Consider the following 57,671-nt stretch of genomic DNA (forward strand, 5'->3'; position numbering starts at 1 on the left):
AGGAGTACTTCATTTTTTCATCAAGTAACTTTTGATAGATATCTTGACGGGAGCAACCGAGGGTTTCGGCGGCGCTATATAGATATAAACCGTGGCCTGCTTCATCTTGAATTTTAGCCAGTAAAATCGCTTTACGGCGGAGTGTCGGGGCGCGTGTTAGCCAATTTGCTTCTGGCAGCATACCGACGACTTCTGAATGGGCATGTTGGCCTATTTGACGGATAAGGTTCTGCCGATACGCATCGGGCATCCAATCCTTGGGCTCGATGGAAATATCGGCTTCGATTTTGGCTTCGAAGTTAGCCTGATTTTGCTCGCTCATTGATCTTTTCCATTAAGTGATTCGATTATTATTATCTTTTCGATAAGAGTGAATCATATTCATTTAACATCAATGCTAGGAATTGTTAACAAAAAGATCAATGTTCATTAACCCTGTTTTGCGAGTGGCTTCACAATCAATAAATTAAATTCAAATAAAAACAATAAGTTGGTATTAATTGTTTTTGTGTGGTTTTTATGGGAGTGGGTATTTAAGACAAAGTTGTTCTTAATTTGTTAAATTTAAATTGGCGTCTATGCTTATTTTTATGATACATATTTGTTATCTGATTTTAATTGATGTTTTTTATTTCTGGAGAGGAATATGCAGCATTTAACAAGTTATATTATGGGGAAATGGGTGCAAGGTGAGGGCGAAGGGCGAAAAATTCATCATGCACTAACGAATGAAACCTTATATACGGTGACGACTGAAGGGTTGCCGTTAGCAGAAAGCTTACAGTATGGCCGCCAAGTGGGGGGCGAAATATTGTCAGCGATGACATTCCAGCAACGCGGGCAGATGCTTAAGGCACTCGCAAAATATCTACTGGAACATAAAGCGCAGTTATATGCGATTTCGGCACAAACTGGCGCAACCAAAGCGGATAGCTGGGTAGATATCGAAGGGGGAATTGCCACACTGTTTTCTTATTCGGGTCTCGCTAACCGTGAGCTGCCAGATGACACGATTTGGCCAGAAGAGGAAATGATCCCGTTATCGAAACAAGGGCAATTTATTGGCCATCATATTTTAACGTCTCGCCGTGGCGTTGCCCTGCACATTAATGCATTTAACTTCCCGTGTTGGGGAATGTTAGAAAAATTGGCACCCACATGGCTTGCTGGCATGCCAGCCATCATCAAACCAGCAACCGCCTCAGCACAGTTAACACAGGCGATGGTGAAATTGATGGTGGACAGCGGCTTGGTACCTGATGGTGCTATCCAACTGGTTTGCGGTGGTGTTGGCGATATGTTTGAACACCTTGATTTTGAAGATGTAGTGACTTTTACAGGGTCGGCAAATACAGGGCAAAAACTGAAATTGCACCCACGTATCATTGCTAAATCAGTGCCTTTTACAATGGAAGCGGATTCACTGAACTGTGCAATTTTAGGCGATGACGTCCAGCCAGAACAGCCTGAATTCGCGTTATTTATTAAAGAAGTCGTTCGTGAAATGACCGCCAAAGCGGGGCAGAAGTGTACCGCTATCCGTCGCATCATTGTGCCGCAAAACCAGCTCGAAAATGTGAAGCAAGCATTATTGAAACGCTTATCCGCTACAACAGTGGGTGACCCTGCGGTTGAAGGGGTCAGAATGGGGGCATTGATTAACTTAGAACAGCGCCAAGACGTACAAGAGAAAGTAAATTATTTACGTGATCATGGCTGTGATGTCTTATGTGGTGGGCAATTCGAGAAGCTTGATGTGATTGGTGCAGATAGCCAACACGGGGCTTTTTATCCACCTACGTTGTTGTATTGTGCAGAGCCTTTTAAATCTACAGCAGTACATGAAATCGAGGCTTTTGGTCCAGTCGCCACGTTAATGAGCTATGAGAATATCGAACAGGCGGTGCAATTGGCGATTTTAGGTGGTGGGAGCCTTGCGGGGACGTTAGTCACTGCGGATACACAAGTCGCGCAAACGGTCATTCGTGCGAGTGCGCGAGCTCATGGGCGGATGCTAATTTTAAATGAAGCATCAGCCGTGGAGTCCACTGGCCACGGTTCACCGCTTCCGCTACTGGTACACGGTGGCCCAGGGCGTGCGGGTGGTGGTGAGGAGCTAGGTGGCTTGCGAGCAGTCAAACACTATATGCAGCGTACTGCCATCCAAGGTAGCCCTTCGATGCTAACGGCAATTACCAAACAATGGATCCGAGGTGCAGATACCATCGCTGATGTGGTTCATCCATTCCGTAAACATTTTGAAGACTTAGTGATTGGCGACACGTTACTGACCGCAAGGCGTACCGTAACTGAGGCCGATATTGCTAATTTTGCCTGTCTCAGCGGTGATAATTTTTATGTTCATGTTGATAAAATTGGCGCAGCACAGTCGCTATTTGGTGAACGGATTGCGCACGGCTATTTTGTCGTTTCAGCCGCTGCGGGGTTATTTGTCGATGCAGGGGTTGGGCCTGTGATCGCCAATTATGGGATGGAAAGCTTGCGCTTTATTGAACCTGTGAAAATCGGTGACACCATACAAGTTCGCCTAACGTGCAAGAAAAAGATCAAGAAAACGCAGAAACTTGCTGAAGACAAACCTAATGGCGTTGTTGAATGGGATGTGCAAGTGTTTAATCAGGACGATACCGTTGTGGCGTTGTACAGTATTTTAACGCTGGTGGAGCGTCGTGTAGGTGATTTTCACTAGTCATTATACGGTATGAATTAATTGTCGAGCTAATAGGTGCTTTTTCAATCATTTTCTGTTGTGATGAGGTAAAAAGTCATTTTGCTGTACAAGCCAATGGCTTATTTACCTCAGATGTGGTTATGTGAATTTCAACGTCAGTAAGCGGTTAGTTGGTAATAAACTGCGCTTGGTTCAATTGGCTAAGCGCGGTATTGACCGCAAAAATTTCACCACGTACTTCAGGGATACCGAAAGATTTCAGGCGTGCGCTGTGTTTTTGTAGATATGCTTTGGCATCGGCTTCAGAGGTAAACAAATAAACGCCTCCGGCTTTTTGAGTTTGTTGGTTTTCTGTCCAAATTTTCCACACAAAACCAGGTTCTTGGTTGATTGAATTGGCTAATTCATCCATTGCCACGGTCATTTCTGCGCCCCAAGGCCCTTGATACGGGAAATCAACTTGTAAAATAACGCTCATATCTGCTCCTTATGATTGAAGCGCTATAGTAATTCTTAAAGCAAATAATAACTTTGCTATTTATCGTATTTTAAACGATTTATTGCTTCAAACTATTACGCTTACCCGCTTCAAATGCCGCTAGAGTGGCGAGACGGGCTTGTTTATGGTCAACAATCGGTTCTGGATAATTAATCGGTGTGCTGCTGAGCACCACCCATTCATGGGGTGTATGAATATACTTATCGGGAACTTGCTGTAATTCGGGTAACCAATGGCGAATAAAAGTCCCTTGCACATCAAACTTTTTCCCTTGAGTGGTTGGGTTAAAGATACGAAACCAAGGGGAGGCGTCAACGCCAGTAGAGGCTGACCACTGCCAACCGCCGTTATTTGCGGCTAAACTGCCATCAAGGAGTTGGCTCATAAAGTATTTTTCACCTTTTCGCCAATCAATCAGTAAGTCTTTGACTAAAAAGCTAGCCACAATCATACGTAGACGGTTATGCATCCAACCTGTTGTATTCAGTTGGCGCATAGCGGCATCCACAATTGGGTAACCCGTTTGTCCCGTTTTCCATGCGGTAAAATCGGTTGAAGAATCATTCCAGTGAATATGTTGTGTCCATTGAATAAATGGCTGATGGCGGCATAGACGTGGGAATGCCACTAAAAGATGCGAATAAAATTCACGCCAAATTAACTCATTTAGCCACGTGAATGCCCCGCTATCTGGGTAATCCAACACTTGGGGATTTTCTGCTTGTAATCGGTTGAAGCATTGGCGAGGGGACAGCACCCCCATCGCGAGGTAAGGTGATAATTGGCTGGTACCATCAATAGAAGGAATATCTCTATCGTTTTTATAACCGGCGACTTTCTGGGAACAAAACTGTCTTAATTGCTGTAAAGCAGACTTTTCACCGGCGGGAAATTGCGGCGAGTTTTCAATTGGTTGATAAGGAAATAATGGCAAAGTCTTATCGATGTTGACCGCGGCCGCTCGTTTTTCAGGGGCTCGCAGTGAACGGCAATCTGTCACAGTAAGTTGGGTGAGAAAGGCTCGGCGAAAAGGGGTATAGACTTGATACATCTCCCCTTTTTGATTCGTGACGGAACCCGGGGGAAGTAATAAGTAATCGTCAAAAGCATGGATATGCAACCCATGAGGTTGATTGATTAACCATTCATCCCGTTGTTTTTCGTTCCACTCGTATTGCCGATTAAAAAACAAGGCATCAGCCTGTTGCGTCTTTGCGTAATCGAGTACCCATTGTGCCGCATCGGCAAAATTCGCCTCAGTTTGACAAACCAGTGGAATACCAAGCTCAGCGAGTGAATTTTGCAGTTCAACGAGGTTTTGGTGAATAAAGGAGATTTGTCGCTCAGCCATATCATGTTGTTGCCATTGCTCAGGGGTGGCAGTAAATAGGGCGATGACTTGCGCATCTGGGTCTGCGCAGGCGGAGGAAAGTGCTTTGTTATCAGTGACCCGTAGGTCATTGCGAAACCAGATAAGATGACAAACTTGTTTGGCTGCCATCGCCTCCCTCCTCGGTTAACATTTTTGTTGAAGTCAAAACAAAGGGCCGGTAAACGGCCCTATTATGTTTAATCTAATTTAGGATGCTGATTGATTAAGGATTGGCGTTTTTTCTCAAGTTCAGCAATTTGTTCGTCAATATCTTCAACTTTTTGTTCAATATTGTCAAAGTGCTCGCTAAGAATTTCTTTTGCCTCGGCTTTATCTGATGCCGCAGGTGTTGCGCCCCGCAATGGTTTATTTGCCGTTTCTGGCATTCTGATACCCGTATATAAGCCAATTAAAGCAATCACGATTAAGTAATAAGCAGGCATATATAAGTCAGTGGTTGATTCGACCAACCATGCCGCAACAGTCGGTGTCGCACCGGCAATTAATACTGAAATATTAAAGGCAATCGCTAATGCACTGTAACGAATGTGCGTTGGGAAAATCGCGGGTAAAATGGAAGCCATAACCCCAGTAAAGCAGTTCAACAGCACCGCTAAAATTAATAAACCTAGGAAAATTAAGCCAACAGAACCACTGTTGATTAACATAAATGCAGGGTATGCCAATAAAATCAGACCGACACTACCGGTAATAACAAATGGGCGGCGACCAATTTTATCACTAGTTAAACCGATAATCGGTTGAACAAATAACATACCAATCATAATAGCAATAATAATTAGCACACCATGGTCAGTAGAGTAATTCAGGTTGTGTGATAAGTAACTTGGCATGTAGGTCAGCAACATATAGTAAGTCACGTTGGTTGCGATAACCAAGCCAACACAAATCATCAAGCTTTTCCAATACTTAGTCGCCACTTCACGCACTGAGATTTTGGGTGGGTTTTGAATATTGGCTTTATCTTGTCTTTCTAACGATTCAACATGTTGTTGGAACGCTGGGGTTTCTTCCAGTGAATGACGTAGATATAACCCGATGACCCCTAACGGTAATGCTAAGAAGAACGGAATTCTCCAGCCCCAATCATGGAAGTTGGCTTCCCCAACGATACTGGAAATTAGTACTACGACACCCGCACCTAAAACGAAACCGGCGATAGAGCCAAAGTCTAACCAGCTTCCCATAAAGCCACGTTTACGGTCTGGTGAATATTCTGCAACGAAGATAGCTGCGCCAGAATACTCCCCACCTACAGAGAAACCTTGAGCTAGCTTAGCAATTAATAACAGAATAGGTGCCCAGATACCAATGCTTTCATATGATGGGATCAAACCAATACAGAAGGTACTGACTGCCATGATGATAATTGTCATCGAAAGGACTTTTTGACGACCGTATTTATCACCTAAGATACCAAAAACGACCCCACCTAATGGCCTAACTAAGAAAGGCACGGAGAAAGTGGCTAATGCGGCAATCATCTGTACGCTCGGTGATGCGTCCGGAAAGAAAACCTGACCTAGAACATAGGCTAAGAAACCGTATACCCCAAAATCAAACCATTCCATCGCATTACCCAGCGAAGCCGCGGTAATTGCTTTTTTGAGTTTACCGTCATCAATAATAGTAATATCACTAATATTTAACGGCTTTTCTTTTTTCTTCTTGAATCTCATGAAACCATCCTCTTATTTTAATTTCAATAATCGAAACAACAGCACTTAAGATATGGGTTTTCATACATCAGAAAATATAAAACCTTATTATTTAGAATAGACGTTGTTTACGCAATAGATAAGTTTTTAGTGTTTTTATGTAGCGCTGAAATAACAGGCTAAAATAGATATGTAATGGGTAGAATAATGAGAATGTCTGTCTTTTAAATACAGCAAAAAAGTCACCTTGAGTTAAAAAATACAGTGCTAATAATACATTAATATCGAACAAATGTAAAATGCAGGTGCTTTATACTGATTCATACGCGTTATTGGGATTTTATATTGGCAATATAACGATTGAATTTAATACTTGAAAAAATAGAACCTTGGGGATGAATTAGGTGAATATAAATTGTTTTAAATCAATTTAGTATATATTTTTTGGTGAATTTTAGTCTGTCATAAATATATAAGGTTATTGATTTAATATGGTGGAAACAATGGTGTGACTGTAATGAATAATATACGCAGATAACCCCATCTTTTTATGATGCTCTTGTTTTGCTTAAGTTATTAATAACTCGCCTATTTATTTATCTTGTTGCTATCCTCTTCTTTTGATAATAACGGTGGATTGTGCTGTTCTGTTTTATATTTAATTTGATGAGTAGGAATGAGGAATTTACTTAGTTACAATCAATCTATTATCGATATTGGGTTTGATATACGCGAGTATGACAAGATTCTACTTTGAATGTTGTTATATTTCTAAAAGTACCTTTCATATTTTGAGCTGCAAGATATCAAGGGTATCACATCCGACTTAAAAGAGTGCCATTATGAAAAAACAGAGTGTTGCATCCTATATTGCAAAAGTACTTGATAATGCAGGTGTTAAACGTATTTGGGGCGTTACAGGAGACTCGTTGAATGGCTTAACCGACAGCTTGCGTCGTCAAGGCGCGATTGAGTGGTTAGGAACCCGCCATGAGGAAGTTGCTGCTTTTGCTGCCGGTTCAGAAGCTCAGTTAACCGGCAATTTAGCTGTCTGTGCGGGCTCTTGTGGACCCGGAAATATGCACCTTATCAATGGGTTGTATGATTGTCACCGTAATCGAGTACCCGTATTAGCAATTGCAGCTCATATCCCATCCAGTGAAATTGGTAGTAACTATTTCCAAGAAACCCATCCAACTGAATTATTCCGTGAGTGCAGCCATTATTGTGAAATGGTCTCTAACCCAGAACAAATTCCACAAGTCCTCGGTATTGCTATGCGTAAAGCGATCCTGAATAAAGGGGTATCAGTTGTTGTGATTCCGGGGGATATTGCGCTGAAAGATGCGCCAGAGTCAGCGAAAGAGACATGGTATCAGCCGCAAGCGCCACTGATTATGCCTCAGCGAAGTGAAATCGAAAAACTCGCCGAACTGCTGAATCAGTCTAAGAATATCACGCTATTCTGTGGTAATGGCTGCGCAGGTGCCCATGATGAAGTGGTTAAGCTAGCAGAAACCCTAAAAGCGCCGGTAGTACACGCGTTACGTGGTAAAGAACATATTGAATGGGATAACCCATACAGCGTCGGAATGACAGGTTTAATCGGTTTTTCATCAGGTTACCACGCAATGATGAACGCAGATACAGTTGTTTTGTTAGGAACACAATTTCCATACCGTCCTTTCTACCCAAGTGAGGCTAAAATCATTCAGGTTGATATCAATGCAGGCAGCTTGGGCTCCCATTGCCATATTGATATGGGGCTGATTGGGGATATTAAAGCGACATTGGATGCATTACAGCCACATTTACAGGCTAAGCAGGATACAAAACACCTTGATGGCGCTTTAAAACATTATGCAGAGGCTCGAAAAGGGTTAGATGATCTCGCTAAACCGGGTCATGAAGGATTAATACATCCTCAGTATCTTGCAACAAAAATTAGTGAATTAGCTGCGGATGATGCGATTTTCACTTGTGACGTTGGAACCCCGACAGTATGGGCTGCACGCTACTTGAAAATGAACGGTAAACGCCGTTTAATTGGCTCTTTTAACCACGGGTCAATGGCGAATGCGATGCCACAAGCTATTGGTGCGCAGGCCGTTGATAAAAAACGTCAAGTGGTTGCCATGTGCGGTGATGGCGGTTTCAGCATGCTAATGGGGGATTTTATCTCTCTTTCTCAAATGCAATTGCCAGTAAAAATTATCATTCATAACAATGGCGTGCTTGGTTTTGTGGCCATGGAAATGAAAGTGGCAGGTTTCTTGACCGCTGGGACTGATTTACATAACCCTAACTTTGCAGCGATTGCGAATGCTGCGGGTATCAAAGGGATCCGTGTTGAAAAAAGTGAAGACCTAGACGGCGCATTAAAAGAAGCGTTTGCCCATGATGGGCCTGTGGTCGTTGATGTCTTGACCGCCAAACAAGAGCTGTCTATGCCGCCAGAAATTGCAGCGCAAGAAGCGAAAGGTTTTAGTCTGTATTTGTTAAAAGCGATTATGAGTGGTCGCGGTGATGAAGTCGTTCAATTAGTGAAAACGAACTGGCTACGTTAAGTTATTCTTGTGAATAGCTGGAAAGCCCAATTCAGATGGATTGGGCTTTTTTATTCATCAATATCCTGCGGCTGATTGACTACGCCACAAATGGGCGGCAACCAATGCACGCCATGGGGTAAATTGTTCCAACCATTTTTCTGTTTCTTTGGCGCTGGGTTGTTCTGGTTTATCGAGCAATGTTTGCAAATTACGTCTTACCGCCACATCTCCATGTAAAGAGCCATCCAAATAATTAAATCCTCGGAGTAAAGCATAGCTTACCGTCCAAGGGCCAATTCCTTTGATTTGTAATAATTGTTCAGTTATTTGATTTGCATTGGCGTGAGTGACGAGCCGTGATAAATCAATTTTTTGATTTTCAATGGCTTCACAAAGAGCTCTGAGGGCGATAATTTTACCCTTCGAAAAACCTGTTTGGCGCAGCGTTTCGTCATCAACTGACCTGACCTGTGGCGTATCGGGAAAACACCAAATACCCGAAGTATGTTGGATCCCCACGGCTTGGATAAATCGCCGACGAATGGCAATAGCTGCATGAACACTGATTTGTTGGCCAATAATAGCCCAAACTAACGCTTCAAATGCACTAGCCGATTGATAAATCCTCAATCCTCTTTGTTTTTCAATGAGCTGTCCAAGTATTGGAGTTTCAAGGTAGAATTTTTCGAACTCATCAATATTTTGTTTCAAACCAAGTACATGTTGTGCCAGCGTTAGTAAATCTTGCTCATTGATAATGATAGATGGAGAGTCAATCGCTAATGAAATCGTTGCTTGTTGTTTTTTAAGCTCCAATGTCATTTTTGTTGCATGTTGTTGCCATATTATACCTTTATGTAATGCATTTTCTTCCACTATTTCCGCAACATTGTGTTGATCTCTCAGATGAAAGGCAAAAAAATCACTGTAAAGGTAATTTGTTGGGAGTGCTAGCTGTGCGGTGAATACTGGCATAATGATGGCCTTGTCAGATTGTTCTTTATTAGCAATATTATTGTGAATTAGCACATTGATCGACTCATTTTTTACTGAATAGGTATGCTATCTTATATAGGGTTATTAATTTTGTACTGATGTTATTTATCCATAGAATAAGGAAGTGTAAATGAAAACTGAGGATCACAGTTCATCTCATGGCACTTCGGTACCATTACCGCAACCAAGGAAAGAATTAAAAGGCATTGGTGGATGGCTTATTTTTCCTATGTTAGGGATAATATTGTCCTTGATTATTTTGCCTTTTTCTATTTATGAGCAAAATACTCAAGTGATTGAATATTGGGTTGAATTAACAGACCCACAATCAAGTTCATTTATTCCATTATTTAAAGAACTAATCTATTTTGAGGTTTTAGGTAACATTATTTTATATGCGACCTTACTTTTCCTCAGTTATGTCTTTTTTACAACGAAAAAGCTCACAATTAAAATTTATATTTTTTTCCAGATCTTTTCTTTAGTTTTAACGGTTACGGATATTATACTCGCAAGTGTCTTATTAGATTTAGAGGTTGAGACCTCCGATATCAAAGATATTTTTCGGGCTCTCATTGCCTGTGCAATTTGGATACCGTATTTTTTAGTTTCAAGGCGTGTCAAAAATACCTTTGTAAATTAACAAATAAAATTCTGTGGTTTATTAATTGGGTAGGTAAATGATGATTAAATGCAAACGAGTTTATGACCCAGTCGATGATAACGACGGTTATCGCGTACTTATTGATAGACTGTGGCCAAGAGGAATAAAAAAAACTGATTTACAACACGACTCTTGGAATAAAGACGTTGCACCTTCTAATGAACTACGAAAATGGTTTCATCAGCACACGGATCAGTTTGCACAATTTATTGAGCGGTACCAGCAGGAACTTAATAGCACAGCGGCTTGGCAGGTACTGGTTGCTCAGGCAAAACAAGGTGATTTAACACTGTTATACAGTGCTAAAAATACAGAATATAATCAAGCCGTTGTACTCAAAGCATTTCTTGAAGATAAAATGCAAAGTAAAAAGTAAATAAAGGTTATTGGAATGGATATTCAGCAATCAACCCCGCAAACAGAGTCTGCAATAATATCATCGGTGGCTCAACAAGTGGCTAAAAAACCGTTACAAGGGATCGGTGGATGGTTAATTTTACCGGTTATTGGTCTGTTTTATATGTTGTACAAAACGGTCACGATGCTATTGCAAGAAATCTCGCAAGTACAAACTGCATGGCCATTGGCAACTGAAGCGGATTCTGATTTTTATATTTCAGGCTTTGCGACAGGTTTTTACCTCTTGCAACTCGGTTATGGTGTTTTAATTGCTCTATTTCTTTGGACGTTTATCGCTGCGGTTAAATGGAAAAAACAGGCGAAGTGGCTGTTTATCACCACCATGGTACTATTTACTTTAATGGTATTAGTTGCTCGTTTTGTGTTCCCATATATATTTGGTTTGGAAATTAACTACTCAAATATTATTACCGCTATAAATGGCAGCTTCTATTGTGTGTTATGGATCCCCTACTTTTTAGCTTCTCACCGCGTTAAAAATACGTTTATCCATTAAAGCGGATGGCCACACCTAATTTGGTAGTGGCCTAGTAGACAGTTATTTATCAGAAAGATTTAGCGTATGGGTTATATTGCAGTTTGCAATAAAGGCGTCATCGTGAGAAACCAGTAAGAGTGTTCCTTGGTAGTCCTGCAATAACGCTTCAAGTAGTTGTTTTGAATCCAAGTCTAAATGGTTATCCGGTTCATCGAGTAATAAAATAGCAGGTGGGTTTGGGCTATGTGTGAGTGCCAATAGTGTTGCTTTTAGCTGCTCACCACCACTGAGCTGTTGTAGTGGCAGTAATGATTTATCTCCTCGTATTCGCAGCATACCTAATTGCGTGCGCCATTGCTCTACGGTAAACAAGGGTTGGTATTGATGAAGTGCTTCAGCGACAGGTAATGTTTTATCGAGTAAGTTGAGGTGCTGGTCTAAATAGCAAAATGTACCACTGAGGCGGCACTCTCCTGAATCTGATGGCAATAGGCCAGCAAGCACCTTCAGTAGGGTTGATTTACCACAACCATTACGCCCTTGAATATGCCAATGTTCTCCACTGTATATAGTGAATGAAAGTGGTGATGAATAACCGTAGGGCAAATGCAAATCAGAAGCAAAAATGGTGACTTTACTCCCTTCGTTTTGATAGTTAATCGTCATTTTTTGTGGTTTGATATGGCGGACTTTCTCTTGGTTTTCCTGTTGTTGATTTTGTAGGTTATCCATAACCCGTTGGTGCCGTTCTGCGACATTTGATTGCCTTTTTTCTGCACGGTTCTTTTGCATATCAAGTAGCAGTAAGGATTGCGACCCACCATAGCGAATTTTTTCCCCCTGTTTCTTGCGTTGAGCGGCTTTTTGTAATGTGGCCTGTTGCTGCTTTTTCTCTTGGTGAATACGTTTTTCTAAGCGCTCACTTTGTGCATCAATTGCGGCAATTTCCAAGTTTTTTTGGGTATCGTATAACGCATAATTCCCCCCATACTCGTGTAACCCTTTTTCTGTTAATTCAAAAATAGTATCCATTTCGCCTAACAGGGTTCTATTGTGAGAAATAACGAGGCAGCCAGCTCGGTGATCTGTGAGTTTTTGGCTGAGCCACTGCCGGCTTTGTGTATCTAAATGGTTATCCGGTTCATCGAGTAGCAAAAAGTGATCTTGATGAAGAAATGCACGACAAAGCGCGAGGCGGGTACGTTCACCACCACTTAAATGGGAGATAGGTGCTTCCATTGAGATAGCGAGCCCCGCAGAGTCCAATAGACTTTGCCATTGGGAAGGTAAATGCCATTTATCTTCTGTGAGCTCAAAATCTGCCAAAGAACCATTTCCTGCCTCAATGCGTAAGAATGCATGATAAAGCTCATTGATGCCTAAGGCATCGATGAGAGTGTCTCCTGTGAGTCGGGTTAATTGACCGACATAGATAGAGGGGAGATCCCAATGTACATTCCCTTTCGTAGGGGCTAATTGGCCAGCAAGAATACGCATCAAAACGGATTTTCCTTTGCCATTATGACCAATTAAGGCATTTTTTTGGCATGATAGCGTCCCGTTTAGCGGTGGAAAAAGGGCGGTTTGGTTAAATTCAATATTGAGCTGTGAAAAGTGACAAGCAATCGTCATATGCACCTCCAAAATAATGAGGACAGACAACGTCGTTGACTTATCAAGAAGTGTCGATGAAAGCGTTTGCCTGCCAGGAACAGAAAAATGAATACCAAAAGGGTATTGGAAAATATTTTCTGGCAGTGCTTAGTTCATCGTGAGGCGTACCTGTGAAGTTGGGTGAGAGGTAAATTCGCATACATTATAAACAGGCGTAATTGATTTGTACAACTTATCGTGATTGGGTCTTTTCTGAAATTCTTGGCAACGATTTAAAATAAAAAAAGCCAGTCAAACAGTGATGACTGGCTTTTTCCATTAACAACGAGATTTTATAACAACGAGATTTTACGATTATACAGAGGTATTCTCTGACAACCCATTTTTTGCTAACCATTGAGCAATGCGCTGCTTTTCTTCTTCATTCAGCCACATACCCAATTTAGTGCGACGCCAAATAGCATCATCTAACTCTGTTACCCACTCATGTTTGACTAAGTAACGTAACTCCGCTTCGTAGACATTCGCAGAGAATGCTTCACCAAGGTCGCTGAGTGAATTCGCGCCTTCAAGGATCAATTTACTGTTGCTACCGTAAGTTCTGGCAAAACGTAGCGCTAAGCCTTCAGGAAGCCATTGATAATGTTGACGTAATACACGTGCATAACCATCACGGTCACAACCTTCGATATCACCACCCGGTAACTGACCATTTTTGGTCCATGGGGTGCCTGCATTTGGATAATATGCTGCTAATTTAGTAACAGCAGCTTCTGCTAATTTACGGTAAGTTGTTAATTTTCCACCAAATACCGACAGCAATGGCGCTTGGCCTTGGTCATCGTGAATATCCAATGTGTAATCACGAGTAATGGCTTGTGGGGAGTCTGATTCATCGTCGCACAGTGGGCGAACACCTGAGTAGTCCCAAACAATATCACTCACGGTTAACTGTTTTTTGAAGTGGTCGTTATACACTTTCAGTAAATAGTTAACTTCGTTCTCATCAATTTTGACGTCTTTCGGATCGCCTTTATATTCTACGTCAGTGGTGCCGATGATAGAAAATTCATCCATCCACGGGATAACAAATACAATACGGTTATCTTCATTTTGTAAGATATACGCTTGTGGTTCATCATGTGCACGTGGAACGACAATGTGGCTACCCTTGATTAAGCGAATACCGTAAGGTGATTTTAATTTCAGGCCATCATCAAAGAACTCTTTTACCCAAGGCCCAGTGGCATTAACTAGCCCTTTCGCTTTCCATGTATGGGTTTCACCCGTACGTAAGTCCTGAGCTTCAATAACCCATAAGCCATTTTCACGGTAGGCACGAGTCACTTTTGTGCGAGTACGAACCTCACCATTCTTACGTACCACTTCTTGAGCGTTTAATACAACTAAACGCGCATCATCAACCCAACAGTCAGAATATTCAAAACCTTTCGTTAATTCAGGTTTGAGTACGGAATTTTGGTTAAACTTCAGACTCTTGCTGCTTGGTAAGCTGACGCGTTTGCCTAAATGGTCATATAAGAATAGGCCAATACGGATCATCCAAGCTGGACGTAAATGAGGCTGATGCGGTAAGCGGAAGCGCATTGGGAAGGCAATATGTGGTGCTAATCGTAATAGCACTTCACGTTCAGCCAACGCTTCGCTGACTAATCTAAATTCATAATGTTCTAAGTAACGTAAGCCACCATGAATGAGTTTAGAACTCGCAGATGAAGTGGCACTTGCTAAGTCTTGAGCTTCGAGCAGTAATACCGATAATCCACGACCTGCAGCATCTGCTGCAATTCCAGCGCCGTTGATCCCGCCGCCGATGACAATCAAGTCTTTAGTTTCCATGCATCCCCCTGAGATGTTCGAAACACTTTCAATAATGTTCGTTTTCGCTCATTTGATTGTAGTCAAAATAGATAGTGATGCCAACTATTATTAATGAAAAAAATAACAACTGCGTGATATTGGTAACAATTTTTTTTCAATACCCACACATAAAATATTGTTATTCACAATGGAAAAAAGAGAATTTCGCGCGAAAAAGAAAAAATGACGGTAAGGCTGAGGATTAAAATAGAGGAATAGCAAGAAGCATGATGGTAGTAGGAACTACCATCATGAGGATAATTTCTTGATTAACAAAGCTCTAATTGAACATTATGTTGCTCAATCACTTTGAGAATACTGTCTGGTGGCTGTTTATCAGTAAATAAGTAGTCAATCAGGTTCATATTACCCAAATTAACCATCGCGTTACGACCAAATTTAGAATGATCGGTGACAAGCATGACACAGCGTGAATTTTCAATAATCGCGCGCTTGGTACGAACTTCGTGGTAATCGAACTCAAGCAATGAGCCATCCATATCAATACCACTGATACCCAAAATACCGTAATCAAGCCTAAATTGAGAAATAAAATCGAGGGTCGCTTCACCAACAATACCGCCATCTCGTGAACGTACTTCACCCCCGGCTAAAATGAGGCGAAAATCTTCTTTTGGCATCAGCAAGGTGGCGACGTTAAGGTTATTGGTCACCACGCGTAGGTTTTTGTGATTAACCAATGCATGGGCAACGGCTTCGGGGGTGGTACCAATATCTATAAACAATGTTGCACCATCAGGAATTTGGCTCGCAACATGTTGCGCGATACGCGCTTTTTCATCTGACCACATGATTTTACGGTCATTATAGGCCGCATTTACCGAACTTGAAGGCAGTGCTGCGCCACCGTGGTGCCGCTGAATTTTATTTTGTTCAGCGAGATCATTGAGGTCTCGACGGATTGTTTGAGGGCTAACCTCAAAGTGTTCGACGAGTTCTTCAGTACTGACATATCCCTGAAGACGCACAAGTTCCACTATTGCATCATGTCTCTGGGTTTGTTTCACAGCGTTAGCCTCTAATTATTAAAATGTTTTATCTGGAGCTCTGGTGTTTAAAACTGTGTCTATTATCCCATACTCCCATTAATAAGCCGATAATTAACCCTGAAGTATGTGCGGCATTGGCGATATGCATGCCTAAAACATCGAAATAACCGAAAAAAAGCCAGATAATGGAAAAAATCATTAACCCTCGAGGAACGCTAATGCCACTTTCAGGGCGACGTTCACCCGTTAACCACACATAACTGACAAGGGCATAGACAACACCGGATAATCCGCCAAAGTTGTTTTCACTAAATAGCGATTGTCCCCAGTTACTAAACAGCGCAGAGACCAGTAAGATAGTGAGTAACTTACCCGTCCCGAGTTTTCGCTCTACTTGCCCAGCCAAAAACCACCAGAGCGCAAGGTTGAAACCAATATGTGATAGCGAAAAGTGCACCAATGCAGGGCTAAACCAGCGCCAAAGCTCAGTTTGTTGGTCGCCAATAGGCCATGCCAAATAACGTAGAACTTCACGGGCATCAGTCATTTCTACCCAAAGATATACAACAACCGATAACAAAATAACAGCGATAGTTAAAGGGCCAGATTGCTCTTTAAGATAACCCCAAGTTAGGTAATTGCGATATTGAAATTGAGTATCTGCGCTTCCTGTGTGCCAACTGGCTTCTAGGTAGCGGGGGTGATTTGGGTCTTGTAGAAAAATATCTAATTCTTTTTGGACTTGAGGTTGAAGCTGCTCATCTTCTAGCCAAAGCTCAAAGACGGCTTGTTCCTGTGATGGCTTTATTTTTAGGTGAATATTTTTGCTCGCCATATAGTCAACAAAAGCTTGCGCCATTCTGGGATTAGCAAAGGAGGTGATGTGGATCATGAATGCGTTTTCTCATCTAGAGAGCCGTAACGGCTTGTGGATATTCCCTTAACCATGCTTCAAATCCACCATTGATGCTATACACCGATTCAAAGCCTATGTTGATCAGATACTGTGCAGCACCTTGGCTACTATGCCCATGGTAACACATCACCATAACAGGTTGTTCGTAATCCGTTTGTTCTAGAAATTGGCTCAGTGACTCATTGGTGAGGTGATAGGCCCCACTAGCATGGCCTGCACGAAAACTTTGTGGGTCTCGCACATCTACCAGTATGGCGGTGCCGTCTAACCAATGTTGATAGGCTTGCTCTGGTGTTAATGTTTCAAAATGGTCCATAAAATACCAAATACAGTAAGTAACAACCCATAAAAGGTTAAATGATAGGCACCCGTAAAGAACCGAGTGCCAAATATTCGTGGTATTGATTAGTAGAAAGAGTGCTCGCCACGTTGGTGCTCAGTCAGGTCTTTAACGCCTTTTAACTCACCTACAAACATTTTGAGAAGTTCTTTTTCGATACCTTCTTTAAGGGTGACATCGACCATTGAACAACCGTTACAGCCGCCACCAAATTGCAGAATTGCAAAGCCTTCATCGGTGATTTCCATCAGGGAAACACGGCCACCGTGGCTGGCAAGTTGTGGGTTAATTTGTGACTGTAAAACATACTCAACACGCTCAATTAATGGTGCGTCATCAGAGACTTTACGCATTTTGGCGTTCGGTGCTTTTAATGTCAGTTGTGAGCCGAGTTGGTCGGTGACGAAGTCAATTTCGGCATCATCCAAGAAAGGGGCGCTAATTTCATCAACATAAGCAGATAACTTCTCGAACTTTAGTTCTTTATCTGTGGCTTCAACGGCACCCGGAGGGCAGTACGACACACCGCACTCAGCGGTTGGCGTGCCTGGGTTGATAACAAAAACACGGATTTGAGTTCCTGGCTCTTGATTTTCCAACAACTTGGCAAAATGAGCCTGTGCTGCTTCAGTAATATTAATCATAATCATTTGCTCAATAATAGTTGACTGCTTTAGTTGGTTATAATACGCCCATTTACCCCTTTCCTACAAGGTGCGACACAGTGACCATGCATCAACAGTATGCGCTCCCGCACAAATCAACAATTGTGCTGCACTATTCATGGTAGAACCTGTTGTAATAACATCATCAATAACAGCAACATGTAGGTTTGAAACCGAACTGTTTAAGGTAAATGCTCCCTTTAGGTTATTTCGGCGATACTCACGTTTTAGTGTAGTCTGTGCCAGTGTAGCACGACTACGCAATAATGAATTTTGCGAATAGGGAATATTTAACCATCTGGACAAATTTTCACCTATTAATGCCATGTGGTCAAATCCTCTCCACCATAGGCGGTGACGATGCAGTGGAATGGTGATGATTAAGTCTGGTTTTTGCCATTGTTGTTGGCGATAACCTGTGAGCCAAAATAATGCAAAAATACGTGCTAAAGTAGAAGCAAGCTGAGGTTGTTTTTGAAATTTAAAACGATGAATTAACATACGTAAAGCGGCTTGGTATGGGGTTACAGTGATAATTCTTTGCCATGAGGGAGGGCTCTTTAGGCAGCGTCCACATTCCATGGTCGGCTGCTCACAGGGTAAAGCGCAGCGTAAACAGCAGGTTGGCATTTTAGGTAGTCCTTTGAGGCAAAAATGGCAAATCCCCTGGTGAGATAATTTTAGTGATTGATGGCATAGCCAGCAGCCCCCCTCCATTGTTAGCATAGTAGCGTCCCGTTAAAACGAATTGGCAAATAAATGAATGAAGAGAGTGTAACGATGGCAAAGTTATATTGGCAGACCGTTGGTGAAGGTAAACAAGATCTTGTATTGCTGCACGGATGGGGGCTGAATGCGCAAGTCTGGCAAACAATTATTCCGCGAATCGCTTCGCACTTTCGGGTTCATTTGGTTGACCTTCCGGGGTATGGGCGGAGCCAAGGTTTCTCCCCCATGAATATTCAATCGATGGCGAATATTTTGTGGGAGCATGCCCCTAAAAACGCGATTTGGCTTGGTTGGTCACTTGGTGGGCTAGTTGCAAGCCGTATCGCGCTTGACCATCCCTATGAAGTTAAAGGGCTCATTACGGTTGCTTCCTCCCCGTGTTTTAAAGCCAAAGAAAACGGTTGGGCAGGGATCCGGCCAGAGGTTTTATTGGGTTTCGAGCAGCAACTTTCGGCCGATTTTCATCGCACAGTCGAGCGTTTTTTAGCATTGCAGACATTAGGGACAGAAAGCGCCAGAAACGACGCAAAAACCTTGAAATCTGTGGTACTCGAACAGCCTATTCCAACGGTTGAAACATTAAATGCAGGGCTTGAATCATTGCGTACCGAAGATTTGCGCGAGGAATTAAAACAGTTACCGATCCCCTTCTTACGCATTTATGGCTATCTCGATGGCTTGGTACCGCGCAAAATAGTACCAAGTTTAGATGAGCTGTATCCGAATTCGCCATCCGTGATTATGCGCAATAGCGCTCACGCGCCATTTATTTCTCATCCTGATGAGTTTTGTGAATACCTGTTGGATTTTCAAAGTCGTATTGAGGAATAAATAAAAAAATCAGCCTAATTCGAGGCTGATTTTTTTTGTGGTGTGCTTATTATTTGATTTTATACACAAAATGAGTGCAATCAGTGCTTTCAGGGCAGCCTTTACAGCTACTGCCTGTTAAACAAGCACTGATATCAACTTGTTCAATTTTCTCTAAGCTGACGAGCTTCTCAACCATCGCTTGAATCAATGGAATTGGTGTATTTAGCTGCTCACTGAGTAGCGCGATGTCAGCTTGCCCATATAAGGCGATTAAATCTCTTACCTGTAGCAAGCTGGTCATCGTTTTATTCCTTAGTGGCAAGCATCGCTTGAACAGCCAGAACATTGCTCGGCGGTTCTGTTTTTGATGTTCAAGGTTACGCGGCTACGCATGCGACGTAAGAATATGAACAAGGCAAGGTTGAACAGAACAACCGCGGCTATAGTAATCAAGCTACTTTGTGGGTGTTCACTGAATGTGGCGACTTGGTAAAACAGAGCTGCAAGGCTATAAGCCACATTCAAGCCCCATAGAATGGAGAAGCTCATCCAACTTTTGTTGGTTTCACGTGCGATAGCCCCCATCACCGAGACACAAGGCACATACAGCAAGACGAAGATCAGGTAGCTATAGGCTGCAACCCCTGAGCCAAATTTCGCGGCCATGGTGCCCATTGAGCCGGATTCCATCTCTCCATCGCCTTTACTAGCTTCGATAGGGTTCGATAACGCGCTTAAGGTAAAGGTCTCTTTTAAGCTATCCCAAGTTTCAGAAACCGCATCTCCCAGCTCTTCCCATAAGTTGAAAGATTCTGCATCAAACGGCTCAGAAGTAATGGCTTCAGCGGTATACAGGGTGTTTAGTGTACCCACTACCACCTCTTTGGCCATCGCCCCGGTAATCAACCCAACAGTTGCTTGCCAGTTATCAGCATGCACGCCAATTGGCTGTAAAGCAGGGGTTATCACTTTACTGACAGAAGCCAGTGCGGAGTCATTAATATTATCAACGGGCTTACCAGAGAATGAGAAACTATTTAATGCGCCAATAAAGATACTGGCAACGATGATAACTTTACCTGCGCGCACTACGAAGCCTTTGAGGCGTTGCCATGTTTGAATCAGCAGTGTTTTGATGTGCGGTACATGGTAAACTGGAAGCTCCATAATAAATGGAGAGGCTTCGCCACGCATCAGGGTATGTTTGAGTAGTAACCCAGTTAAGATAGCGACAACAATCCCTAAAATATAGAGAGAAAAGACTACACTTGCTCCATTTTTGCCAAAGAAAGCGGCAGCAAAAACGGCGAAAATGGCCAGCCTTGCACCACAAGACATAAACGGTGCCATTAAGACCGTAATTAGCCTTTCGCGCGGTGCATCGAGCGTGCGTGCGCCCATAATCGACGGTACGTTACAGCCAAAACCGACAATCAAAGGCACGAAAGATTTACCCGGTAAACCTAAGGCTTGCATGAGGCGGTCCATCACGAAAGCAGCTCGCGCCATATAGCCCGAATCTTCCAGTATTGAAAGAAACAGATACATCATCCCAATTTGTGGCACTAACGGTAAAACCGTGTTAATACCGCCACCAACACCTTGGGCAAGGAAAATAGTTAGCCAATCAGGGAAGCTAAAGTAGGCACCAACCCACTGAATACCATGAATAAATATCGCTTCTGACGCACCTTCAAAGAAGGGTTGTAAGGCGCCACCGATGTTGATGGCTAAAACGAACATCAAATACATCACAAACAAGAAAATAGGTACACCGAGCCAACGGCTCAGAATAAATTTATCCAGTGATTGTGTTAGTCGATTTGGTTCAGCGGCACTATTGTTAATCGCAGCATTGCAAATGGTCGCAATAGATTGATAACGTGCGTCGGCAATGAGTAATTCGGGTTCTTCGTTTAAGCTTTCTTTCAGTGTTTGGCGTATCGCCAGCAATTGTCCTTCAGATATTTCTGCGCGTTGGCGGCTATAGATATCCCCTTCGAGGATCTGCAATGCTAACCAGCGGCGTTGCTGGTGGCTAAATTGTTGTGCTGAAATTTGTTCAGATAATGAATCTACAGCTTGTAATAATTGTGCTGGATACTCTACAAGAGCTTGTTGGTTGTTTTGTGGATGTGTATCAATGGTTTTTTTCAGTTTATCGATACCCGTTGCTCGAGTTGAAACCATTGGGATCACAGGACAACCGAGCTGTTTTTCTAACTCAGCAATATTAATATCAATATGTTGGCTTTGAGCGATATCCAACATATTCAAGGCGACAATACATGGAACGCCTAACTCGACTAATTGCAATGTCAGGTAGAGGTTACGCTCTAAGTTGGATGCATCGACAACATTAATGAGCATGTCTGCCTCACCACTTAAAATAAAGTAGCAGGCGATTTGTTCGTCAAGAGAGGTTTGCTCAGAAATGGTGGTCAAAGAATAGGTGCCGGGTAGGTCAACAAGCTCGATTTTGTGGTCATCTGTATGGAAGCGGCCCACTTTTCGTTCAACAGTGACCCCCGCCCAGTTACCGACCCGCTGCCTTGACCCTGTGAGCTGGTTGAATAAGGTCGTTTTGCCTGCATTGGGGTTACCAATTAAGCCGATAGTTAATCGTTTCATAGTGTTTGCCAATAATAAAAAAGAAATACTTAAACGGTGGTCGCTTCATCTAGATTGAGTAGAGCAAGATCTTTTTTACGCAGCACTAAGCTGACGCGGTGAGTTTCTATTTGAACAGGATCACCAAAAGGCGCTAAGCGCACCACTTTAAAGACAGAACCCGGAAGTAAACCGAGTGAGAGTAGTTTTTGTCGGTATGCAGGGCTGATTTCTGGAGAGAAACCAAGTATTTTGTAACTGCATTGAGGAAGTATTGCCATAGTGTCTTCCTAATCATTTAATTAATAATGATATCGATGACAATTGTTAAAGAGTGCAATTGCTCAGGTAAATAAGGTCGCCAAACAAAAATAAATCTAATTAACAATGAGAATCATAATCATCCACCTTTTGTTATATTTAGCCTCTTTTTTCGTCAATTTGACTTGATGTGGATCAACGAAGCATTGAGTTTACGGTGTTCCGCTAGCGAAATTAATGGTGGAGTCAGTGAAGGGAAGGGGGCTGAATTATACTCAATACATTGTTTGATTTAATCAATAACAGCATTATTTATTGAAATAGGCACCACAATAGGTACATTGCGATGCCTATAAAGAAAGTTAACGTTTCTTACCGAATGCCGCGGCAAGGGCATCACTCATGGCACTGTTACCCGAAGATGCGTTGTTTTGGCGTGAGTTACCTCTTGATTGAGGCGCTTTACGTGTATTTTTATCCTGTTCAGGGGCTGCACGGCGAGGAGAACTATTAGAATCCCCCGCTTGTTCATCTAAACGCATCGTTAGTGCAATACGTTTGCGTGCAATGTCCACATCTAACACTTTGACTTTTACAATGTCGCCTGCTTTTACCACCTTGTGTGGATCTTCGACATAACTATTTGAAAGTGAAGAAATATGAACTAAACCGTCTTGGTGAACACCAATATCCACAAAAGCACCGAAGTTGGTCACATTGGTGACTGCACCTTCTAAAATCATGCCAGAAGTCAGGTCATTCATGGTTTCGACACCTTCGGCGAAGGTGGCAGTTTTAAACTCAGGACGTGGGTCACGCCCCGGTTTTTCTAACTCTTTAATGATATCAGTGACGGTTGGAACCCCGAATTGCTCAGTGGTGAAATCACGTGGGCTCAAGGCATTAAGGACTTGTGAGTTACCCATAATTTCTTTGAGTGGCTGGCGGACAGACTCAAGAATTTTTTCAACAATCGGGTAAGCTTCAGGGTGAACAGTAGAAGCATCTAACGGGTTTTTACCATCAGTGATACGTAAGAAGCCCGCGCATTGTTCAAAGGCTTTTGGCCCAAGACGTGCAACTTTGAGCAACTGCTTTCTATCACTAAATTGGCCATTTTGGTCACGCCAATCTACCACGTTTTGCGCAATCATTTTGCTTAGACCGGCAACGCGAGTCAGTAAGGCAACGGAAGCGGTATTCAAATCAACACCAACCGAGTTTACACAGTCCTCGACGACTGCATCGAGTTTACGCGCTAATTGTGTTTGGCTGACATCATGTTGATATTGGCCAACCCCAATGGATTTAGGGTCAATTTTCACTAATTCAGCCAGCGGGTCTTGTAGGCGACGAGCAATGGATACGGCACCGCGCAACGACACATCTAAGCTTGGAAACTCTAGCGCTGCAAGTTCAGAGGCCGAATAAACAGAAGCCCCAGCTTCGCTGACAATCACTTTCTGTGCAGTGACTTCAGGGTATTGTTTTTGGACTTCAGCAAAGAAACGTTCCGTTTCACGAGAAGCGGTGCCGTTACCAATTGCCACTAATTCAACATTGTGTTTTTGGCAAAGTGCGGCCACGATGGTTGCTGCTTTTGCGGCTTGCCCGGTATGTGGGTAAATCGTGTCGGTAGCAATTAATTTACCTGTCGCATCGACGACTGCTACTTTTACCCCAGTACGCAAGCCAGGGTCTAAGCCCATGGTGGCACGCATTCCCGCTGGCGCCGCCATCAGTAAGTCACTGAGGTTACGCGCAAACACGTTAATAGCTTCCTCTTCAGCTTTTTCGCGCAGTGAGCTCATCACTTCGGTTTCTAAGTGCAGTAATATTTTGACGCGCCATGTCCAACTGATCACGGCTTTACGCCATTGGTCAGCAGGCGCATTGTTTAAACGAACATCTAAATGGCGGGTAATAATTTCTTCACAGTAACTCTCTTTTGGCGGTTCATCGAACTGAGGGTCACAGTTTAATGAAAGCTGTAAAATACCTTCGTTACGACCACGGAACATCGCAAGGGCTCGGTGAGAAGGCACCTGAGCAACGGGTTCGTGATGTTCAAAGTAGTCACTAAATTTCACCCCTTCTTCTTGCTTACCTTCAGCAACAACAGAAACAAGGTGGGCATTTTTCCAAATATAGTCACGAACTTTCGCTAAAAGAGCTGCATCTTCGGCGAAACGTTCCATAAGGATGTAGCGAGCACCATCTAAAGCGCCTTTAACGTCAGCCACACCTTTATCCGCATCGATATAGGTTTTAGCGAGTTCATCAGGTGACTGGCTTGGGTCATTCCACAGGGTATCTGCTAAAGGCTCGAGCCCTGCTTCAATAGCAATTTGCCCGCGGGTGCGACGTTTTGGTTTATAAGGAAGATACAAGTCTTCAAGTTCGGTTTTATTGAGCGTCGTGTCAATAGCGGAGGCAAGCTCTGGTGTCAATTTACCTTGTTCTTCTATCGACTTGAGGATGGTTTGCTTACGGTCATTTAATTCACGCAAGTACCCTAAACGGCTTTCTAACTGGCGAAGCTGAGTATCGTCCAACCCACCGGTAACCTCTTTACGGTAACGCGCAATAAACGGGACAGTATTTCCTTCATCTAATAGCGTGATTGCAGAAAAAACTTGTTTCGGCTGGGCTTGCAGTTCCGCTGCAATAATTTGGCTTAGAGTTTCATTCATGTCGAGTTTCAATACCTACTGTTTAAATACCTACTGGAAGAACAGTTAAAAATTTATTGCACTGTTATACTTGGTGGTAACGAGAATTTCCAGACTGAATTTGAGCCTATTGGTAGGAAAGTCTCAGATTATGTTCTATAAAATATTATAATTATGGGTTCCATTGGCTAATATTTGAAGGTTATGACTAAAAGTCTTTTAATTACACGTGAAGGTTGGGATGCGTTAGATAAAGAATTGAAGTACCTGTGGAAGGATGAACGTCCTCGGGTGACTCAATCTGTTTCAGAGGCCGCAGCTCAAGGGGATCGCTCAGAAAATGCAGAATACATTTACGGCAAAAAAAGGTTGCGTGAAATTGATAGACGCATCCGTTTTTTATCCAAAAGGCTAGATCAATTAAGAATTATTGAGCCTGATCCTCGCCAAGAAGGCCGTGTCTTTTTTGGCGCATGGGTTAAACTAGAAGATGAAAATGAAAATATCAGAATATTCCGTATCGTCGGTGCTGATGAATTCAACCCGACAAAACAATGGATTTCAATTGATTCTCCCGTAGCGCGAGCCTTGATAGGCAAACAGGTTGATGATGAAATAACAGTAAATACGCCAGGAGGGCAGGTGACTTATTTTGTATTAGAAATAAGTTATCGGCCACTAACCTTCTGAAGTGTAAAATGATTCATTAAATCCCATGTTAGTGGTAAATTAGTGAGCATTAATATTGTTTTACTTACATTCATTAAAAAAATAATTTGAAAGATGCACATCTTGAGGGCTACAAAATGCAGGAAAGTTATAAGGTTCTTGTCGTCGATGATGATATGCGTTTACGTGCGCTGCTGGAACGCTATCTCACTGAGCAGGGTTTTCAGGTAAGAAGTGCTGCAAACGCTGAACAGATGGACAGAATCCTGACAAGGGAATCTATTCACCTGATCGTCTTAGATTTAATGCTACCGGGCGAAGATGGCTTATCAATTTGTCGTCGCTTACGTAGTCAAAATAACCCAATTCCAATTATTATGGTGACAGCGAAAGGCGAAGAAGTGGATCGCATCGTTGGCTTAGAAATTGGTGCGGACGACTATATTCCCAAACCTTTTAATCCACGGGAATTGCTAGCTCGTATTCGTGCGGTATTACGTCGTCAAGCTAATGAATTACCAGGTGCGCCATCTCAAGATGATGCGATAATTACCTTTGGTAAATTCAAATTAAATCTTGGAACGCGAGAAATGTTCCAAGGCGATGAAAATATGCCGTTAACTAGCGGTGAATTCGCGGTGTTAAAAGTATTAGTTTCCTATCCAAGGGAACCGTTGTCGCGTGACAAGTTAATGAGCTTAGCCCGGGGCCGTGAGTACAGTGCGATGGAACGTTCTATTGATGTTCAAATCTCACGTTTGCGTCGCATGGTTGAAGAAGACCCAGCACATCCTCGTTATATTCAGACGGTTTGGGGATTGGGTTATGTGTTTGTTCCGGATGGAAGTAAAGCATGAAGCGACTGAGGTTTTCAAGGCGTAGTACATTTTCTCGCTCGTTATTTTTATTTGTAGCCTTACTGTTTGCGAGCCTCGTAACCAGCTATATGGTTGTGTTGAATTTTGTTGTGATGCCTAGCTTACAACAATTCAATAAGGTATTGGCATACGAAGTAAGAACATTAATGACAGAGAAAATGGTTCTACAAGATGGAACCTCAGTGCGGGTATCTCCCGCGTTACGTAAGAAAATCTACAATGAATTAGGGAACACTTTTTATGCACATTCAGCAGCGATGGAAGAAGGGCTGAATTGGGCGAAAGAGTATGATTTCCTAAGTGAACATATGTCGGAATATATTGGTGGCAAGGCGAGTGTTCACCTCGAATTGGGCCGAGAGTACCCCATTCTATGGCTAACGTCTTATCTTGCACCTGATATTTGGGTTCGAGTTCCACTGACTGAAATTGGCCAGAACCAGTTCTCCCTTGTTTTTCGCTATACATTAACGATTTTTCTCACGATTTTTGCGGGGGTATGGCTGTATATACGTTACCAAAACAAGCCGTTGCTTGAATTGGAGTACCACGCAGGTGAAGTCGGTAAAGGGGTGATTTTGCCCCCAATGCAGGAAAAAGGTGCCACCGAGGTCAGGGCCGCCATCCGTTCTTTTAACCACATGGCTACAGGGATTAAAACCTTAGAAAACGACCGAACTGTCTTAATGGCAGGGGTAAGCCATGACCTAAGAACCCCCTTAACTCGTATTCGTTTAGCAACAGAAATGATGAGCCCAGAAGATAGCTATCTGGCTGAATCCATTAATAAAGATATTGAAGAGTGCGATGCAATTATCGGCCAATTCATGTCTTACCTGAAAACGGGTCAAGAAATGGATATGGAATTCTGTGACCTTAACGCTATCTTGATGGAAGCAGTGAACTCAGAAAGCAGCGTCGTCGGCGAAATTGAAACCGCACTTGAGCCAGGCTCAATGATTGTGAATGGTAACCCATTAGCGATAAAGCGTGCTATTACGAATATGATAGTCAATGCATATCGTTATGGTAATGGCTGGATCAAGGTCAGTAGCGGTAAGACTGAAGACTCAGTTTGGTTCCAAGTAGAAGATGACGGTGCAGGTATCAAAGAAGAAGATATTCACCGCCTATTCCAGCCATTTGTTCAAGGTGAGAAAGCTCGCAGCAACAAAGGAACAGGGTTAGGTCTGGCGATTATTCGCCGAATTGTCGATGCCCACGAAGGGAGTATTGAGATCCATAAGAGTGAGCGTGGTGGGTTTGCGATTAGGGCTCTACTTCCCCTCAAAGAAAAAGAAGACTAAATACTCTTCACACTTTGCGCCGCAGCGTTGTTGGCTGCGTTCGGCTACTCGGGTCACATACTTGTGTATGCTCCCCGAGATATCCTCTCTGGCCGCCTAGCTGCAACACAAATTGTCTTGAGTATTGTTTGTATTAAGTAGGAAAAGAGGCTCTCTTTTTATGGAGCCTACCTACAACTTGAACTATTTAGTGCTATCCTTTTACTCTTCACACTTTGCGCCGCAGCGTGTTGGCTGCGTTCGGCTACTCAGGTCATATACTTGTGTATGCTCCCCGAGCTATCCTCTCTGGCCGCCTAGCTGCAACACAAATTGTCTTGAGTATTGTTTTAGGGTTGCAGGATAAAAATATTTTTCGCTTTTATGACAGTCTGTCATTTTTCTTTTTGACATCAACTTTGAAATAATAATTTTTTAACCATTTGAATTATATAGCATAAAATCTAATCCATCTTCGTTTTTGTTTCCTCGCCAGTGAAAAAATCAGCAATTGTCATAAAACTGTCATAAAAACGACATGTTGTCGTAACGAAATTGTCCTATTTTTCCTACCGTGACATACACCCAACAATTTTATACTTGATTGTTTCTATACATCCCCGGAGGGATTATGAAAATGACGCGTACCACCTTAGCAAGCGTAATGGCAGCAACTTTATCTCTGACTGCAATGTCTTCTTTTGCTGCTACCAGCCTGACCGGAGCTGGCGCGACCTTTCCTGCTCCTGTTTATGCGAAGTGGGCAGACTCTTATCAGAAAGAAACAGGTAATAAAGTAAACTATCAGGGGATTGGTTCTTCTGGTGGTGTCAAACAAATTAATGCAAAAACAGTTGATTTCGGTGCATCTGATGCCCCATTGACTGATGAAAAACTCAAAGAAGATGGCTTATTCCAGTTCCCAACCGTGATTGGTGGTGTTGTACTGGCAGTGAACGTGAAAGGCATCGAATCTGGCCAATTAACGTTAGATGGCAACACGTTAGGTGACATCTATTTAGGCAAAATCACTAAATGGAATGACCCAGCAATCGCTAAATTAAACCCAAATGTTAACCTACCAGACCAAACAATTGCAGTTGTAAGACGTTCTGACGGTTCTGGAACTACATTCGTATTTACTAGCTACTTAGCAAAAGTCAGTGCAAGCTGGAAATCAGACGTTGGTGCGGGTTCAACCGTTAATTGGCCGAAAAATAGCGTAGGCGGTAAAGGAAATGATGGCGTTGCCGCTTTCGTACAGCGTTTACCAGGTTCTATCGGTTATGTTGAATATGCTTACGCAAAACAGAACAACCTTGCGTATACTAAATTAATCTCTGCCGATGGCGAAGCGGTTTCACCAACAGGTGAAAGTTTCAGCGCAGCAGCGAAGAAAGTTGACTGGTCTAAATCTTTTGCTCAAGATTTAACAAACCGTGATGGTGCGAATGCATGGCCGATTACTTCAACCACATTCATCTTAGTTCACAAGCAGCAAGCGAATGCGGAAAAAGGCAAAGCGGTTCTCGATTTCTTCAACTGGGCTTATGACAAAGGTGGTAAACAAGCGGAAGCATTAGATTACGCAATTCTACCTCAAGAAGTCGTGGCTGCAGTACGTACTGCATGGAAAACAGAAGTTAAAGATAGCCAAGGTAAAGCATTATTCTAGGTGAACTTAGCTTTTTTAAGTGCACTTAGGGTTGGAAATGGCGGGTAAGTGCTGAGGAACAGGACTTACCCGCTCATCGTTGTAACGCAATCCTGTAGATAAAGAACAGGAATGAAATGAGAACAAAGCGCATGGCCGAGAAAACAACGGCATTTAAAGCTCCCAGCAAATCAGGTGATGTGATTTTTGGTGCACTGGTAAAAATTGCCGCGCTGATCACATTGCTAATGCTTGGTGGCATCATTATTTCCCTTATTTTTGCATCTTGGCCAAGTATGCAAAAGTTTGGGTTTTCGTTTTTATGGACTAAAGAATGGGATGCTCCGGCGGAAGAATTCGGTGCCCTTGTGCCTATTTATGGCACTATCGTTACATCGTTAATTGCTCTGATTATCGCCGTTCCTGTTAGTTTTGGTATAGCGCTATTCCTAACAGAACTGGCTCCCAATTGGCTAAAACGTCCGCTTGGTATCGCGATTGAACTCCTTGCTGCTATCCCTAGTATCGTTTATGGGATGTGGGGGTTATTTGTTTTTGCACCTCTGTTTGCGGAGTATTTTCAAGAACCCGTTGGTAATGTGATGTCGAGTGTACCGATTGTCGGTGAACTATTTTCAGGGCCTGCATTCGGGATCGGTATTTTAGCTGCGGGGATTATCCTCGCGATTATGATTATTCCCTACATTGCGTCCGTGATGCGCGATGTATTTGAACAAACGCCTGTGATGATGAAAGAGTCAGCTTACGGCATTGGTTGTACGACATGGGAAGTGATTTGGAATATCGTGCTGCCGTATACCCGCAATGGGGTTATTGGTGGTGTGATGTTAGGCCTTGGCCGTGCGCTGGGTGAAACCATGGCGGTGACTTTCGTGATTGGTAATACTTACCAACTTGATAGCGCATCACTGTTTATGCCTGGAAACAGTATCACCTCGGCACTGGCAAATGAGTTTGCGGAAGCAGAGAGTGGCTTGCATACCTCGGCCTTGATGGAACTTGGACTTATCCTGTTTGTTATCACTTTCATTGTGTTAGCAATTTCCAAGTTGATGGTCATGCGTCTTGCGAAGAATGAGGGCCGTTAATATGTCGATATCTCAACCTATCGCAGTGAATGAAAAAGAGCGAGCACGCCGTCAAGCGTGGCGTCGTCAAGTTAACAGAATGGCGCTATTTGTCTCAATGTTAACCATGGCTTTCGGTTTGTTCTGGTTAGTGTGGATTTTATTTTCTACAGTCACTAAAGGGATTGATGGCATGTCTCTCAATCTATTTACTGAAATGACTCCACCACCGAATACGGAAGGTGGTGGGTTGGCAAATGCCATCGTAGGAAGTGGTTTATTAATCTTATGGGCGACGGTTATTGGTACGCCTTTAGGGATTTTAGCGGGAATTTATTTAGCAGAGTATGGCCGTAAGTCATGGTTAGCTTCAGTTACCCGATTTATTAATGACGTTTTATTATCAGCTCCATCAATCGTTGTAGGGTTGTTTGTGTACACCATTGTGGTTGCACAAATGCAGCACTTCTCGGGTTGGGCTGGGGTCGTGGCGCTTGCATTGCTGCAAATTCCAATTGTTATCCGAACTACTGAAAACATGTTGAAATTAGTTCCAGATAGCTTGCGTGAAGCTGCTTATGCACTTGGCACACCAAAATGGAAAATGATTTTATCTATTACGCTAAAAGCGTCTGTGTCAGGGATTATCACTGGGATCTTGCTAGCGATTGCGCGTATAGCGGGGGAAACCGCACCGCTGCTGTTTACTTCACTGTCGAATCAGTTCTGGAGTACAGACATGAGCGAACCCATTGCTAACTTACCGGTGACAATCTTCAAATTTGCAATGAGCCCATTCTCTGAATGGCAAGAGCTTGCATGGGCAGGGGTTCTTTTAATTACCCTATGTGTCCTGCTCATTAACATCATTGCACGTGTTGTTTTCGCACAGAAAAAACACTAAGCGCCAGATAAATAAAGATTTAGAGAGAAAAGCAAACCATGATTAATGCAAACGATATTGCAAATAGTAAAATTAAAGTCCGTGACCTCAACTTCTATTATGGCAAGTTTCACGCACTGAAAAATATCTCTTTAGACATTGAAAAAAATAAAGTAACTGCATTTATCGGCCCATCAGGCTGTGGTAAATCGACGTTATTACGCACCTTCAATAAAATGTATGAATTGTATGGCGAGCAGCGCGCAGAAGGTGAAATTTTACTGGATGGCCAAAACATCCTGACTGATAAACAAGATATCGCACTGCTACGTGCAAAAGTCGGCATGGTATTCCAGAAACCAACCCCATTCCCGATGTCAATCTACGATAATATTGCATTTGGTGTGCGTTTATTTGAAAAGTTATCTCGTGTGGAAATGGATGAACGCGTGCAGTGGGCGCTAACAAAGGCTGCGTTATGGAATGAAACCAAAGATAAGTTACACCAAAGTGGTTATAGCTTGTCGGGTGGACAGCAGCAGCGTCTTTGTATTGCTCGTGGTATTGCTATTCGCCCAGAGGTTCTATTATTGGATGAGCCTTGTTCTGCCCTTGACCCTATTTCAACGGGTCGAATTGAAGAACTGATTAGTGAATTAAAATCAGAATACACCGTGGTGATTGTTACCCACAATATGCAACAAGCTGCACGCTGTTCTGACTATACGGCTTTCATGTATCTAGGGGAGTTAGTTGAGTTTAACCATACTGACAAAATGTTTACTACCCCAGAGATGAAGCAAACTGAAGATTATATTACTGGCCGCTACGGTTGATATGGAGCCGACGATGGATACGCTGAATCACAACAAACATATATCGGGGCAGTTCAATGCTGAACTGGAACATATCCATACTGAATTAATGACAATGGGAGGGCTGGTCGAAGAACAGCTCACCAAAGCCATTACGGCCATGCATAATCAGGATGAAGCCCTTGCGCGTGAAGTTATCGAAAATGACCATAAAGTCAATATGATGGAAGTGGCCATTGATGAAGAATGCGTTAAGATCATTGCGAAGCGCCAACCAACAGCGAGTGACTTGCGTCTGATTATGGCGATTTCGAAAACCATTGCTGAGCTAGAAAGAATCGGTGATGTTGCGGACAAAATTTGCCAAACTGCATTGGAAAAATTCTCTCATCAACATCAGCCTCTGTTAGTGAGCTTAGAATCATTAGGCCGCCACACAGTACAAATGCTACATGATGTATTAGATGCATTCGCACGAATGGATCTCGAGGAAGCTATTCGTATCTACCGTGAAGATGAGAAAGTTGACCAAGAGTATGAAGGTATCGTGCGCCAATTGATGACTTATATGATGGAAGACCCGAGAACGATCCCGAGCGTATTAACAGCACTATTCTGCGCTCGTTCAATTGAACGTATCGGTGACCGTTGCCAAAATATCTGTGAGTTTATTTTCTACTATGTGAAGGGGCAGGATTTCCGTCATGTGGGGGGAGATAGTCTTGAAAAAATGTTGACTAAAGACGATTAAATACTCATCTGATGGGGTATTTCTTTAATGACTATTGGCGTAAGTTTTTTCTACAGACTTTCTTCTTGCTCAATAAGAGTCTATTGATGGTTTAACCATGTTTGGGGCGCTTTGTTATCAAGGCGGCCCTTTTTTGTTTATTTGTATATGTCATTTTGGCATAAATATATTATTTAATATTATTTCAAGTGCTAAGCAATAATTGATAGCGTGTGATGGTCGATTTACAAAAATTTACCGTCAGGGGTATTCAATGAAAGCTCGTATTCTAACAACTGTTTTACTTACAGGTTTAGCGCTGACAGCGAATGTCGCTAGCGCAGATAAATTGGATGATATCAAACAAGCGGGTGTGATCCGTATTTCGGTATTTGATAGCAACCCACCATTTGGTTTTATTGATCCAAAAACTAAAAAGTTAGCGGGTTATGATGTTGATATAGCACAAGAAATAGCAGATAGTCTAGGGGTTAAGCTTGAGCTTCGTCCTACTAACCCAGCAAACCGTATTCCACTCCTGACTTCAGGTAAAGTTGACCTAATCGGTGCCAACTTTACCATTACAGATGAACGCGCAAAACAGGTTGATTTTTCTATCCCTGATTTTGCGACAGGCCAAAAATTTATTGCTCGCAAAGGTGTATTAAAAACACCTGACGACATCAAACCACTACGCATTGGTGCAGATAAAGGCACCGTGCAGGAAGTCACTTTACGTGAACGTTTTCCTGACACAAAAGTGATTTCTTATGACGATACCCCGCAAGCGTTCGCGGCACTGCGCAATGGTAACGTCCAAGCTATCACTCAAGATGATGCAAAACTGGTGGGCTTATTAGGTAATTTACCTGAAAAAGTGAAGGCAGATTTTGAAATTTCTCCATTTAGCCTAACGAAAGAGTACCAAGCATTGGCAGCAAGCAAAGGCGAAACGCGTTTGGTTGAAAACGTCAACGAAACACTGTTGAAACTGGAAAAAGAGGGTAAAGCTGAGGTGATCTATAACCGTTGGTTTGGGCCAGAGACCAAAGCCGCACAGCCACGCGGAGACTTTAAATTCGCACCTCTGAGTGAGCAACAGCCACAGTCTTAATGGGGAACGGTAAGTACTCAGTGATTTCAAGCCCCGCACTCTGTGTGGGGTTCTTGGTTATAAGGGATGAGTTTTTAATCACAAGCTGTGAAAGCAATAGGTCGTGAGCCATGTTTGAAAAATTTTTAAATGGTGATTTTTGGTCTGCTCATTTATTGGCACCGCAATATCTAGAGTGGTTTGGCTACGGCTTTTTGATCACCGTTTGGATCTCGATTTGTACTATTATTGCAGCGACGGCATTGGGCTTTATCGTTGCATCAGCAAAGGATAGCCAAATTGCACCTGTGCGTTGGGCCGTGAATATCTATATCTCTATTTTCAGAAATACGCCTTTGTTGGTGCAGCTATTTTTTTGGTATTTCGCTTCCGGTGAAATTTTACCGTCTGTTGTGATGGAGTGGCTTAATACCCCCCATGAGATCCATTTACTTGGAATAACTGTGGGTTGGCCGTCATTTGAATTTTTAGCGGGTTTTATTGGTTTGACCCTGTATACCGTGCCGTTTATAGCTGAAGAAATTCGTGCTGGGATCCGCGGCGTTCGTCAGGGGCAAAAATATGCGGCATTTGCTTTAGGACTAACTTCATGGCAAGCGATGAGGTTAGTAGTGCTTCCTCAAGCAGTAAAAATCGCCATGCCTCCGCTATTGGGCCAATATATGAATGTGGTGAAAAACTCATCATTAACAATGGCGATAGGTGTTGCTGAATTGTCTTATGTTTCTCGCCAAGTAGATAGCCAAACATTACAAACTTTCGCAGCCTTTGGCGTGGCAACCGTTTTGTATATCGCCATTATTGCAGTAATGGAAGGTTGGGGCCAGTGGCGTCAGCAGCGTAATTTGGCTCAGGGGGTATAAGATGGATTTTTCGATTATTGAGCAGAACTGGCAATATTTGTTATTTGGCACTTTCCCGGATGGCCCATTAGAAGGCGCGGCACTGACGTTAGTTATTAGCTTGCTTGCAGGAGCAGCTTCTATTGTATTAGGCACATTGGGTGGGATTGCATTAGCTATGCTGAGTGGTTTCTGGGTTAACCTATTCGCTGCAGTATTAGGTTTCTTTCGCGCAATTCCCGTCATTATGCTGATTTTTTGGACCTATTTCTTGTTGCCGATGTTATTGGGCACGGAAATTCCTGGGATAGCGACAGTGGTATGTGCATTGGCATTGATTACCTCTGCATATTTGGCTCATGCCGTGAAAGCGGGTATTTTAGCGATAGGTAAAGGGCAGTGGCAAGCAGGGATGTCCTTGGGGTTTAGCCGCTGGCAGGTATTGTGGAATATCGTATTACCACAGGCTTTACGTATGATGGTGCCGTCATTTATTAACCAGTGGGTGGCATTAATTAAAGATACCTCATTGGCTTATATTGTTGGGGTCGCTGAACTGTCCTTTTTGGCGACACAAGTGAATAACCGTGAAATGGTTTATCCTCTTGAAGTTTTCTTATTCGTCGCATTTATTTATTTTGTGATGTGTTTTGCGGTAGAAATTATTGCAAATAGGGTAGCGAAAAAGCTGAGTGCACAACATCAACCTCAGAAACTGGCGGCAAAACATCGCTTATTATTTTGGCGTCGACAAAAGCTATTAGCACTTTCTTAAATTAAAAATGGCGGTTAAATAGCCGCCACTTCCTCTATTCGTTACCATCAATTCTTTTACTATTTCACCCTAGTGTATCAGTTAGTTAGGACGTTTTTACCCATAACAGCTTACGCAATCGTTTTCTTTTGTGATTTTTAATTGTAGTATAGGGCGAAAAAAACTTTTTTTGGGCGCGATATCTAATGAGTAATCAATCTTCTAGCTCGGCACAACCGCAGGGCTTGTTTCAGCGTGTTTTTAAATTACAAGAACATGGCACCACAGCACGGACAGAAGTTGTTGCAGGCTTCACCACCTTCCTGACGATGGTATATATCGTTTTTGTTAACCCTCAAATTCTCTCAGTTGCAGGCATGGATATCAAAGCGGTGTTTGTCACCACCTGTCTGATTGCCGCTATTGGTAGTATTTTGATGGGGCTGTTGGCAAATTTACCGATAGCAGTAGCACCTGCTATGGGGCTGAATGCTTTTTTTGCTTTCGTTGTAGTTGGCGCGATGGGCTATTCATGGCAAGTTGCAATGGGGGCCGTATTTTGGGGAGCAGTTGGGTTATTTATTCTGACACTATTTCGTATCCGTTATTGGATTATTGCCAATATCCCGCTTAGTCTTCGCGTCGGGATCACGAGTGGTATCGGCTTATTTATTGCGATGATGGGGCTGAAAAACTCCGGCATTATTGTTGCGAACCCGGACACGTTAGTCTCTATCGGCAATTTGACTCACCATAATGTTTGGCTGGGAGCCCTAGGTTTCTTTATTATCGCTATTCTTGCTGCACGCAATATTCATGCCGCTGTATTAGTGTCTATTGCAGTGACAACACTGATTGGTCTTGCTCTGGGGGATGTGAAATATTCTGGGATCTTCTCAATGCCGCCAAGTATTACAAGTGTGGTGGGTCAGGTTGATTTTTCTGGCTCTTTAGATTTAGCGTTATCTGGGGTGATTTTTGCCTTTATGTTAGTCAATCTGTTTGACTCATCAGGTACCATGATTGGTGTGACTGACAAAGCGGGTATAACGAATGAACGCGGGACTTTCCCTCGAATGAAACAAGCGTTATATGTGGACAGCTTGAGCTCTGTTGCAGGTTCAGCAATGGGGACATCTTCTGTCACTGCATATATCGAAAGTTCTTCTGGTGTTTCTGTTGGTGGGCGTACAGGTTTAACTGCGATTGTCGTTGGTATTTTATTCCTATTGACCATGTTTATCTCTCCTCTTGCAGGTATGGTTCCAGCTTATGCCACTGCGGGTGCCTTGATTTACGTGGGCGTGCTGATGACTTCAAGCTTAACTCGCGTGAAATGGGATGACTTAACGGAGTCTGTACCCGCTTTTATTACGGCAGTGATGATGCCATTTAGTTTCTCAATCACAGAAGGTATTGCACTAGGCTTTATTGCGTATTGTGCAATGAAAATTGGTACCGGACGTTGGCGTGATCTGGGGCTATGCGTGATTTTAGTTGCGACGATGTTCCTACTAAAAATGGTGCTCGTCGACGCCTAATATTCGTCATACTTCAAGCTGTGGCGTCGTTGTCTTTACTCGGCTACTCGGGTTACATACTTATGTATGCTCCCCGAGATAACCTCGATTGACGCCTAGCCACAACTTGAATTATTTAGAATATTGCTCAAAACGTAAATCTCTATTCTTAGTACAAGCCTCTTCAACCAGCTTCCCTTTTTGTTGCTTGCATGCAACTCCAATTATTTAAGGTATAATCAATAAAGTACTATTGCGAAGGCAGGGTGGGATAAAAAATCCACTGAAATTGCAAACTAGTGCTTTCCCCCTTTATGGGATCCTGCTAGATTTCGCAGCAGAAACTGACTTTATCAAGGTATCAGACCATGAATGCACCAAAAAAACCGGCTGCTAAGCCAAAGAAAAAATACCGTAAAACGAAAGAAGAGATAAATGCGGAAGGCCGTGAGCGTAAGCGCGAGAAAAAACATCGTGGTCATAAATCCGGTAGCCGTAACCAAGAATCTGTGTCTAACAGTGCGAAAGGTGGGGAGTCTACCACTAAGGATCCACGCATTGGTAGCAAAAAACCGATCCCATTAGTTGTGGAAGATAACAAACCGACAGCACGTCCAGTGGTGAAAGAAAAGCCAGCCACTAAAGAAAAACTGCCACCAGAAAAAGAGCTGGAAATGCTAGAAAGCGACGATCGTTTAGATAGCATTTTGGCGCGTCTGGAAGATGGCGAAACTATCACAGCACAAGAACAACAGTATGTTGATACGTGTTTAGATCGTATTGATGAATTGATGAATATTCTCGGTATTGAGTTCAGTGAAGAAGAAGAGGAAGAAGACGAAGAAAAACTTGATGACATTATGCGCATCTTAAAAAGTAAATAATTTCGTTTAAAAGATCCCTCGTGCTAGCGGGGGATTTAGCTATTTTTTCTGCTAACTCACTTTTCTTTGATGTTGTATCAAATCTCTTTTCGCTAACATACTTTATAATATTATTTAAGTTGTGAAACTTTCACACTCACCAAATAACAATTAAATAAGGTGCAATCCATTGTATGGTTTGAGCTTTTGGTCAATTGAGGAATGTTATGTCAGAGCAAAATATTGTTTGGGATCTTTCTCTCATTCAAAAATACAATTATTCAGGTCCACGGTATACCTCATATCCCACTGCCTTGGAGTTTAACCAAGAGTACGATGAGAATGCGTTTGTTCAAGCAACACAGCGTTATCCTGACCGGCCTTTATCGCTCTATGTTCATATCCCTTTTTGCCATAAGCTTTGTTATTTCTGTGGCTGTAATAAATTAGTGACGCGGCAAAAACATAAAGCCGATGAATATCTTCAAGTAATTGAAAAAGAAATTATTCAACGAGCCTCGTTATTAAAAGGTCGTTTGGTAAGCCAGATGCACTGGGGTGGGGGCACTCCAACTTATCTCGATAAAACTCAAGTCAGCCATTTGGTTGGTTTATTGAAAACACACTTTAATTTTGCGGATGATGTGGAGATGTCGATTGAAATCGACCCGCGTGAAATTGAATTGGATATGATAGACCATCTGCGCCATGAAGGGTTTAACCGTTTAAGCATGGGAGTACAGGATTTTAATAAAGAAGTTCAGGTGTTGGTTAACCGTGAACAGGACGAAGAATTTATTTTTTCCCTAATTAAACGTGCCAAAGAAACGGGTTTTACCTCAACGAGTATTGATTTGATTTATGGTTTACCTAAGCAAACCCCTGAAAGCTTTGCGTTTACCCTAAAAAAAGTGGCTGAGTTATCACCAGATCGCTTAAGTGTGTTCAATTACGCGCATTTACCTAATTTATTTGCGGCACAGCGTAAAATTAAAGATGCAGATTTACCGAGTGCAGAACAAAAACTCGATATTCTGCAAGACACCATCGCGACTCTCACCAGAGATGGCTATCAATTTATAGGCATGGATCATTTTGCTCGTCCTGAAGATGAACTTGCCGTGGCACAACGGGAAGGGGTTTTACACCGTAACTTCCAAGGATATACGACTCAAGGCGATTGTGATTTACTGGGGCTAGGCGTTTCTGCGATCAGTATGTTAGGCGACAACTATGCACAAAATCAGAAAGATTTGAAAACCTATTATGCGCAAGTTGAAGAGCAGGGCCATGCGCTGTGGCGCGGCCTCGTTTTAACTGATGATGATTGCCTGCGTCGTGATGTGATTAAAATCTTAATCTGTAATTTTCAATTGGATTTCGCACAAATCGAAGAACTATATCCTATTGATTTTAAATCTTATTTTAAGGAAGATTTAGAGTTACTGAAACCGATGGTTGAAGATGGGCTGGTTGAAATGAGTGAAATGGGGATTAAAGTGACGCCTCAGGGACGTTTACTTATTCGGAATATTTGCATGTGTTTTGATGTTTATTTGCGGAATCAGATGAGGCAGCGGCAGTTTTCCCGTGTCATCTAAATACTCTTCATAATTCGTGCTGTCGCGTTGTTGTCTTTAATACTCTTCATATTTCGCGCAATAGCTGCGTTGGCCTTATTCGGCTACTCGGGTCATATACTTTTGTATACTCCCCGAGATAGCCGAATTTTGCCGCCTTGCTCTAGCACGAACTATTTTGAGTATTACTGGTTCGTTATCTGATTATTTAGAACATTGGATGTTCTGCGTGGGCTAGTGTTTCGCTTTTTCGATTAGCTGGTAGGCCGCAGTGATGCGGTCAGGGATTGGATACCATTTGTTGGATAAAATAATAATACCCACTTGGTTTTCCGGAATAAATGCCGCATAGGTTGCAAAACCATTGGTTGAGCCGGTTTTATTGTAGAAAGCTTGTGTTTCTGGCGGTAGTGCTGGTGTAATCGCTTCGACCTTTTGTGGCTGTAATGCCATTTCATCTCGGTTACCTTGCTGTAATTGAGAAATGGATACAGGCCATGAATAACTTTCCCACATCATATCTTGCACAAATGAATCGGTCATATAGAACCCTGCATGCGTGTTCTCTATGGCTTCCTGCCACGGTTTAGCGACTTTCTTTGTTTGCATATTAATATCTAAGAAGCGAATTAGATCTCTCGCATTCGATTTCAAACCATAAGATTCAGCATCTAAAATTTGTGGTGTTACACGAACGGGTTGGTTGTTCTTATTATAACCTTGAGCATAATTTTTCTGTTGATTTTTAGGGACATGAATATAGGTATGTTTTAGCCCTAGCGCAGGCAGCATCAGTTTTTCCATCGCTTGTTCAAATGGCATTTTGAGTTGTTTAGCCGTAACGATACCGAGTAGCCCCACGCCAAGATTTGAATAAGAGCGATACTGTCCAATGGCTTTGGTAGGTTTCCACTGCTGATAATAATGGATTAACTCCGCTGAATTTGTAATGTTATCAGGCACAAATAACGATAAACCCGAAGTGTGAGTTGCCAAGTTCATGATTGTCACTTGGTCAAAAACAGACCCTTTTAATTCAGGAAGATAGTGGCTTACCTTTTGCGAGAAATCGAGTTTTCCTTGGTTTTGTGCGTAGGCTGCGAGTGTGGCAGTGAACGTTTTAGATAAAGACCCAATCTCAAATAAAGTCTTATCACTGACAGGGACTAAGTCTTGTTTAGATTGCACACCATAGTGATAAATATAGTGCTTTCCATCAACGGAAATTGCGACAGACATCCCTGGGATCTGTTTTTGTTCCATTAGAGGTTTAATTATATTATCGACATCCGTTTGCGTGAGAGCATGGGTGGATAGCGTTGTTAACGCCAAGCTGAGCGCGATAAAAATTCGCCCCTGACGAAAAAAAGTTTTCATAGAGTTATTCCAATAAATACAAGTTTAAGTTATTGCTAACAGGAACAGGAAAGCATTTCATTGTGAATTAAAAGTGCTTTAATATACGATTTTCAGCGGATAATCCGTGTTTGAAAAATAGTATGCATGCTCTCAAACATTATTTAAAACGATATAAAATTCGATGAGGTAAAAGAAAATCTTATGGCAGAAAATTATCGTCATCGGCTTCCTCTCAATGCGCTTAGGGCTTTTGAAGCTTCAGCACGGCATTTAAGTTTTACACGAGCAGGAATTGAATTGAATGTGACTCAGGCCGCTGTCAGCCAACAAGTTAGGCTATTAGAGGAACAATTGGGGCTAGAACTATTTATTCGTTTACCTCGAGGGCTTGCATTAACCGAAGAAGGTTTTGCATTATTGCCTGTTTTGAGTCGCTCTTTTGACCAAATTGAGTCACTGTTGCTGCAGTTTGAAGATGGCCATTATCGAGAAGCCTTAAGTATTTCAGTTGTTGGCACATTTGCAGTGGGCTGGTTATTACCAAGACTAACGCAATTTTCGGAGTTATACCCTTATATTGATTTACGCATTATGACTCATAACAATGTGGTGAATTTAGCAGCTGAAGGCGTAGATTTTGCGATCCGCTTTGGTGAAGGGCTATGGCCACTCGTAGAAAATACACCACTATTTTCAACTGCGCATACGGTGCTTTGTTCAGAGAAAGTTGCGAATCAGCTGAAACATCCATTAGATTTAAAATCCCATCCGTTAATGCGTTCATATCGTAAAGATGAATGGGAAAAATGGTTTTTAGCTGCGGAGATTGACCCTTGGCGTGTCAAAGGCCCAGTATTTGATTCATCACGTTTAATGGTTGAGGCTGCGTTATTAACTGACAGTGTGGCATTGGTGCCAAGTTGTATGTTTAGCCATGAATTAAGCGCAGGGGAGTTAGTTCAACCTTTTGATATATCTGTAACATTAGGGGGTTACTGGCTTAGCCGCTTGAAGTCTAAGCCATATACACCTGCAATGATGACGTTTCGCAATTGGTTGGTGGAAGAATCTCAAAAAGAACAATAAGTCGGTGCTATATTATAAATAGAAATAGCACCGACATTTAATTTACTGGCATATTATAATGCTCATATTTAGAGGTTAGAATACCAAAGCTTCAGCAGAGAAATAATTCTTTTTATTAATAGGGAGATCTGTACTATTAATATTCGTAATAGTTTCAGTAAAGAAATAGGTCGGCGAAACATTAAATATTTTTGCCAACTGGTAAATGGTGTCGACATGAATATTAACCTCACCATTTTCATAGCGTGATTGGTGTTGTTGGCTAATACCTAATAACATGCTTAATTCTTTACCACTCATTCCGTGAATTTCTCTTAATGATCTTATTTTTAAACCGACGGATTTAGATATTTTTCGTTTCATGATTTTCTCTCTAATTGATTTTGAATATTGCAATGTGAATATAATTAAATGTTTTTAATGTGATTTTTTAGTACAGGTATTACTACTTAATTTATTTATTAAATGTCATGAGACTGAAAGAATGCTTGAATATCAATCTCAAAATACGTTGCATATTGGAGCAACCTATCTAAACTTATTCTATTTACTCCTCGTTCATATCGTGATTGCTGCTGTGGGCTGATGCCAATAACCTCGGATAATTCATTAACTGAAAGCCCATTCGTTTTCCGATAAAAAAGTATTTTCTTGCCGATTAGGTGAGATGTTGAATAAGTCATATATACTCCTATAATTATATTTTTTATTTCTAACTAAACACGATGAAAGATTACCTCTCTATCTTAACCATTTTAATAAAATAGTAAATTTGCTATTTATCAATTATTCGATGATATTTTTCGATGTTAGCAATAAAAAACAAGTTATAAATAAATCATCATCTTTTTATGAATTAACATTGAATATTATTTATTCATATCTTATGTTAACCGACGCTGTTGAGTTTGCTGTTCCTGCGGTTATGTTATTAGCAGTTTTAATATATCGAGCTTTCCAATTAAAAATATAATCGCCACCTGCAACATTGTTTTGTAAAGTGAACTTTGAGTTGAGCTTTATTGGGTTACTGTTTCTATCTAATAATTGAATGGCGATTCCGGCTGCTTGCCCTTGCCCAGACAATTTAATCTTCCCTGTATTGGTATCAACATACCCAGCACTACTTGTAACTGTCACTTTTAGATTGGTGCCTGCAGCGCAGCTTAATGTAATGGGTATATTGACACTATTGCTAGTAGAGCCAATAGCTTTAAACTGAGTATCATACCAAGTCCCTAAGTTAACATTGTAACTTGTCGCTTTTGTTGAGCACTTTAATACATTAATTTTGATAGCACCTGCTGGAATATTCAACGATGTTAAATTCCACGTACTGTTATGTGGCGCAGGGTTACGCTGTGTTAATCTTCCCACATGCCCTGCCTTTAAATTTCCCCCCTGTGTGACTTGCCCTGTTTTTTTGATAGTGATAGTCCAATATGGGTTAGGGATCCCCCAAGCGGCTGGATTAGCTGCTGTTGGTGGTCCATAACGTGTATTTAAAAAACCGATATTGGTTGCTTTCACTTGAATGCTGATGCCCGGTATATTACTGGCTGCAATTTTATTGCCGTTTGGTACCCAACCATTGACATAGTCAGCATGTAAGTAGGCATTACCACATTGACCATTACTTCTTGGGCCTGAAAATGTATTGACTTGTGAGCCTTTAAAATTGACTTGAATCGTGGCTAAATCACGAGCCCCGGTATCATCATATTGCAGTGAATAGGTTCTTGCAGGTACATTCACCACAACATTCCGTAAATTAGGGTTTTGAATACAGGCTGCTTGTGTATATGTAGAATAAGCAAAAACCGAGCCTATTATTACCCGTAAAATTTTCTTTTTAGTCATAAAATATCCTTAACATTTTCTTTTTTATTTAAATATTTTTCTTCTGCATATTCAATCTCATTAATCTCCCTCGAATTGAAAATAAAAAAATCCATAATATCAATTTTAAATATTCTGGCGTATTCATTAAGCCTGTCAATATTAATTCGATTAATTCCCCGTTCGTAGCGGGATTGTTGTTGTTCACTCACTCCAATGATTTTAGATAAATTGTCTAGTGTCATTCCTTTCATTTTTCGATAATAGGTGATTTTATTTCCAATTATTCTTGATATAGGATAGTAATTAGGCATACCGCTTTCCCCTATTCGAATTGATACAACAAAAAATTAATTACTGATAGGTAAATGTAAATTCTAAATGGCTTTTAAATGAACCTGCAACCATACCACTGCCATAACCAGATACTCTTGCCGATAATGGAATTTCAACATTTCGCGTTTGAGTATTAACATTTGCGGTAATGGTATCGCCATTTTTTATTGTTGTTTTATTACCAGTATTTGCTAAATTTAATGCCACATTTTTCGCCGTACCATTATTAATAAAATGTTCAGTGACTATTGAGTCTGGCGTACCTGATATTTTCATTACAGCTTTGGTAGTGCCGACAGGGCAATTTTTTAACTTCACGGAAAAATCAACCCACGGAGATTTTTGCGTATCTTTGATATTCCAAATGTTAATTTTTTTCAAATCAATTAAATAGTTGTTTTTTTCGACTTCACAAGGTGCAGCAATAACGACGCCATGCACTTTAATATTTGCAGTTAGCCCAAATGCAGTTAAAGAACAGCTCATTAGTGATAGTAATAGAATAAAATGTCTCATGTTATTTTCTCTTTTATAAATAGGTAATTGTTGCCGTAATGTTGGCGGAAATAGTTCCCGGAGTGGCATTACCTAATGAGCTAAAAGCACGTGTGCGTAATGGAATATTAATATTCGCTTGCCCATTTGTCGGAACTTGTAATACTTTTTGGTTACCTAAAGCGGTTGTTCCATTACCATTTTGTAGTTGAACGGCTAGGTTTTTAGCCGTACCTTGGTTTTTGTATAAGCTTGCAGTATCCGCAGTATCCGCAGTATCCGCGGTTCCTGTAAACGTCAGTTTTACCTGGTTAATAAAAGATGAACAATTATTTAGGCTAATATTAAATGTGTTCCAATTAGAACCTGAACTCGCATTACGAAATACATCAGCAGAAATATTTTTTAGGTCAATATCAATATTATTCCCACCGGTAATATTGCAAGTTGCGGCTCGAATATTTCCGGTAAAGTTCAATGTCACTGTGCTAGCAGCAAATAAATTTCCGCTGAATATTAAGCTACTAAGTAAAAGTAAATTTTTAGATATATTTTTCATTTTTTATTCCTACTCATAGCGAATATTTACAGTCGCGGAGGCATTCGCTGTACCCGGCGTGATGTTATCGGCCGTTTTGATATAGCGAGCTTTCCAATTAAACATATAATCACCAGCCGGTACATTATTTTGCAGGCTATTTAACGTGTTCAACTTGATCGGGTTATTATTTTTATCCAGCAATTGTATTGCCACGCCAGTGGCAGTATTAGTACCCGTTAGCCCTAATTTTCCTGTAGCGGTATCTTCATATTTAGAACTTGTGACCGTCGCTTTGATATTAGTACCTGCCATACAGCTTAATGTTATGGGAATATTGATATTTGTACTGGTACTGCCAACAGAGGGAAATTGGGTATCATACCAATCCCCTAAGTTGATGGTAGGAACTGAATTTTTTAGTGAGCAACTGAGTACATTTATTCGATAGTTAGTGGAAAAAGAAACAGTTGAAATATAAAAATTGGTACCTGTCTTTCTATTCTGTTGATAAAATCTAGCGAGTTGCCGAGTTGAAATAATCCCACCAGAAGTAACGCGCCCCGTTTTTTCTATACGGATATCCCATGCTGGATTCGAGAATGTCCATGTAGTTGCCGTATATGGGCCATTGACAGGAAAGAAGGTATTTGATCCAAAGCTATTAATTCTCGCTTTGACACCAATACCATTAATTCCACTTACGGCCATACCATTACTGACTGGTGCTAGATAAATACCAACTTGATTTCCGCCACAATCTTGACCAACACCATTAGTCGGGTTATAAGTCCCCGTATAAATCGGTAAAGATATCGATTTTAATTGATAAGACCTAGTGTCATCATATTGTATGTTGATTGTTTCATTAGGTATTGTTTTTTGTATATTTCTCCATGTAGGATTTTGCACACATGCTGCATTAGCATATCCTGAGTATAAATATATACAACTCACTGACAATATTGTTCTATAAATAAAATTTTTCATTATTTACCCCTTATTATCGGCAAACAGCAGTTGTTTTATATAACCCCATATAGTTCGATATGCCTGCTAAGTTATAATTTACTTGGCACTGTTGTTTCTCGTTATATTGAATAATAAAATTGCCATTTTCAGCTAAGCCAGATAAATAAATTTCACCATCATTACCCACTATATTATTTAGCTGTGGGTTATCTTTAAATATCGCCTGAGCACCAAAAGGTACGGGGTTACCATCAGCAAAGGTTAATATCATGATGGCTCGGTACCCGACATTCGCCGCAAAGCTAGCTTTCACCAGAGCACCACGGCTTGGTGCAACACTTTGGCTGGTTAATTCCATTTCCGTATTTTCAGGTAGTTCAGAAGTGTCAATATCAATCACATTTTTACGATAAGCCGTGACATAAGGCACGAGTGCATAACCTTGGTTATTAGTAACAACCCCAGCTTGGTTTAAAATGGGAACATCACCTGCATCTGGGACTTCAACAATCGCCGCGGTTTCCCCTAATTGTTGGCCGAGTACAAGGCCGCCAGAGTGAGCCACTAAGCTACCATTCACACCGTAATAAAGGTTATAGTTGTCTTTGCTATAGCCAGTGCCGCCTGAAACTTCACCATATTGGCCTTTATAAGAGGCGTTCATATTGCCGCTCGTACCTTGTTCTTGAGTGGTGAAACCCTGCTGCATGCTCCAATTTAAGCGGTTATTGAGTTGTGAAGCGGAAAGCCCAATACTGCCTGTGCTTGGGCCGTTGCTGCTACTATTACTGTTAAAGTTGTAATAGAAGGTGTTATCAAACACGGTAAATGGCACACTGACCGAAAACGCTAATTGATGGTCATCTTCACTTTTCGTGCGGCTACCGGAAGTATATGAGTAGCTATTAGTATTTTTGTTATAGGTATAATTCAAACTATAACTGATGCCTTGCCAACTGTTGTTGTAACCCACGGTAGCAGATTGTGTTTTACGGTCACTATTCCAGTAGTCTTCATTGATGTAGCCGACAGAGATTGAACCAAAGTTATCCCCTAAGTTTTGGCTGAGGGTGATTTCACCGCGATTACGGCGTCGTTCAATTTCTGGAGCATAGTTTGTATTTCTATAACCATCAAAGACTTCCGCTAAACTATAAAAACCTTTAGTGGAATAGCGGTAACCCGCTAATGCGATATTCGTACCAATATCGTTGATATTTTTGTTATAGCGGAAGCGGTATGATTGACCTTTCTCCTTAACATCATTACTTAGCGTTGAATTTGCATGAGTAACGTCAATGGATAATGCACCAAATCGCCCAAGGTTTTGGCCTGCACCGATGGAGTAAGATTGGTAATGCTCACTCACTTGGCTACCACCATAAGCGGTAATACCATATGGTAGACCATAGATTAAGGTAAATTGGCCAAATTTTGTTTTATCAATGCTACTGTCATAAGCGCGGTATTCCCCGCCCGTTACGCTATAAGAAAAATATCCTTCACGCTGCAATACGGGTAATGAAGCAAAAGGAACGATTTGATATTGCTCGCTACCGTTGGATTCTTTGATGGTGACATGCAAATCACCGCTTCCCCCTGTTGGGTATAAGTCATTGATTTCAAAAGGGCCTGCAGCCACCTCGGTTTGGTAGATAATGTAACCATTTTGGCGGATCGTCACCTGTGCGTTGCTACGAGCAATCCCACGTACAACGGGCGCATAGCCGCGTAAACTCTCAGGGGACATATCATCATCTGTCGCAAGTTGGGCACCCCGAAATGGCACGCTATCAAAAACCATCGAAGGTGAGACACTATCCCCCAAGGTCAACTGACTTTTGATGCGATTAATACCGCGTGATGCGTAGGTATAGATGGTATCCCATTTACCGGATTGGTCGGTACTACTTGACCATGTGGTGTAATTGCGTAACCGCCATGCTCCAATATTTAAGCCAGGTCTTAAATTTACATAATGGGATGTGTTATCCGAGCCACTACTTTTACGATCGTAATTCTTAGAGCCGTTATAGCTATAATTTAATAGCAGTGCGTTGATCCCATTATCGATATTGGCTAAGTCAACGTAACTCCTTGGGTTTCTATCCAATGCGATTTGGGGGATGCTTAAATATAAACGTTGAGAATCAAACTCAAAATTACTTGTGGCATCAGGGATCGCGGCAAGGTTTACACAGTGGCTTCCTGCGGTTTGTAATTCAGGGTATTCGGCTGTTTTGATACCAAACTCTTTAATATCAGCCAGTGATAAACACGGAACTAATTGGTTACGGCTATTTTTTTCAAATTTAAGATTTTTAGCACCAATTAAGTTGGTGTTGACATAAATATCAACATAGTAATCACCCGCTAATTGTTCATTATTCTCGAACTGTGACAAATCAACCGAATCTTTATTCGGTAGCTCTAAAAAGTCAGGATCAAAGTAGACATTATTTTCTATTTTTTCTTCAGCATATAGCGATGCGGTATAGCCTAAATATAATAGCAGGCCTAGAGATATTTTATTTATTTTCATGATAAAGCCCAACTTATTTTATAGTTTTATATTTTCTTTTCGAGTGCTTCTGGCGCTGCACCATAATCATTAATAACTTCCCATTTTATTGTCCCATTACTATTTGAGTTATTAACCTCGAAAGTCGCACTTGAGAAAGGTGCCGCATAAGAAACGTCATTAGCCTTTGTTCCATTAAAACTGATGCTCTGGAAATTCATAAAATATGGCGTTGGGTTTTTAACCGTAATTTTATTTCCAGATTTTGACCACACTAATTTTTTTTGCTCTTCAATAAAATCAACATCTTTTAATCCCTTGGGGCGATAAATTAATTTCATTTGCGTTTTAAAGGCAATTTGTAATGAGTTTTCTGTTCTTTCTGTTGCTGGAATAGTTTTTATATTTAGCCAGAATAATGACTCTCTATCATTAGGTAATTTATTTTCTGTTAAAAATATTCTTAGTGCATTAGTTCTATCTGCATTTAGCCTAAATAATGGTGGTGTGATAGAAAAATCAGACTGTTTTTTTTCATCTATATTATCTATCCAAGATTGAATCAAATAAGGGATTTTATCTGGATTTTCCACACTGATGCTGACATCTTTGTTTCCCTCGTTATAAATAACACGGGTTCCACCAATAATAACACCAGCATTCGCAGTGTTTATTAGTGCCAATAAGGAAATAAAAATATAGATAATAGATTTCATAATACCACCATTGATTATTATTAGATAAGGCTTAAGTCCTTTTAAACCTTATTTATTATTTAGTTATAATTGATTGTAAAAGTTGCTGTCGCATTAGCAGGACCAGGGGTCACAGCGCTAGACTTGGCAATATAACGTGCTCTGAAATCTAAATTATTTTCTACATTTTGTTTTAATGGATAAGTTTTAGAGGCAGTAAACAATGGCACGACTTTATTCTCATCATCAGTAATTTGAATACCAACGCCAGTTGCAACGCCAGTTTCTTCTTTTAATTTAATAACTTCATCATCACCAACATAAGAATCCGCATCAAATTTCACTGAAGCCGTTGTTACGGTAGCAGGGCAATTAATTAATTTAATCGTAAATTTAGTTGCAGCAGCAGTGCTTCCTGCAGTTGGTAATGCGGTTTTAGATACTTTTCCGAGATTTACTTTTAATGCATCAGAGCCAGCAGCTAATTCGCATGCTTGGTCGATGATTTCACCTGTAAAGTCGATAGTACCATCCGCCGCTAATGCATTATTAACAGCAACGATTGAGGTTGCTGCAATTAATGATGCAAGTAAATTCTTTTTCATTTGTTTTTCTCCAAAAGATAATTATTTATTTTTCATTGAGTATATAAAAACAATAATTACTCAACTGAAGAGTATTTTGAGACTATTTTTTAAAATAAACAAGTTTTGTTAAAATTGGAAATATATAATTAAATATTAAAGTATTTAATTTTTTTAATTGAGTTAACACATTATGAGAGAGGGGTTGATATACTATATTGAACTAAGTTAAATATAATTTTTAATGATTATTTGACTAAAGTTAAATAACGATATAAAGCTAAGAATAATTACAAGGAGGGATATAAATTTAATTTATCTCTCATATAGAGATTATTTGGAATTATCAATCTTTGGCACGTTAGGTAAAATGTAGTGATTGTTTTATTTGTATTGTCGAAAAACGAAAGTATAGTGTAATTGTCGGTTTTGGTAGGTCTAAATGTGCTCTGTCTTGTTTTTTAATTAAGTACCACTAGAGATGTAGTCTTAATTTTAGATGGTTTAACTAAGACTACATAGGCGAAGGTTGCTCTTATTTTGATAATAAAGAGCAACAACCTAAAAATATGCAACATTATTTTTTGTTGATACTATTTGTACAAATTGAAATTTTTTCTGGCGATAATAGGCTTTCTGCTTGGAGTATTTTTCTTCTATTCTGTTGATTGTTTATTGTGCTAACTGGTGCTGGAATGGCAAAATCAATAATTAATTCTTGAATATCAAGGTCGAGTATTTCAGAAATAAAATATAAAGTATCAACGTGAATTCGTATTTCCCCTAGTTCATGTCGAGATTGATGCTGCTGACTTATCCCGAGTAATGTGCTGAGTTGCTGAATACTCATGTTATGGTCTTTTCTTAGTGTGCGGATCCGTGCTCCGATAATTCTAGATGTGTTTTTTTTCATACTGATAACCAATAATGATTAAGTAAAAATACTATAAAGAAAATGATTTTTTAATTTCATAACCATTTTTAATTTTTGTTTTTTCATCTTCACTAAACGAAAAAAAGTAACTAATGTTAATATCAAAATAGTTGGAGTATTGTTTTAGCCTATCTACCGATATTCGGTTATTTCCTCGTTCATAACGTAATTGTTGTTGCTCACTAATTCCAACCGTTTTAGCGAGAGTAACAAGAGAGAGTCCTTTATTTTTACGCAATGACTTTATTTTATTACCAATGACCGCAGAGACAGGGTAATAATTGCTCATTATTTAACCTCATTGATTTTTTATTTTTAATAAGTAAAAAATGCCTTGTACCTTCAAGATACATCTATCAGGTACTATGGTTTCTATCTTGATTTAAATCATACGTATTCGAGCTATACAGTTTTCATTTGGGTATTAGTTACTATAATAGCCAGACCTTGTTAATGATAAACAAATGTAAAATCAAGGTGGCTATTAAATGAACCGCTTGTCATTCCTGATCCATAACCCGCCATTCTCGCTGATAGTGGAATGTCAATTGTGCGGGTTTGTTCATTGACCAGCGCTGCAATTTTTTCACCATTTTTTATCGTGGTTTTATTTGCATGGTGAGCTAAGTTTAATGCGACATTTTTAGCAGAGCCGGTGTTGATAAAATAGTCAGTTGTGCCTGTGTCAGGTGTGCCTTTAATCTCCATAATGGCCTCTTTAGTGCCAATAGGGCAATTTTTCAATTTAATTGAGAAATCAACCCACGGTGAAGTTTGTGTATCTCGAATATTCCAAGCATTCACTTTTTTTAGGTCAATGACATGATTGATGGTTTCTAATTCGCAAGGCATCACTGCGACATAGCCATGTACGTTGATATTAATTTGTGGGTCTGCTGCCAATAGGGGACTGGAAGCAAGACAGAATAACAGTATCATTTTCTTCATGTTATATGCTCCGGTTTATAAATAGGTGATGGTGGCGGTGATATTGGCTGAAATAGATCCAGGCACGACATTACCTACTGCGCTAAATGCACGGGTACGTAATGGGATAGCAATATCAGATTGCCCATTTAAGGGCACTTGTAATATTTTTAGATTACCTAATGGTGTGGCACCATCACCACTTTGTAATTGCACAGCGATATTCTGTGCAGTACCGAGATTTTTATATAAGCTGTTTATGTCAGCAGCATCTGCAGTGCCTGCAAATGTCAGTTTAATTTGGTTCACAAATGAAGAGCAGTTATTTAAATAAATATCAAAATTTTTCCAGTCGGATCCTGTCTGCGCGCTATTAAATATATCAACCGGTAAACGCTTTAAGTCAATATCAATATTGTTGCCGCCAGAGATATTACAGGTAGCGGCTTTGATATTGCCTGTGAAATTTAATATGACGTTATCTTCAGCATATGTATAAAAGCTAGAGATCAAGCTATTTATTATCAATAAGGAGTGCATTAAATTTTTCATTATTTAATCCTATTCATAACGAATATTAACGGTGGCTGAGGCATTTGCACTTCCGGGAGTAATTTTGTCTGCTGTTTTAATATAACGGGCTTTCCAGTTGAATATATAATCGCCTTCTGAAACATTTGTTGCTTGAGTGAATTTTTTATCCAATGTTATTGGGTTGTTATTGTTATCTAATAGTTGTATGGCGATGCCTTTTGCGCTATTTCCGTCGGAGGCTAAGTTGAGCCAGCCACCTGTCGGAGAGGATGAACCATTGGTACTTTTCACAGTTACATTAATATTTGTCTCAGGGTTACATTTTAGTGAAATTGGAATATCAATCATCTCACTAGTATCCCCAGTATTTTTAAATTGAGTATCGTACCAGTCGCCTAAATTAATATTGTAAACGCTCTGATTTAACGAACAATTAAGCACATTTATATAGATAGAATTAGGTTGAATAGACAATGTGCTGTTTAAATGATAAACAGGGCCTGCTGCGGCATTACGATTGCCTTTGGTAGCAATTAATCCACTATCAATATATCCAGATTTTATTACTTTTCCTGTCTGTTTTATAGTTAATGTAAAATAGGATGGCTTACCAAGATTTGGGGAACCATACGTCACACTAGCCGTTCCAGAATAAGGAAAATAAATACTTGCTGTGCATGACGGACAATGGCGTGCAACCATTCTAACATATTGTGAAATACCTGAAATATTTGTTTGTAAAGGTGTTTGAAACGTTTGGCCATTTGCATATAAATATTGAAAATAGGTTTTTCCAATATTGCTGTTATTTTCATTGAGTCCTTTACATGAACTATTATAATCGTTTCCACTATTATTTACATACAAGCTAAGAGGGATACTTGAAGTTGCTATTATTGTCTTTAAATCACCAGTAAAATTACTGTCGAATGGAATATTAATTTTATGTGTACCATCAATATAGGCGGCACGAACAGGTTGACCTTTAAAACAATCGTAGGCAGCCTTTGCTTTATTGTTAATAATGAGAAATACTACGAGTAATAAAAGTAATTTTACTGTGATTTTCTTTTTCACAAACAAACTCCTTGAGTTTTATATAACCCCATATAATCTGAAACACCGGCTAAGTTATAATTAACCTGACACTGTTGTTTCTCGTTATATTGAATAATAAAGTTCCCACTCTCAGTTAAACCGGATAAATAAACTTCGCCATCATTACCCACTAGATTATTTAGCTGCGGGTTATCTTTAAATATCGCCTGCGCACCAAATGGAACTGGCTTCCCATCTGCAAAATTCAATACCATAATGGCGCGATAACCGACATTAGCGGTGAAACTGGATTTCACTAGCGCACCACGGCTTGGGGAGACCGACTGGCTAGTGAGTTCCATTTCCGTGTTGTTAGGTAACGCCGAAGTATCAATATCGATGGAATTTTTACGGTAGGCCGTCACGTATGGCACTAACGCGTAACCTTGGCTATTGGTTACTACACCCGCTTGGTTTAATATGGGAACATTCCCTGCATCAGGCACTTCTACCAGCGCAGCAGTCTCACCCAGTTGTTGCCCTAACACTAACCCACCTGCGTGGGCGACAAGGCTGCCGTTAGTTCCGTAGTACAGGTTATAGTTATCCTTGCTATAGCTCGCACCACCAGAAACTTCACCATACCTGCCCTTATAGGTGGAGTTCGCATTACCAGAACTGCCTTGCCCCTGATCGGCTAAACTCTGTTGCATACTCCAATTTAAACGGTTGTTCAGGTGAGATGCTGATACACCGATGCTACTCGAACTGGAGTCTCGGCTACTGTGGTTACTGGCAAAGTTAATGTAGGCGGTATCTTCAAACAAACTGAACGGAATATTGACCGAAAAAGTAAATAAGTGGTCTTCATCACTGTATTTTTTTGCCCCAGCACTCAGGGAATAGCTGCTGGTATTTTTGTTATAGGTGTAATTCAGCCCATAACTGACCCCTTGCCAGCTATTGTTATAGCCAAGGGTTGCTGACTGTGTTTTGCGGTCACTATTCCAATAATCTTCATTAACATAACCCATTGAAATAGAACCGTAAGTATCCCCTAGGTTTTGGCTGAGGGTGATTTCACCGCGATTACGGCGGCGTTCGATTTCAGGAGTGTAAGTGGTATCACGGAAGGTATCAAACACCTCGGATAAACTGTAATACCCTTGGGTCGAATAGCGGTAACCTGCCAAAGCAATATTGGTGCCGATATCATTGAGGTTTTTGTTATATCTAAAGCGGTAAGACTGCCCACGTTCTTTGCGGTCATCACGCATTTTGGCGTGAGATTGGGTCACATCAATAGAAAGCGCGCCAAAACGTCCCATGTTTTGCCCAGCACCTATCGAATAAGATTGGTATTTTTCACTGAACTGACTCCCTCCGAACATGGTGATGCCATAGGGTAAACCGTAAACCAACGTGAACTGGCCAAATTTGGTTTTATCTACATGACTATCATAGGAGCGATATTCCCCCGCGGTGGTGCTGTAGGATAAATAACCTTCTCGCTGCAATACAGGGAGCGAGGCAAACGGCACAATTTGCACCTGTTCGCTACCGTTCGATTCTTTTATCGTCACATGTAAGTCACCACTGCTGCCCGTTGGGTAGAGGTCAGTGATTTCAAAGGGGCCAGCTGCTACATCGGTTTGGTAGATGGTGTAACCGTTTTGGCGAATGGTGACCTGTGCGTTGTTGCGGGCTATCCCACGCACAACGGGCGCATAGCCACGGAGACTTTCAGGGTACATATCATCATCGGTGGCGAGCTGCGCCCCACGAAATGGCACACTGTCAAACACCTCTGATGGAGAAACGCTGTCTCCCAAGGTTAATTGGCTTTTTATGCGGTTGATCCCACGGGAGGCGTAAGTATAAACAGTATCCCATTTATTGGGCTGCCCTGTGCTGTTGGACCACGTGGTATAGTTGCGCAGACGCCATGCCCCAATATTTAAGCCGGGGCGTAAATTGACGTAGTTTGAGGTGGTGTCTTCTCCACCTTTACGATCGGTATTTTTAGAACCGCTATAGCTGTAATTCAGTAATAGGGCAGTAATACCGTTGTCGATATCCGCAAGGTCAACATAACCCCTTGGGTTTTTCGCCAGCGCGATCTGCGGAATACTGAGGTATAACCGCTGTGAATCAAATTCAAACTGACTTGTTGCATCTGGAATGATTGCTAAGTTAACACAGCCTGTTTGGCTATTTTGTAGCTCAGGATAATCTGCAATTTTAATATCGAAGCTTTTTAAATCATCCAGAGTTAAGCAAGGAACCAATTTATTATCGGTGCCTTTATCAAACTTTAAATTTTTCGCCCCGATTAAGTTAGTGTTGACATAAATATCAACGTAATAATTACCGGCCAATTGTTGGTTATTTTCAAATTGGCTTAAATCAACAGAGTCTTTATTTGGTAGCTCTAAGAAATCAGGGTCAAAATAGATATTTCCCTCTGTCGTATTATTGTCGATGGCATTTTCAGCATATAAAGGTACCGTATAGCCTAAATAAATAAGTAGGCTAAAGCATATTTTATTTATTCTCATTTTAACAACCTAAATCAATATTGGGCTATATTTTCGCTTCACTCAGTTCAGATGCGGAACCATAATCATTAATGACTTCCCATTTCACAATGCCGTGACTTGCAGTATCGTTAATCTCAAAAGAAGTGCTAGAAAACGGTGCGGCATAAGAGACGTCATTGGCTTTTTTACCGTTAAAGGTAACACTTTGGAAATTCATAAAATACGGCGTCGGGTTTTTTACCGTAATCCTATTGCCTGTTTTTGACCAAGTTAATTTCTTTTGCTCTTCAATAAAATCAACATTTTTAATTGCAGAGGGACGGTAAATTAATTTCATCTGCGTTTTAAAGGCAATTTGTAATGAATTCTCTGTTCGCTCTGTTGCCGGGATTGTCTTTATATTTAGCCAAAATAATGATTCTTTATCTTTCGGTAAGGTATTCTCGGTTAAAAATATTCTTAACGCATTGGTTTTATCTGCGTTTAATCTAAATAGTGGTGGTGTAATGGTAAATGCAGATTGTTTTTTTTCATCAACACTGTCAATCCACGATTGAATTAAATAAGGGATTTTATCAGGGTTTTCGACACTAATACTGACGTCTTTATTTCCCTCATTATAAATAACACGGGTGCCGCCAATAATAACGCCAGCATGGGCTAAATTAATCAATAAAAATGAAGAAATAAAAAAATAAACTAAGCGTTTCATATTAGTACCATTGAATAGGGGAATAGGGTTTAAATCCATTTAAACCCTAAAAGCCAATTAGTTATAATTAATAGTGAAGGTTGCATTACCATTTGCCGGGCCAACGGTTACTGCGTCGGATTTTGCAATGTAATGGGCTTTAAAGTCTAAGTTATTTACAACGCCATCTTTTAATGGATAAGCTTTAGAGGCCGTATATAATGGGACAACAGCATTAGCGTCATCAGTAATTTGGATGCCAACACCTGTAGCAACACCGGGTTCATCTTTTAATTTGATAACTTGGCTATCATTTAAATAGGAATCGGCATCAAATTTCACTGAAGCCGTTGTTACGGCTTTAGGGCAGTTGATTAATTTGATCGTAAATCTCGTTGCAGCCGCTGTATCTCCCGCACCTGATAATGCCGTTTTTGATACTTTCCCTAAATTCACTTTTAGTGCATCAGAACCTGCGGATAATTCACAAGCTTGGTCGGTAATTTCACCGGTAAAATCAATAGTTCCATCAGCAGCTAATGCATTATTAATGGCAAAAACAGACGATGCCGCAATTAAATAGGCAAAGACATTCTTTTTCATTTATTACTCTCCAAGAGGATATTTATATGATGAGATTGAGTTAGTGAAAATATTCAGTTACTCAACTGGTGTGTATTTTGGCTTTTATTTTAAAAATAAACAATATGAGAGTAATTTGGGCTTAATCTCCTTTTTTGATGTGGTTTTTATATATTATGTTTGATATTCACACTATGGGTTGTAGGTTTTTTATGGATATATTAAGAAATGTTATTTTTTTGATTTTAGGGTTTTTGTTGAAGATCAAAATAAAAATTAAATAATTAAATTGGATTTAACATGGTGTTTTTTGTTATTGTTTCACGCATCATGTGTTGTGGTGGTATTTAATATATTTGGCACTTTTTTAATTTTTCATTTTGAAACAATAAATAGTCTTAAGTGTATTATAATAAAGGGAGCATCTGAACCCAATTATCACTAATAGTTATTTTTTTGGCGTT

56 protein-coding genes (1 of these 56 running past the window's edge) are annotated in these 57,671 nt (G+C 40.9%); 21 read left to right on the forward strand and 35 right to left on the reverse strand.

Annotated features, from left to right (window positions below; genetic code table 11):
* Positions 1 to 322: the 5' portion of a 1,2-phenylacetyl-CoA epoxidase subunit PaaA gene (gene paaA / locus M1E86_RS01055; protein WP_125891774.1), read on the reverse strand. It extends 617 nt beyond the left edge of the window; the window shows 322 of its 939 coding nt (coding positions 1-322); it begins with the start codon at positions 320 to 322; its stop codon lies off the left edge, out of view.
* Positions 323 to 646: 324 nt separating this feature from the next.
* Here paaA and paaZ point away from each other — a divergent pair, with 324 nt between their 5' ends.
* Positions 647 to 2,710 (forward strand): phenylacetic acid degradation bifunctional protein PaaZ, encoded by a 2,064-nt coding sequence (gene paaZ / locus M1E86_RS01060; RefSeq protein ID WP_125891773.1) that lies wholly within the window; start codon positions 647 to 649, stop codon positions 2,708 to 2,710.
* A gap of 148 nt (positions 2,711 to 2,858) precedes the next feature.
* Here paaZ and M1E86_RS01065 read toward each other — a convergent pair whose 3' ends face one another.
* From M1E86_RS01065 to proP, 3 genes are all read right to left on the reverse strand, one after another.
* Positions 2,859 to 3,170, reverse strand: a complete 312-nt coding sequence (locus tag M1E86_RS01065; protein WP_213913520.1) for a monooxygenase — start codon at positions 3,168 to 3,170, stop codon at positions 2,859 to 2,861.
* A 79-nt stretch (positions 3,171 to 3,249) separates the two neighbouring features.
* Complete coding sequence (gene phrB, locus M1E86_RS01070; RefSeq protein ID WP_213913521.1) at positions 3,250 to 4,692, reverse strand: deoxyribodipyrimidine photo-lyase; 1,443 nt, start codon at positions 4,690 to 4,692, stop codon at positions 3,250 to 3,252.
* Between the two features lie 68 nt (positions 4,693 to 4,760).
* Positions 4,761 to 6,263 carry a glycine betaine/L-proline transporter ProP gene (proP, locus tag M1E86_RS01075; RefSeq protein ID WP_213913522.1) on the reverse strand — a complete coding sequence of 501 codons (1,503 nt, stop codon included), beginning with the start codon at positions 6,261 to 6,263 and terminating at the stop codon, positions 4,761 to 4,763.
* 821 nt (positions 6,264 to 7,084) lie between these two features.
* On the opposite strand from proP, the gene poxB reads away from it, so the two are divergent.
* Complete coding sequence (poxB, locus tag M1E86_RS01080; RefSeq protein WP_426099226.1) at positions 7,085 to 8,809, forward strand: ubiquinone-dependent pyruvate dehydrogenase; 1,725 nt, start codon at positions 7,085 to 7,087, stop codon at positions 8,807 to 8,809.
* Between the two features lie 57 nt (positions 8,810 to 8,866).
* On the opposite strand, the gene M1E86_RS01085 is transcribed toward poxB, so the two are convergent.
* Entirely contained in the window at positions 8,867 to 9,766 is a 900-nt protein-coding gene (locus tag M1E86_RS01085) for a DNA-3-methyladenine glycosylase family protein (protein WP_213913597.1), read from the reverse strand.
* A gap of 151 nt (positions 9,767 to 9,917) precedes the next feature.
* Between M1E86_RS01085 and M1E86_RS01090 the strand changes: the two genes are divergently transcribed.
* The 3 genes from M1E86_RS01090 to M1E86_RS01100 are packed head-to-tail and all read left to right on the forward strand — an operon-like array spanning position 9,918 to position 11,367.
* Positions 9,918 to 10,430, forward strand: a complete 513-nt coding sequence (locus M1E86_RS01090; RefSeq protein WP_213913523.1) for a DUF2569 domain-containing protein — start codon at positions 9,918 to 9,920, stop codon at positions 10,428 to 10,430.
* Positions 10,431 to 10,470: 40 nt separating this feature from the next.
* Entirely contained in the window at positions 10,471 to 10,827 is a 357-nt protein-coding gene (locus tag M1E86_RS01095; RefSeq protein WP_125891845.1) for a DUF488 domain-containing protein, read from the forward strand.
* A gap of 15 nt (positions 10,828 to 10,842) precedes the next feature.
* Positions 10,843 to 11,367, forward strand: coding sequence for a DUF2569 family protein (locus M1E86_RS01100; protein ID WP_213913524.1), 525 nt, complete (start codon positions 10,843 to 10,845; stop codon positions 11,365 to 11,367).
* A 42-nt stretch (positions 11,368 to 11,409) separates the two neighbouring features.
* Here M1E86_RS01100 and M1E86_RS01105 read toward each other — a convergent pair whose 3' ends face one another.
* The 7 genes from M1E86_RS01105 to M1E86_RS01135 form a co-directional block, all read right to left on the reverse strand.
* Entirely contained in the window at positions 11,410 to 12,981 is a 1,572-nt protein-coding gene (locus M1E86_RS01105) for an ATP-binding cassette domain-containing protein (protein ID WP_213913525.1), read from the reverse strand.
* 336 nt (positions 12,982 to 13,317) lie between these two features.
* The gene (gene glpD, locus M1E86_RS01110) at positions 13,318 to 14,823 is read right to left on the reverse strand and encodes a glycerol-3-phosphate dehydrogenase (protein WP_213913526.1); all 1,506 of its coding nucleotides are present in this window, start codon (positions 14,821 to 14,823) and stop codon (positions 13,318 to 13,320) included.
* A 290-nt stretch (positions 14,824 to 15,113) separates the two neighbouring features.
* Positions 15,114 to 15,872, reverse strand: a complete 759-nt coding sequence (locus tag M1E86_RS01115; RefSeq protein WP_004262881.1) for a DeoR/GlpR family transcriptional regulator — start codon at positions 15,870 to 15,872, stop codon at positions 15,114 to 15,116.
* A gap of 28 nt (positions 15,873 to 15,900) precedes the next feature.
* The gene (gene glpG, locus M1E86_RS01120) at positions 15,901 to 16,746 is read right to left on the reverse strand and encodes a rhomboid family intramembrane serine protease GlpG (protein ID WP_125891764.1); all 846 of its coding nucleotides are present in this window, start codon (positions 16,744 to 16,746) and stop codon (positions 15,901 to 15,903) included.
* A gap of 16 nt (positions 16,747 to 16,762) precedes the next feature.
* Positions 16,763 to 17,086, reverse strand: a complete 324-nt coding sequence (gene glpE / locus M1E86_RS01125) for a thiosulfate sulfurtransferase GlpE (RefSeq protein WP_004262879.1) — start codon at positions 17,084 to 17,086, stop codon at positions 16,763 to 16,765.
* Between the two features lie 89 nt (positions 17,087 to 17,175).
* Positions 17,176 to 17,754, reverse strand: coding sequence for a Fe-S biogenesis protein NfuA (gene nfuA / locus M1E86_RS01130; protein WP_125891763.1), 579 nt, complete (start codon positions 17,752 to 17,754; stop codon positions 17,176 to 17,178).
* A gap of 63 nt (positions 17,755 to 17,817) precedes the next feature.
* Positions 17,818 to 18,501 (reverse strand): DNA utilization protein GntX, encoded by a 684-nt coding sequence (locus M1E86_RS01135; RefSeq protein WP_125891762.1) that lies wholly within the window; start codon positions 18,499 to 18,501, stop codon positions 17,818 to 17,820.
* Between the two features lie 54 nt (positions 18,502 to 18,555).
* On the opposite strand from M1E86_RS01135, the gene bioH reads away from it, so the two are divergent.
* Positions 18,556 to 19,335: a pimeloyl-ACP methyl ester esterase BioH gene (gene bioH / locus M1E86_RS01140; RefSeq protein WP_213913527.1), complete on the forward strand. Its 780-nt coding sequence runs from the start codon at positions 18,556 to 18,558 to the stop codon at positions 19,333 to 19,335.
* 49 nt (positions 19,336 to 19,384) lie between these two features.
* On the opposite strand, the gene M1E86_RS01145 is transcribed toward bioH, so the two are convergent.
* The 4 genes from M1E86_RS01145 to M1E86_RS01160 all read right to left on the reverse strand — a co-directional run bounded on the left by M1E86_RS01145 (position 19,385) and on the right by M1E86_RS01160 (position 24,881).
* Entirely contained in the window at positions 19,385 to 19,618 is a 234-nt protein-coding gene (locus M1E86_RS01145) for a FeoC-like transcriptional regulator (RefSeq protein WP_125891760.1), read from the reverse strand.
* An 11-nt stretch (positions 19,619 to 19,629) separates the two neighbouring features.
* Positions 19,630 to 21,948, reverse strand: coding sequence for a Fe(2+) transporter permease subunit FeoB (feoB, locus tag M1E86_RS01150; protein ID WP_213913528.1), 2,319 nt, complete (start codon positions 21,946 to 21,948; stop codon positions 19,630 to 19,632).
* 29 nt (positions 21,949 to 21,977) lie between these two features.
* Positions 21,978 to 22,208: a ferrous iron transporter A gene (gene feoA / locus M1E86_RS01155; RefSeq protein WP_004266125.1), complete on the reverse strand. Its 231-nt coding sequence runs from the start codon at positions 22,206 to 22,208 to the stop codon at positions 21,978 to 21,980.
* 342 nt (positions 22,209 to 22,550) lie between these two features.
* Positions 22,551 to 24,881: a Tex family protein gene (locus M1E86_RS01160; protein ID WP_125891758.1), complete on the reverse strand. Its 2,331-nt coding sequence runs from the start codon at positions 24,879 to 24,881 to the stop codon at positions 22,551 to 22,553.
* A gap of 183 nt (positions 24,882 to 25,064) precedes the next feature.
* Between M1E86_RS01160 and greB the strand changes: the two genes are divergently transcribed.
* From greB to hemN, 14 genes are all read left to right on the forward strand, one after another.
* Positions 25,065 to 25,550 (forward strand): transcription elongation factor GreB, encoded by a 486-nt coding sequence (gene greB, locus M1E86_RS01165; protein WP_125891757.1) that lies wholly within the window; start codon positions 25,065 to 25,067, stop codon positions 25,548 to 25,550.
* Positions 25,551 to 25,666: 116 nt separating this feature from the next.
* On the forward strand, positions 25,667 to 26,386 hold the full coding sequence (ompR, locus tag M1E86_RS01170; protein ID WP_004266122.1) for a two-component system response regulator OmpR: 720 nt from the start codon (positions 25,667 to 25,669) through the stop codon (positions 26,384 to 26,386).
* A complete protein-coding gene (gene envZ, locus M1E86_RS01175) occupies positions 26,383 to 27,714 on the forward strand; it encodes a two-component system sensor histidine kinase EnvZ (protein ID WP_426099227.1) in 1,332 nt (443 codons plus the stop codon). The genes ompR and envZ overlap by 4 nt, the downstream gene beginning before the upstream one ends.
* A 610-nt stretch (positions 27,715 to 28,324) precedes the next feature.
* Positions 28,325 to 29,368, forward strand: coding sequence for a phosphate ABC transporter substrate-binding protein PstS (gene pstS, locus M1E86_RS01180; protein WP_125891755.1), 1,044 nt, complete (start codon positions 28,325 to 28,327; stop codon positions 29,366 to 29,368).
* Between the two features lie 131 nt (positions 29,369 to 29,499).
* The gene (gene pstC / locus M1E86_RS01185; RefSeq protein WP_125891843.1) at positions 29,500 to 30,456 is read left to right on the forward strand and encodes a phosphate ABC transporter permease PstC; all 957 of its coding nucleotides are present in this window, start codon (positions 29,500 to 29,502) and stop codon (positions 30,454 to 30,456) included.
* Position 30,457: 1 nt separating this feature from the next.
* Positions 30,458 to 31,339, forward strand: coding sequence for a phosphate ABC transporter permease PstA (gene pstA / locus M1E86_RS01190; RefSeq protein ID WP_125891754.1), 882 nt, complete (start codon positions 30,458 to 30,460; stop codon positions 31,337 to 31,339).
* Positions 31,340 to 31,377: 38 nt separating this feature from the next.
* The gene (gene pstB / locus M1E86_RS01195; RefSeq protein ID WP_004262838.1) at positions 31,378 to 32,154 is read left to right on the forward strand and encodes a phosphate ABC transporter ATP-binding protein PstB; all 777 of its coding nucleotides are present in this window, start codon (positions 31,378 to 31,380) and stop codon (positions 32,152 to 32,154) included.
* A 13-nt stretch (positions 32,155 to 32,167) separates the two neighbouring features.
* The gene (gene phoU, locus M1E86_RS01200) at positions 32,168 to 32,884 is read left to right on the forward strand and encodes a phosphate signaling complex protein PhoU (RefSeq protein WP_102138818.1); all 717 of its coding nucleotides are present in this window, start codon (positions 32,168 to 32,170) and stop codon (positions 32,882 to 32,884) included.
* A 253-nt stretch (positions 32,885 to 33,137) separates the two neighbouring features.
* Positions 33,138 to 33,977, forward strand: a complete 840-nt coding sequence (locus M1E86_RS01205; RefSeq protein WP_213913530.1) for an ABC transporter substrate-binding protein — start codon at positions 33,138 to 33,140, stop codon at positions 33,975 to 33,977.
* A gap of 110 nt (positions 33,978 to 34,087) precedes the next feature.
* A complete protein-coding gene (locus tag M1E86_RS01210) occupies positions 34,088 to 34,840 on the forward strand; it encodes an amino acid ABC transporter permease (protein WP_125891752.1) in 753 nt (250 codons plus the stop codon).
* Between the two features lies 1 nt (position 34,841).
* On the forward strand, positions 34,842 to 35,594 hold the full coding sequence (locus M1E86_RS01215) for an amino acid ABC transporter permease (protein WP_125891751.1): 753 nt from the start codon (positions 34,842 to 34,844) through the stop codon (positions 35,592 to 35,594).
* A 185-nt stretch (positions 35,595 to 35,779) separates the two neighbouring features.
* Complete coding sequence (locus tag M1E86_RS01220) at positions 35,780 to 37,114, forward strand: NCS2 family permease (RefSeq protein ID WP_213913531.1); 1,335 nt, start codon at positions 35,780 to 35,782, stop codon at positions 37,112 to 37,114.
* A 347-nt stretch (positions 37,115 to 37,461) separates the two neighbouring features.
* Positions 37,462 to 37,977, forward strand: coding sequence for a Der GTPase-activating protein YihI (gene yihI, locus M1E86_RS01225; protein WP_213913532.1), 516 nt, complete (start codon positions 37,462 to 37,464; stop codon positions 37,975 to 37,977).
* A 206-nt stretch (positions 37,978 to 38,183) separates the two neighbouring features.
* Entirely contained in the window at positions 38,184 to 39,557 is a 1,374-nt protein-coding gene (gene hemN / locus M1E86_RS01230) for an oxygen-independent coproporphyrinogen III oxidase (protein ID WP_125891748.1), read from the forward strand.
* A 213-nt stretch (positions 39,558 to 39,770) separates the two neighbouring features.
* Here hemN and ampC read toward each other — a convergent pair whose 3' ends face one another.
* The gene (gene ampC / locus M1E86_RS01235) at positions 39,771 to 40,913 is read right to left on the reverse strand and encodes a class C beta-lactamase (protein WP_213913533.1); all 1,143 of its coding nucleotides are present in this window, start codon (positions 40,911 to 40,913) and stop codon (positions 39,771 to 39,773) included.
* Positions 40,914 to 41,096: 183 nt separating this feature from the next.
* On the opposite strand from ampC, the gene M1E86_RS01240 reads away from it, so the two are divergent.
* On the forward strand, positions 41,097 to 41,981 hold the full coding sequence (locus M1E86_RS01240; RefSeq protein WP_213913534.1) for a LysR family transcriptional regulator: 885 nt from the start codon (positions 41,097 to 41,099) through the stop codon (positions 41,979 to 41,981).
* A gap of 75 nt (positions 41,982 to 42,056) precedes the next feature.
* Here the strand turns inward: M1E86_RS01240 and M1E86_RS01245 are convergent, their stop codons facing one another.
* The 18 genes from M1E86_RS01245 to M1E86_RS01330 all read right to left on the reverse strand — a co-directional run bounded on the left by M1E86_RS01245 (position 42,057) and on the right by M1E86_RS01330 (position 57,228).
* Positions 42,057 to 42,344: a helix-turn-helix domain-containing protein gene (locus M1E86_RS01245; protein ID WP_248467402.1), complete on the reverse strand. Its 288-nt coding sequence runs from the start codon at positions 42,342 to 42,344 to the stop codon at positions 42,057 to 42,059.
* A gap of 98 nt (positions 42,345 to 42,442) precedes the next feature.
* Positions 42,443 to 42,664 carry a helix-turn-helix domain-containing protein gene (locus M1E86_RS01250; RefSeq protein ID WP_213913535.1) on the reverse strand — a complete coding sequence of 74 codons (222 nt, stop codon included), beginning with the start codon at positions 42,662 to 42,664 and terminating at the stop codon, positions 42,443 to 42,445.
* A 190-nt stretch (positions 42,665 to 42,854) separates the two neighbouring features.
* Positions 42,855 to 43,841 carry a fimbrial protein gene (locus tag M1E86_RS01255; RefSeq protein ID WP_213913536.1) on the reverse strand — a complete coding sequence of 329 codons (987 nt, stop codon included), beginning with the start codon at positions 43,839 to 43,841 and terminating at the stop codon, positions 42,855 to 42,857.
* Entirely contained in the window at positions 43,838 to 44,134 is a 297-nt protein-coding gene (locus M1E86_RS01260) for a helix-turn-helix domain-containing protein (RefSeq protein ID WP_125891742.1), read from the reverse strand. The genes M1E86_RS01255 and M1E86_RS01260 overlap by 4 nt, the downstream gene beginning before the upstream one ends.
* A gap of 40 nt (positions 44,135 to 44,174) precedes the next feature.
* Positions 44,175 to 44,672 (reverse strand): fimbrial protein, encoded by a 498-nt coding sequence (locus tag M1E86_RS01265; RefSeq protein ID WP_248467404.1) that lies wholly within the window; start codon positions 44,670 to 44,672, stop codon positions 44,175 to 44,177.
* A gap of 13 nt (positions 44,673 to 44,685) precedes the next feature.
* Complete coding sequence (locus M1E86_RS01270) at positions 44,686 to 45,210, reverse strand: fimbrial protein (RefSeq protein WP_426099228.1); 525 nt, start codon at positions 45,208 to 45,210, stop codon at positions 44,686 to 44,688.
* 9 nt (positions 45,211 to 45,219) lie between these two features.
* A complete protein-coding gene (locus M1E86_RS01275; RefSeq protein WP_213913537.1) occupies positions 45,220 to 46,179 on the reverse strand; it encodes a fimbrial protein in 960 nt (319 codons plus the stop codon).
* A 13-nt stretch (positions 46,180 to 46,192) separates the two neighbouring features.
* The gene (locus tag M1E86_RS01280) at positions 46,193 to 48,703 is read right to left on the reverse strand and encodes a fimbria/pilus outer membrane usher protein (RefSeq protein WP_213913538.1); all 2,511 of its coding nucleotides are present in this window, start codon (positions 48,701 to 48,703) and stop codon (positions 46,193 to 46,195) included.
* 26 nt (positions 48,704 to 48,729) lie between these two features.
* A complete protein-coding gene (locus M1E86_RS01285) occupies positions 48,730 to 49,398 on the reverse strand; it encodes a fimbrial biogenesis chaperone (protein ID WP_213913539.1) in 669 nt (222 codons plus the stop codon).
* A gap of 59 nt (positions 49,399 to 49,457) precedes the next feature.
* Positions 49,458 to 49,982, reverse strand: coding sequence for a fimbrial protein (locus M1E86_RS01290; protein ID WP_213913540.1), 525 nt, complete (start codon positions 49,980 to 49,982; stop codon positions 49,458 to 49,460).
* Positions 49,983 to 50,538: 556 nt separating this feature from the next.
* Positions 50,539 to 50,874: a helix-turn-helix domain-containing protein gene (locus M1E86_RS01295; protein WP_248467408.1), complete on the reverse strand. Its 336-nt coding sequence runs from the start codon at positions 50,872 to 50,874 to the stop codon at positions 50,539 to 50,541.
* 31 nt (positions 50,875 to 50,905) lie between these two features.
* Positions 50,906 to 51,184 (reverse strand): helix-turn-helix domain-containing protein, encoded by a 279-nt coding sequence (locus M1E86_RS01300; RefSeq protein WP_213913541.1) that lies wholly within the window; start codon positions 51,182 to 51,184, stop codon positions 50,906 to 50,908.
* A 161-nt stretch (positions 51,185 to 51,345) separates the two neighbouring features.
* Entirely contained in the window at positions 51,346 to 51,843 is a 498-nt protein-coding gene (locus M1E86_RS01305) for a fimbrial protein (protein WP_125891735.1), read from the reverse strand.
* Positions 51,844 to 51,858: 15 nt separating this feature from the next.
* Positions 51,859 to 52,374, reverse strand: a complete 516-nt coding sequence (locus M1E86_RS01310; RefSeq protein WP_213913542.1) for a fimbrial protein — start codon at positions 52,372 to 52,374, stop codon at positions 51,859 to 51,861.
* A 9-nt stretch (positions 52,375 to 52,383) separates the two neighbouring features.
* Positions 52,384 to 53,433, reverse strand: coding sequence for a fimbrial protein (locus M1E86_RS01315; protein ID WP_333986684.1), 1,050 nt, complete (start codon positions 53,431 to 53,433; stop codon positions 52,384 to 52,386).
* Complete coding sequence (locus M1E86_RS01320; protein WP_213913543.1) at positions 53,430 to 55,952, reverse strand: fimbria/pilus outer membrane usher protein; 2,523 nt, start codon at positions 55,950 to 55,952, stop codon at positions 53,430 to 53,432. The genes M1E86_RS01315 and M1E86_RS01320 overlap by 4 nt, the downstream gene beginning before the upstream one ends.
* Before the next feature lie 25 nt (positions 55,953 to 55,977).
* Positions 55,978 to 56,646 carry a fimbrial biogenesis chaperone gene (locus tag M1E86_RS01325; protein ID WP_213913544.1) on the reverse strand — a complete coding sequence of 223 codons (669 nt, stop codon included), beginning with the start codon at positions 56,644 to 56,646 and terminating at the stop codon, positions 55,978 to 55,980.
* Between the two features lie 57 nt (positions 56,647 to 56,703).
* Positions 56,704 to 57,228: a fimbrial protein gene (locus M1E86_RS01330; RefSeq protein ID WP_125891730.1), complete on the reverse strand. Its 525-nt coding sequence runs from the start codon at positions 57,226 to 57,228 to the stop codon at positions 56,704 to 56,706.
* Positions 57,229 to 57,671 lie beyond the last annotated feature (443 nt).

It is taken from the genome of Providencia sp. PROV200, from assembly GCF_049901995.1.
GTDB lineage: Bacteria > Pseudomonadota > Gammaproteobacteria > Enterobacterales > Enterobacteriaceae > Providencia > Providencia rettgeri_E.

What these genes read in the sequence shown, in the direction of transcription:
- paaZ (WP_125891773.1), top strand. Translation starts at nt 647, where the DNA reads ATGCAGCATTTAACAAGTTATATTATGGGGAAATGGGTGCAAGGTGAG.
- M1E86_RS01065 (WP_213913520.1), bottom strand. Translation starts at nt 3,170, where the DNA reads ATGAGCGTTATTTTACAAGTTGATTTCCCGTATCAAGGGCCTTGGGGC.
- phrB (WP_213913521.1), bottom strand. Translation starts at nt 4,692, where the DNA reads ATGGCAGCCAAACAAGTTTGTCATCTTATCTGGTTTCGCAATGACCTA.
- proP (WP_213913522.1), bottom strand. Translation starts at nt 6,263, where the DNA reads ATGAGATTCAAGAAGAAAAAAGAAAAGCCGTTAAATATTAGTGATATT.
- poxB (WP_426099226.1), top strand. Translation starts at nt 7,085, where the DNA reads ATGAAAAAACAGAGTGTTGCATCCTATATTGCAAAAGTACTTGATAAT.
- M1E86_RS01085 (WP_213913597.1), bottom strand. Translation starts at nt 9,766, where the DNA reads ATGCCAGTATTCACCGCACAGCTAGCACTCCCAACAAATTACCTTTAC.
- M1E86_RS01090 (WP_213913523.1), top strand. Translation starts at nt 9,918, where the DNA reads ATGAAAACTGAGGATCACAGTTCATCTCATGGCACTTCGGTACCATTA.
- M1E86_RS01095 (WP_125891845.1), top strand. Translation starts at nt 10,471, where the DNA reads ATGATTAAATGCAAACGAGTTTATGACCCAGTCGATGATAACGACGGT.
- M1E86_RS01100 (WP_213913524.1), top strand. Translation starts at nt 10,843, where the DNA reads ATGGATATTCAGCAATCAACCCCGCAAACAGAGTCTGCAATAATATCA.
- M1E86_RS01105 (WP_213913525.1), bottom strand. Translation starts at nt 12,981, where the DNA reads ATGACGATTGCTTGTCACTTTTCACAGCTCAATATTGAATTTAACCAA.
- glpD (WP_213913526.1), bottom strand. Translation starts at nt 14,823, where the DNA reads ATGGAAACTAAAGACTTGATTGTCATCGGCGGCGGGATCAACGGCGCT.
- glpG (WP_125891764.1), bottom strand. Translation starts at nt 16,746, where the DNA reads ATGATCCACATCACCTCCTTTGCTAATCCCAGAATGGCGCAAGCTTTT.
- glpE (WP_004262879.1), bottom strand. Translation starts at nt 17,086, where the DNA reads ATGGACCATTTTGAAACATTAACACCAGAGCAAGCCTATCAACATTGG.
- nfuA (WP_125891763.1), bottom strand. Translation starts at nt 17,754, where the DNA reads ATGATTAATATTACTGAAGCAGCACAGGCTCATTTTGCCAAGTTGTTG.
- M1E86_RS01135 (WP_125891762.1), bottom strand. Translation starts at nt 18,501, where the DNA reads ATGCTAACAATGGAGGGGGGCTGCTGGCTATGCCATCAATCACTAAAA.
- bioH (WP_213913527.1), top strand. Translation starts at nt 18,556, where the DNA reads ATGGCAAAGTTATATTGGCAGACCGTTGGTGAAGGTAAACAAGATCTT.
- M1E86_RS01145 (WP_125891760.1), bottom strand. Translation starts at nt 19,618, where the DNA reads ATGACCAGCTTGCTACAGGTAAGAGATTTAATCGCCTTATATGGGCAA.
- feoB (WP_213913528.1), bottom strand. Translation starts at nt 21,948, where the DNA reads ATGAAACGATTAACTATCGGCTTAATTGGTAACCCCAATGCAGGCAAA.
- feoA (WP_004266125.1), bottom strand. Translation starts at nt 22,208, where the DNA reads ATGGCAATACTTCCTCAATGCAGTTACAAAATACTTGGTTTCTCTCCA.
- M1E86_RS01160 (WP_125891758.1), bottom strand. Translation starts at nt 24,881, where the DNA reads ATGAATGAAACTCTAAGCCAAATTATTGCAGCGGAACTGCAAGCCCAG.
- greB (WP_125891757.1), top strand. Translation starts at nt 25,065, where the DNA reads ATGACTAAAAGTCTTTTAATTACACGTGAAGGTTGGGATGCGTTAGAT.
- ompR (WP_004266122.1), top strand. Translation starts at nt 25,667, where the DNA reads ATGCAGGAAAGTTATAAGGTTCTTGTCGTCGATGATGATATGCGTTTA.
- envZ (WP_426099227.1), top strand. Translation starts at nt 26,383, where the DNA reads ATGAAGCGACTGAGGTTTTCAAGGCGTAGTACATTTTCTCGCTCGTTA.
- pstS (WP_125891755.1), top strand. Translation starts at nt 28,325, where the DNA reads ATGAAAATGACGCGTACCACCTTAGCAAGCGTAATGGCAGCAACTTTA.
- pstC (WP_125891843.1), top strand. Translation starts at nt 29,500, where the DNA reads ATGGCCGAGAAAACAACGGCATTTAAAGCTCCCAGCAAATCAGGTGAT.
- pstA (WP_125891754.1), top strand. Translation starts at nt 30,458, where the DNA reads ATGTCGATATCTCAACCTATCGCAGTGAATGAAAAAGAGCGAGCACGC.
- pstB (WP_004262838.1), top strand. Translation starts at nt 31,378, where the DNA reads ATGATTAATGCAAACGATATTGCAAATAGTAAAATTAAAGTCCGTGAC.
- phoU (WP_102138818.1), top strand. Translation starts at nt 32,168, where the DNA reads ATGGATACGCTGAATCACAACAAACATATATCGGGGCAGTTCAATGCT.
- M1E86_RS01205 (WP_213913530.1), top strand. Translation starts at nt 33,138, where the DNA reads ATGAAAGCTCGTATTCTAACAACTGTTTTACTTACAGGTTTAGCGCTG.
- M1E86_RS01210 (WP_125891752.1), top strand. Translation starts at nt 34,088, where the DNA reads ATGTTTGAAAAATTTTTAAATGGTGATTTTTGGTCTGCTCATTTATTG.
- M1E86_RS01215 (WP_125891751.1), top strand. Translation starts at nt 34,842, where the DNA reads ATGGATTTTTCGATTATTGAGCAGAACTGGCAATATTTGTTATTTGGC.
- M1E86_RS01220 (WP_213913531.1), top strand. Translation starts at nt 35,780, where the DNA reads ATGAGTAATCAATCTTCTAGCTCGGCACAACCGCAGGGCTTGTTTCAG.
- yihI (WP_213913532.1), top strand. Translation starts at nt 37,462, where the DNA reads ATGAATGCACCAAAAAAACCGGCTGCTAAGCCAAAGAAAAAATACCGT.
- hemN (WP_125891748.1), top strand. Translation starts at nt 38,184, where the DNA reads ATGTCAGAGCAAAATATTGTTTGGGATCTTTCTCTCATTCAAAAATAC.
- ampC (WP_213913533.1), bottom strand. Translation starts at nt 40,913, where the DNA reads ATGAAAACTTTTTTTCGTCAGGGGCGAATTTTTATCGCGCTCAGCTTG.
- M1E86_RS01240 (WP_213913534.1), top strand. Translation starts at nt 41,097, where the DNA reads ATGGCAGAAAATTATCGTCATCGGCTTCCTCTCAATGCGCTTAGGGCT.
- M1E86_RS01245 (WP_248467402.1), bottom strand. Translation starts at nt 42,344, where the DNA reads ATGAAACGAAAAATATCTAAATCCGTCGGTTTAAAAATAAGATCATTA.
- M1E86_RS01250 (WP_213913535.1), bottom strand. Translation starts at nt 42,664, where the DNA reads ATGACTTATTCAACATCTCACCTAATCGGCAAGAAAATACTTTTTTAT.
- M1E86_RS01255 (WP_213913536.1), bottom strand. Translation starts at nt 43,841, where the DNA reads ATGACTAAAAAGAAAATTTTACGGGTAATAATAGGCTCGGTTTTTGCT.
- M1E86_RS01260 (WP_125891742.1), bottom strand. Translation starts at nt 44,134, where the DNA reads ATGCCTAATTACTATCCTATATCAAGAATAATTGGAAATAAAATCACC.
- M1E86_RS01265 (WP_248467404.1), bottom strand. Translation starts at nt 44,672, where the DNA reads ATGAGACATTTTATTCTATTACTATCACTAATGAGCTGTTCTTTAACT.
- M1E86_RS01270 (WP_426099228.1), bottom strand. Translation starts at nt 45,210, where the DNA reads ATGAAAAATATATCTAAAAATTTACTTTTACTTAGTAGCTTAATATTC.
- M1E86_RS01275 (WP_213913537.1), bottom strand. Translation starts at nt 46,179, where the DNA reads ATGAAAAATTTTATTTATAGAACAATATTGTCAGTGAGTTGTATATAT.
- M1E86_RS01280 (WP_213913538.1), bottom strand. Translation starts at nt 48,703, where the DNA reads ATGAAAATAAATAAAATATCTCTAGGCCTGCTATTATATTTAGGCTAT.
- M1E86_RS01285 (WP_213913539.1), bottom strand. Translation starts at nt 49,398, where the DNA reads ATGAAATCTATTATCTATATTTTTATTTCCTTATTGGCACTAATAAAC.
- M1E86_RS01290 (WP_213913540.1), bottom strand. Translation starts at nt 49,982, where the DNA reads ATGAAAAAGAATTTACTTGCATCATTAATTGCAGCAACCTCAATCGTT.
- M1E86_RS01295 (WP_248467408.1), bottom strand. Translation starts at nt 50,874, where the DNA reads ATGAAAAAAAACACATCTAGAATTATCGGAGCACGGATCCGCACACTA.
- M1E86_RS01300 (WP_213913541.1), bottom strand. Translation starts at nt 51,184, where the DNA reads ATGAGCAATTATTACCCTGTCTCTGCGGTCATTGGTAATAAAATAAAG.
- M1E86_RS01305 (WP_125891735.1), bottom strand. Translation starts at nt 51,843, where the DNA reads ATGAAGAAAATGATACTGTTATTCTGTCTTGCTTCCAGTCCCCTATTG.
- M1E86_RS01310 (WP_213913542.1), bottom strand. Translation starts at nt 52,374, where the DNA reads ATGAAAAATTTAATGCACTCCTTATTGATAATAAATAGCTTGATCTCT.
- M1E86_RS01320 (WP_213913543.1), bottom strand. Translation starts at nt 55,952, where the DNA reads ATGAGAATAAATAAAATATGCTTTAGCCTACTTATTTATTTAGGCTAT.
- M1E86_RS01325 (WP_213913544.1), bottom strand. Translation starts at nt 56,646, where the DNA reads ATGAAACGCTTAGTTTATTTTTTTATTTCTTCATTTTTATTGATTAAT.
- M1E86_RS01330 (WP_125891730.1), bottom strand. Translation starts at nt 57,228, where the DNA reads ATGAAAAAGAATGTCTTTGCCTATTTAATTGCGGCATCGTCTGTTTTT.